53 protein-coding genes (1 of these 53 running past the window's edge) are annotated in these 57,671 nt (G+C 64.6%); 38 read left to right on the top strand and 15 right to left on the bottom strand.

What is annotated here, in order from left to right; translation table 11 throughout:
- Positions 1-664, bottom strand: the 5' portion of a protein-coding gene (locus tag DIE23_RS23405) for a transcriptional regulator (RefSeq protein WP_124614313.1). The gene continues 131 nt to the left of window position 1, outside the view; 664 of the gene's 795 nt are visible here — the first part of the coding sequence; it begins with the start codon at positions 662-664; its stop codon lies beyond the left edge, outside the window.
- A complete protein-coding gene (locus tag DIE23_RS23400) occupies positions 661-1,623 on the bottom strand; it encodes an ornithine cyclodeaminase family protein (protein ID WP_124614312.1) in 963 nt (320 codons plus the stop codon). The genes DIE23_RS23405 and DIE23_RS23400 overlap by 4 nt, the downstream gene beginning before the upstream one ends.
- Positions 1,624-2,001: 378 nt before the next feature.
- Here DIE23_RS23400 and DIE23_RS23395 point away from each other — a divergent pair, with 378 nt between their 5' ends.
- From DIE23_RS23395 to groL, 11 genes are all read left to right on the top strand, one after another.
- Complete coding sequence (locus DIE23_RS23395) at positions 2,002-2,781, top strand: ABC transporter substrate-binding protein (RefSeq protein ID WP_124614311.1); 780 nt, start codon at positions 2,002-2,004, stop codon at positions 2,779-2,781.
- A gap of 67 nt (positions 2,782-2,848) precedes the next feature.
- Positions 2,849-4,093, top strand: coding sequence for an FAD-binding oxidoreductase (locus DIE23_RS23390; RefSeq protein ID WP_124614310.1), 1,245 nt, complete (start codon positions 2,849-2,851; stop codon positions 4,091-4,093).
- A gap of 480 nt (positions 4,094-4,573) precedes the next feature.
- Positions 4,574-6,709: a hypothetical protein gene (locus DIE23_RS23380; protein WP_124614309.1), complete on the top strand. Its 2,136-nt coding sequence runs from the start codon at positions 4,574-4,576 to the stop codon at positions 6,707-6,709.
- Positions 6,710-6,986: 277 nt separating this feature from the next.
- Positions 6,987-7,346, top strand: a complete 360-nt coding sequence (locus tag DIE23_RS23375; RefSeq protein ID WP_124614308.1) for a hypothetical protein — start codon at positions 6,987-6,989, stop codon at positions 7,344-7,346.
- A 46-nt stretch (positions 7,347-7,392) separates the two neighbouring features.
- Positions 7,393-7,908, top strand: a complete 516-nt coding sequence (locus tag DIE23_RS23370) for a sigma-70 family RNA polymerase sigma factor (RefSeq protein ID WP_124614307.1) — start codon at positions 7,393-7,395, stop codon at positions 7,906-7,908.
- Positions 7,908-8,693: an anti-sigma factor family protein gene (locus DIE23_RS23365; RefSeq protein ID WP_409364248.1), complete on the top strand. Its 786-nt coding sequence runs from the start codon at positions 7,908-7,910 to the stop codon at positions 8,691-8,693. Before DIE23_RS23370 ends, DIE23_RS23365 begins: the two co-directional genes overlap by 1 nt.
- A gap of 28 nt (positions 8,694-8,721) precedes the next feature.
- On the top strand, positions 8,722-9,144 hold the full coding sequence (locus DIE23_RS23360; protein ID WP_124614305.1) for a quinol oxidase: 423 nt from the start codon (positions 8,722-8,724) through the stop codon (positions 9,142-9,144).
- Positions 9,141-9,773, top strand: coding sequence for a DUF1571 domain-containing protein (locus DIE23_RS23355; RefSeq protein WP_124614304.1), 633 nt, complete (start codon positions 9,141-9,143; stop codon positions 9,771-9,773). Before DIE23_RS23360 ends, DIE23_RS23355 begins: the two co-directional genes overlap by 4 nt.
- Positions 9,774-9,803: 30 nt before the next feature.
- Positions 9,804-10,313 carry an SRPBCC family protein gene (locus DIE23_RS23350; RefSeq protein WP_124614303.1) on the top strand — a complete coding sequence of 170 codons (510 nt, stop codon included), beginning with the start codon at positions 9,804-9,806 and terminating at the stop codon, positions 10,311-10,313.
- A gap of 374 nt (positions 10,314-10,687) precedes the next feature.
- On the top strand, positions 10,688-10,981 hold the full coding sequence (locus tag DIE23_RS23345; RefSeq protein WP_011544732.1) for a co-chaperone GroES: 294 nt from the start codon (positions 10,688-10,690) through the stop codon (positions 10,979-10,981).
- Positions 10,982-11,027: 46 nt separating this feature from the next.
- A complete protein-coding gene (groL, locus tag DIE23_RS23340; protein ID WP_044846298.1) occupies positions 11,028-12,668 on the top strand; it encodes a chaperonin GroEL in 1,641 nt (546 codons plus the stop codon).
- A 110-nt stretch (positions 12,669-12,778) separates the two neighbouring features.
- On the opposite strand, the gene DIE23_RS23335 is transcribed toward groL, so the two are convergent.
- The 4 genes from DIE23_RS23335 to DIE23_RS23320 form a co-directional block, all read right to left on the bottom strand.
- The gene (locus tag DIE23_RS23335; protein ID WP_124614302.1) at positions 12,779-13,228 is read right to left on the bottom strand and encodes a hypothetical protein; all 450 of its coding nucleotides are present in this window, start codon (positions 13,226-13,228) and stop codon (positions 12,779-12,781) included.
- A gap of 4 nt (positions 13,229-13,232) precedes the next feature.
- Complete coding sequence (locus tag DIE23_RS23330) at positions 13,233-13,847, bottom strand: peptidoglycan recognition family protein (protein ID WP_124614301.1); 615 nt, start codon at positions 13,845-13,847, stop codon at positions 13,233-13,235.
- 15 nt (positions 13,848-13,862) lie between these two features.
- Entirely contained in the window at positions 13,863-14,345 is a 483-nt protein-coding gene (locus DIE23_RS23325; protein WP_124614300.1) for a type VI secretion system tube protein Hcp, read from the bottom strand.
- Between the two features lie 402 nt (positions 14,346-14,747).
- Entirely contained in the window at positions 14,748-15,614 is an 867-nt protein-coding gene (locus tag DIE23_RS23320) for a hydroxymethylpyrimidine/phosphomethylpyrimidine kinase (protein ID WP_124614299.1), read from the bottom strand.
- A gap of 255 nt (positions 15,615-15,869) precedes the next feature.
- Between DIE23_RS23320 and DIE23_RS23315 the strand changes: the two genes are divergently transcribed.
- From DIE23_RS23315 to DIE23_RS23280, 8 genes are all read left to right on the top strand, one after another.
- Positions 15,870-16,040: a rubredoxin gene (locus tag DIE23_RS23315; RefSeq protein ID WP_004186709.1), complete on the top strand. Its 171-nt coding sequence runs from the start codon at positions 15,870-15,872 to the stop codon at positions 16,038-16,040.
- A gap of 103 nt (positions 16,041-16,143) precedes the next feature.
- Complete coding sequence (locus DIE23_RS23310; RefSeq protein WP_124614298.1) at positions 16,144-17,445, top strand: hypothetical protein; 1,302 nt, start codon at positions 16,144-16,146, stop codon at positions 17,443-17,445.
- A 182-nt stretch (positions 17,446-17,627) separates the two neighbouring features.
- A complete protein-coding gene (locus tag DIE23_RS23305; RefSeq protein WP_044846295.1) occupies positions 17,628-18,206 on the top strand; it encodes a YqgE/AlgH family protein in 579 nt (192 codons plus the stop codon).
- Positions 18,203-18,652, top strand: a complete 450-nt coding sequence (ruvX, locus tag DIE23_RS23300; protein WP_059530402.1) for a Holliday junction resolvase RuvX — start codon at positions 18,203-18,205, stop codon at positions 18,650-18,652. Before DIE23_RS23305 ends, ruvX begins: the two co-directional genes overlap by 4 nt.
- Positions 18,639-19,154, top strand: coding sequence for a bifunctional pyr operon transcriptional regulator/uracil phosphoribosyltransferase PyrR (gene pyrR / locus DIE23_RS23295; RefSeq protein ID WP_124614297.1), 516 nt, complete (start codon positions 18,639-18,641; stop codon positions 19,152-19,154). The genes ruvX and pyrR overlap by 14 nt, the downstream gene beginning before the upstream one ends.
- Before the next feature lie 74 nt (positions 19,155-19,228).
- The gene (locus tag DIE23_RS23290; RefSeq protein ID WP_044846292.1) at positions 19,229-20,260 is read left to right on the top strand and encodes an aspartate carbamoyltransferase catalytic subunit; all 1,032 of its coding nucleotides are present in this window, start codon (positions 19,229-19,231) and stop codon (positions 20,258-20,260) included.
- Between the two features lie 52 nt (positions 20,261-20,312).
- On the top strand, positions 20,313-21,590 hold the full coding sequence (locus DIE23_RS23285) for a dihydroorotase (protein ID WP_124614296.1): 1,278 nt from the start codon (positions 20,313-20,315) through the stop codon (positions 21,588-21,590).
- A 19-nt stretch (positions 21,591-21,609) separates the two neighbouring features.
- The gene (locus tag DIE23_RS23280) at positions 21,610-22,467 is read left to right on the top strand and encodes a 1-acyl-sn-glycerol-3-phosphate acyltransferase (RefSeq protein WP_124614295.1); all 858 of its coding nucleotides are present in this window, start codon (positions 21,610-21,612) and stop codon (positions 22,465-22,467) included.
- A gap of 33 nt (positions 22,468-22,500) precedes the next feature.
- Here DIE23_RS23280 and DIE23_RS23275 read toward each other — a convergent pair whose 3' ends face one another.
- Positions 22,501-23,340, bottom strand: coding sequence for a symmetrical bis(5'-nucleosyl)-tetraphosphatase (locus DIE23_RS23275; RefSeq protein ID WP_124614294.1), 840 nt, complete (start codon positions 23,338-23,340; stop codon positions 22,501-22,503).
- Between the two features lie 336 nt (positions 23,341-23,676).
- On the opposite strand from DIE23_RS23275, the gene rfbB reads away from it, so the two are divergent.
- The 15 genes from rfbB to DIE23_RS23200 all read left to right on the top strand — a co-directional run bounded on the left by rfbB (position 23,677) and on the right by DIE23_RS23200 (position 42,950).
- Complete coding sequence (rfbB, locus tag DIE23_RS23270; protein ID WP_124614293.1) at positions 23,677-24,738, top strand: dTDP-glucose 4,6-dehydratase; 1,062 nt, start codon at positions 23,677-23,679, stop codon at positions 24,736-24,738.
- A gap of 11 nt (positions 24,739-24,749) precedes the next feature.
- Positions 24,750-25,643, top strand: a complete 894-nt coding sequence (rfbA, locus tag DIE23_RS23265; RefSeq protein ID WP_124614292.1) for a glucose-1-phosphate thymidylyltransferase RfbA — start codon at positions 24,750-24,752, stop codon at positions 25,641-25,643.
- Positions 25,628-26,179: a dTDP-4-dehydrorhamnose 3,5-epimerase gene (gene rfbC / locus DIE23_RS23260; protein WP_124614291.1), complete on the top strand. Its 552-nt coding sequence runs from the start codon at positions 25,628-25,630 to the stop codon at positions 26,177-26,179. The genes rfbA and rfbC overlap by 16 nt, the downstream gene beginning before the upstream one ends.
- Complete coding sequence (rfbD, locus tag DIE23_RS23255) at positions 26,172-27,071, top strand: dTDP-4-dehydrorhamnose reductase (RefSeq protein ID WP_124614290.1); 900 nt, start codon at positions 26,172-26,174, stop codon at positions 27,069-27,071. The genes rfbC and rfbD overlap by 8 nt, the downstream gene beginning before the upstream one ends.
- Position 27,072: 1 nt before the next feature.
- A complete protein-coding gene (locus DIE23_RS23250; protein WP_409364247.1) occupies positions 27,073-27,972 on the top strand; it encodes a glycosyltransferase family 2 protein in 900 nt (299 codons plus the stop codon).
- A gap of 48 nt (positions 27,973-28,020) precedes the next feature.
- Complete coding sequence (locus DIE23_RS23245; protein WP_124614289.1) at positions 28,021-28,803, top strand: ABC transporter permease; 783 nt, start codon at positions 28,021-28,023, stop codon at positions 28,801-28,803.
- Between the two features lie 12 nt (positions 28,804-28,815).
- Positions 28,816-29,568 carry an ABC transporter ATP-binding protein gene (locus DIE23_RS23240; protein WP_124614288.1) on the top strand — a complete coding sequence of 251 codons (753 nt, stop codon included), beginning with the start codon at positions 28,816-28,818 and terminating at the stop codon, positions 29,566-29,568.
- 88 nt (positions 29,569-29,656) lie between these two features.
- On the top strand, positions 29,657-32,752 hold the full coding sequence (locus tag DIE23_RS23235) for a glycosyltransferase (RefSeq protein ID WP_124614287.1): 3,096 nt from the start codon (positions 29,657-29,659) through the stop codon (positions 32,750-32,752).
- Positions 32,753-32,797: 45 nt separating this feature from the next.
- Complete coding sequence (locus DIE23_RS23230; protein ID WP_221623361.1) at positions 32,798-34,588, top strand: hydrolase; 1,791 nt, start codon at positions 32,798-32,800, stop codon at positions 34,586-34,588.
- Between the two features lie 422 nt (positions 34,589-35,010).
- Positions 35,011-35,988 (top strand): NAD-dependent epimerase/dehydratase family protein, encoded by a 978-nt coding sequence (locus DIE23_RS23225; protein ID WP_124614285.1) that lies wholly within the window; start codon positions 35,011-35,013, stop codon positions 35,986-35,988.
- Positions 35,989-36,621: a hypothetical protein gene (locus tag DIE23_RS23220; RefSeq protein WP_124614284.1), complete on the top strand. Its 633-nt coding sequence runs from the start codon at positions 35,989-35,991 to the stop codon at positions 36,619-36,621. It abuts the gene before it with no gap.
- A 396-nt stretch (positions 36,622-37,017) separates the two neighbouring features.
- Positions 37,018-39,597 carry a glycosyltransferase family 4 protein gene (locus tag DIE23_RS23215; protein ID WP_185646522.1) on the top strand — a complete coding sequence of 860 codons (2,580 nt, stop codon included), beginning with the start codon at positions 37,018-37,020 and terminating at the stop codon, positions 39,595-39,597.
- 17 nt (positions 39,598-39,614) lie between these two features.
- The gene (locus tag DIE23_RS23210) at positions 39,615-40,304 is read left to right on the top strand and encodes a glycosyltransferase family A protein (RefSeq protein ID WP_185646521.1); all 690 of its coding nucleotides are present in this window, start codon (positions 39,615-39,617) and stop codon (positions 40,302-40,304) included.
- Between the two features lie 51 nt (positions 40,305-40,355).
- The gene (locus tag DIE23_RS23205) at positions 40,356-41,633 is read left to right on the top strand and encodes a sulfotransferase family 2 domain-containing protein (RefSeq protein ID WP_124614281.1); all 1,278 of its coding nucleotides are present in this window, start codon (positions 40,356-40,358) and stop codon (positions 41,631-41,633) included.
- Positions 41,634-41,729: 96 nt separating this feature from the next.
- Positions 41,730-42,950: an acyltransferase gene (locus DIE23_RS23200; RefSeq protein ID WP_124614280.1), complete on the top strand. Its 1,221-nt coding sequence runs from the start codon at positions 41,730-41,732 to the stop codon at positions 42,948-42,950.
- A gap of 51 nt (positions 42,951-43,001) precedes the next feature.
- Here DIE23_RS23200 and DIE23_RS23195 read toward each other — a convergent pair whose 3' ends face one another.
- From DIE23_RS23195 to DIE23_RS23185, 3 genes are all read right to left on the bottom strand, one after another.
- Positions 43,002-43,976, bottom strand: a complete 975-nt coding sequence (locus DIE23_RS23195) for a glycosyltransferase (protein WP_124614279.1) — start codon at positions 43,974-43,976, stop codon at positions 43,002-43,004.
- A complete protein-coding gene (locus DIE23_RS23190) occupies positions 43,973-46,414 on the bottom strand; it encodes a glycosyltransferase (RefSeq protein ID WP_124614278.1) in 2,442 nt (813 codons plus the stop codon). Before DIE23_RS23190 ends, DIE23_RS23195 begins: the two co-directional genes overlap by 4 nt.
- Positions 46,415-46,600: 186 nt before the next feature.
- Positions 46,601-46,837: a hypothetical protein gene (locus tag DIE23_RS23185; RefSeq protein WP_124614277.1), complete on the bottom strand. Its 237-nt coding sequence runs from the start codon at positions 46,835-46,837 to the stop codon at positions 46,601-46,603.
- Between the two features lie 298 nt (positions 46,838-47,135).
- Here DIE23_RS23185 and DIE23_RS23180 point away from each other — a divergent pair, with 298 nt between their 5' ends.
- Genes DIE23_RS23180 through DIE23_RS23165 form a run of 4 tightly spaced genes read left to right on the top strand, consistent with a single transcriptional unit; the run spans position 47,136 to position 51,861 of the window.
- Positions 47,136-47,981 (top strand): glycosyltransferase family 2 protein, encoded by an 846-nt coding sequence (locus tag DIE23_RS23180; RefSeq protein WP_124614276.1) that lies wholly within the window; start codon positions 47,136-47,138, stop codon positions 47,979-47,981.
- Positions 47,978-48,943: an SDR family oxidoreductase gene (locus tag DIE23_RS23175; RefSeq protein ID WP_124614275.1), complete on the top strand. Its 966-nt coding sequence runs from the start codon at positions 47,978-47,980 to the stop codon at positions 48,941-48,943. Before DIE23_RS23180 ends, DIE23_RS23175 begins: the two co-directional genes overlap by 4 nt.
- Before the next feature lie 5 nt (positions 48,944-48,948).
- Positions 48,949-49,965, top strand: coding sequence for a glycosyltransferase family 4 protein (locus DIE23_RS23170; protein WP_124614351.1), 1,017 nt, complete (start codon positions 48,949-48,951; stop codon positions 49,963-49,965).
- A gap of 12 nt (positions 49,966-49,977) precedes the next feature.
- On the top strand, positions 49,978-51,861 hold the full coding sequence (locus tag DIE23_RS23165) for a nucleoside-diphosphate sugar epimerase/dehydratase (RefSeq protein WP_124614274.1): 1,884 nt from the start codon (positions 49,978-49,980) through the stop codon (positions 51,859-51,861).
- Between the two features lie 71 nt (positions 51,862-51,932).
- On the opposite strand, the gene DIE23_RS23160 is transcribed toward DIE23_RS23165, so the two are convergent.
- From DIE23_RS23160 to DIE23_RS23140, 5 genes are read right to left on the bottom strand one after another with little or no spacing between them, the layout of a single operon-like run.
- Complete coding sequence (locus DIE23_RS23160; protein WP_124614273.1) at positions 51,933-53,039, bottom strand: glycosyltransferase; 1,107 nt, start codon at positions 53,037-53,039, stop codon at positions 51,933-51,935.
- Between the two features lie 27 nt (positions 53,040-53,066).
- A complete protein-coding gene (gene galE / locus DIE23_RS23155; RefSeq protein WP_124614272.1) occupies positions 53,067-54,089 on the bottom strand; it encodes a UDP-glucose 4-epimerase GalE in 1,023 nt (340 codons plus the stop codon).
- 14 nt (positions 54,090-54,103) lie between these two features.
- Positions 54,104-55,240 (bottom strand): glycosyltransferase family 4 protein, encoded by a 1,137-nt coding sequence (locus DIE23_RS23150; protein ID WP_124614271.1) that lies wholly within the window; start codon positions 55,238-55,240, stop codon positions 54,104-54,106.
- 43 nt (positions 55,241-55,283) lie between these two features.
- A complete protein-coding gene (locus tag DIE23_RS23145; RefSeq protein ID WP_124614270.1) occupies positions 55,284-56,108 on the bottom strand; it encodes a glycosyltransferase in 825 nt (274 codons plus the stop codon).
- The gene (locus tag DIE23_RS23140; RefSeq protein WP_124614269.1) at positions 56,105-57,361 is read right to left on the bottom strand and encodes an oligosaccharide flippase family protein; all 1,257 of its coding nucleotides are present in this window, start codon (positions 57,359-57,361) and stop codon (positions 56,105-56,107) included. Before DIE23_RS23140 ends, DIE23_RS23145 begins: the two co-directional genes overlap by 4 nt.
- Between the last annotated feature and the right edge of the window lie 310 nt (positions 57,362-57,671).

Here is a 57,671-nt window from a genome sequence, read left to right as displayed (position 1 = left end):
CGACGAGCTCGCGCCGGTGCTCGCGCGTGAGGCCGTTCAAGCCGACCTGCCGGTCGCGCAGCCAGCCGTGCAGGAACGTGTTGATGCGTTCCTGCCAGTCGTCGCGGAACAGTTCGTCGGGTTGCGCGACGATGCCCGCGCCCTTGATGAACACGTCGAGCGTCGCGCGCACGTCGTCGAACACCGCGATATTGAAGTTGATGCACATCATCCCGGCCGGGTGGCCTTCGTCGTCGAACAGCACGTTGCTCACGCAACGCATCCGCCGGCCGTCCCAGTTCAGCTTCTCGTACGGGCCGATCACGCGCTCGCGCGCCGAATGATCGATTTCCTCGAGCGCCGAGTCGTCGCCGACCTCGCGCTTCGACAGGTTGTTCGCGAGGTACAGCACGGTCTGGTCGTGCAGATCGTGGATCACGACTTCCGCGTATGGGAAGAACAGCGCCGCGATGCCGTCGGCGATCGGTGCGTAGCGGGTGAGCAGCAGGTCTTTGACGGGGGATTGCTTCTTGCGCATCGGAATCGCCATCTCGGGTGTGCGGGGGCCGGACGGTGCGTCGGCGCGGCGCGCCGGCGTGCCGTCGACCGGCTCGTCCGTGCGCCCGCGCGCCGCCGCCGCGGCGGTTGCGCCATTGTATCGGCCCCGCGTGCGCGTGCTGCTCATGCGCGCGTCAGATGCGTGTACAGCGCGTGTGCGATCGCGATGTCCTCGAGCCCGAGGCCGATCGAGCGGAAGAACGCGTGACGCGTGCGCGACGGCGCCGCGCAGGTGCCGGCGACGAGCGCGGGCAAGTCGCCGACGATCCGCTCGGGCGTCCAGCCGTGCCCGGCCGCCGCGATCTGCATTTCGCCCGCGCTCGCGGGCGTCGTGTCGCGGTAGTCGCAGTACACGTCCATGTCGGGCAGCCATGCGGGCGGGATCTCGTGTGCACGCGCGACGTTGGTGCTGATCGACGTGACGAGCGCGGGGCGCGTGAGCATGCCGTCGGCGAGCACCGGCGTGCCCGACGACGTGCACAGCATCACGACGTCCGCGTCGCGCACGCACGCCTCGAGGCTGGCGGCCGGGCGGGCGCGCGGATCGATCTGCGTGAGCGTCGCCTGCAGCGCCGGGTCGCCGGCGAGCGCGGGCGAATGGACGCTGATCGATGCCCAGTCGCGCAGTGCTGCCGTGTGGCGCAGATGCGCGAGGCCGACCGCGCCCGTGCCGATCACGGCGAGCCGGCGCGCGTCGCGCGGCGCGAGGCAGTCGACCGCGAGCGCCGTCGTGCCGGCCGTGCGCTCGACCGTCAGCAGCCCCGCGTCGCACCACATCAGCGGCTGGCCGGTGCGCATCGACATCAGCGCGGTCCATGCGGTGACGATTGGTTTGCCGCCCGTCACGACGTACGGCGACAGCTTCGCGCCGAACACCTGCTCGTCGGCGAGCGCGCCGAGATACGTGATGAAATCGCCGGCCTGCTCGGGGAACAGCGTGAGGGTTTGCGGCGGCTGCACCGCGCGGGCCGATGCGAGCGACGCGAACATGCGGCGCAGCGTGCCGAGCACGTCGAGCGACGGCAGCGCCGCGCGCACCGCGGCTTCGTCGACGGTCAGCGGCAGGGTCGAGGCGGGTTGCGTCATGGGACTTCTCCGGTCTGGGCCGGACAGGACAGTCTCGAAAGGGGGCGTCCGGCGGTGTTCTTGATGGATTAAAAGTCTAATATAGACAAAATAAGTCCGGTGAATTTTTCTTTCCAGGACCGGATCGCACCACGCGCCGTGGGAAAAACATCGATAAATCAACGATGTTTATGGCGATCGACGGCTTTTCGATGGACTGCATGAGCGCCGGGATTATCGTATCCCCTATAGTCTATAGTAGACTAAGAGTCTATATTTCGCATGCAGACCAGCGTGTCGCCGCACGGCGGCCGGCTGCATCGCATGCCGATCCGACGCCCGGCGACGGCGTCGCGCGACCGGTCTTCATCGCCTCAATCCGGAATCGAAGGACATCCCATGAACTGGAAGCTTTCCCTCTGCGCCGTCGCGGCGCTTGCGTGCGCGGCCGTCACGGCCCACGCGGAACAGACCACGCTGCGCTTCGGGATCGAAGCCGCCTATCCGCCGTTCGAGAGCAAGACGCCGGCCGGCCAGCTGCAGGGTTTCGACGTCGACGTCGGCAACGCGGTCTGCGCGAAGCTGAACATGAAGTGCGTGTGGGTCGAGAATGCGTTCGACGGGCTGATCCCGGCGCTGCAGGCGCGCAAGTTCGACGCGATCAATTCCGCGATGAACATCACCGCGAAGCGCAAGCAGAGCATCGATTTCACGCCGGCGATCTACGTGGTGCCGATCGTGATGGTCGCGCATCGCGGTTCGCCGCTGCGGCCCGATGCCGCGAGCCTGCGCGGCAAGCATGTCGGCGTGCTGCAGGGCTCGTCGCAGGAGGATTTCCTGAAGGCGCACTGGGCCAATGCGGGCGTGGATATCGTGTCGTATCAGGACCAGGACCAGATCTATGCCGATCTCGTCGCCGGTCGTCTCGACGCGGCCGTGCAGGAAGCGCAGACCGCGCAGGACGGTTTCCTCGACAAGCCGGCCGGCCGCGACTACCAGATCGTCGGCGAGCCGCTGAAGGATCCCGCGACCCTCGGCGAAGGTACGGGCTTCGGGATGCGCAAGGGCGACAAGGCGCTGCAGGCGAGGATCGTCGGCGCGCTCGACGCGCTGAAGAAGGACGGCACGCTGAGCGCGCTGTCTCAAAAGTACTTCAAGCGCGACATCGTCGCGAAGTAAGCCTGGCCGCGCGCCGGCCTCGGTGCCGGCGTGCATCGCACCGAATCTCGACGCAGTACGGAGAAGCATGGATTTCGACGTCATCGTTCTGGGGGCCGGCATCGTCGGCGTGTCGTCGGCGCTGCATCTGCAGGATCGCGGGCTACGCGTCGCGCTCGTCGACCGGCGAGCGCCCGGCGAGGAAACGAGTCACGGCAATGCGGGGCTGATCGAGCGCTCGTCGGTCGTGCCGTACGCATTCCCGCGCCGGCTCGGCACGCTGTTGCGCTACGCGCGCAACCGCTCGGTCGATCTCTATTGGGATTACAAGGCATTGCCCGCGTATGCGGGCTGGCTCGCGCGCTTCTGGCGCGAATCGTCGCCGCAGCGGCTCGCGGCCGCCGCGCGCGACATGCTGCCGCTCGTCGCGGCGAGCGTCGTCGAGCACGACGCGCTGCTCGCGCGCACCGACGCGCAGCCGCTCGTGCATGACGGCGGGTGGATCGAGGCGTTCCGTTCGCCCGCGCTGTTCGACGCGGAAGCGCGCGCGCAGCAGCGGGTGGCCGACGCGCACGGGCTGCGGATGAGCGTGCTCGACGCGCGCGCGTTGCGCGAACGCGAGCCCGGCATCGGCGACGCATTCTGCGGGGCGTTCCACTGGCAGGACCCGAAGACCGTGTCGAGCCCCGGGGGCCTCACGAAGGCGTACGCGCGGCTGTTCGAGCGCGACGGCGGCACGTTCGTGCGCGGCGACGCGACGACGCTCGCGCAGGTGTGCGACGGCTGGCTGGTCGATACCGTGCATGGGCCGATCGCGGCCCGGTCGGCCGTGGTCGCGCTCGGGCCGTGGTCCGATCACGTATTCGCGCCGCTCGGCTACCGGATTCCGTTGCGCGCGAAGCGCGGCTATCACATGCATTACCGGCCGACCCGCACGCTGCTGAACGTGCCCGTATGCGATACCGAGGAAGGTTTCGTCGTCGCGCCGATGGAGGGCGGCCGCCTGCGGCTCACGACGGGCGTCGAAATCGCGTTGCGCGCCGCGCCGCCGACCGGCGTGCAGCTCGCGCGTGCCGAGCCGCTGGCGCGCGACGCGTTCGGCATCGGCGAGCGCCTCGATCCGGCGCCGTGGCTCGGGATGCGGCCGTGCACGCCCGACATGCGGCCGGTGATCGGGCCTGCGCCGCGCCATCGTCATTTGTGGTTCGCGTTCGGCCACTGCCACCACGGACTCACGCTCGGCCCCGCGACCGGGCGTCTGCTCGCCGAGATGATGACGGGCACGCCGACCTACATCGATCCCCATCCGTACCGACCCGCGCGCTTCGGCTGAGCCCGTTGCGACACGACGGCCGCCGCACGTGTGGCCGTCACAGTTTTTCATTCGGCTGTCCGCATAATCAAAAGCCACGCAACCGGAAATGATCTGCGTAATCGATCGGAAAGAAATCGCGAAATAAGAAGATCTTCAAACAAGCGATTTATTAATGCATTTTCATGAAAATGAAATGCGAAGCGGGCGATCCGCCCGGGCAAGCCGGCGACGCTTCGCAACGGACGTTTCGATGTGACCGGGAATGTACCGGAACACGTTACTTCGGGGCTCGCAAACGTTACGTTACATCCGCGCTCTGGACGCTTTTATCGTCAGATGATTGCGGCTGCGCGCTCCATTTATTTACCCGGAAATCCATATAAGACCGTTATTGGCTTGCAATAGGCCAACGAATCAATCCGTTTTATCGAGGTGGCACACTTCGTGCGATCCATCCCCATGCTTTATCAACGTAGTGCCAACCGAGATGGGGTAAGGATGGGAAAAAATCTTAAATTGACGGGTGTGGCGCTGTCGGTCGCGACGGTGTTCGGGGTATTGGCTTCGGGTTCGGCAATGGGGGCGACGCTCGATGCGCTGCCGATTCCGCAAGTGATCGTGAGTCCGTCGACGAACGGCGTGTCGATCGGACTGGCGGCGACCGGCACGTCGCCGCTCGGTTCGGTCACCGTGGCGGCGGGCGGGTCGGGCGCGATTCAGACGTCGCTGGGCAATCCGGCGCAGGCGTTGTCGGGTGCGGTGAACGCGCTGCAAGGCGCGCTCGGCGGCGGTGGCGGCGCGGTGACGCCGCTCGCGCCGGTGCAAGGTGTGGTGAACCAGGTGACGGGTGCGTTCGGTGGCGGCGACCCGGCCGGCGCGGTGACCGGTGCGCTGAATACGGCGACGGGGACGTTGAGCAACGCAGTTGGCACGGTAACCGGCGCACTGGGGAATGTGGGCGGCGGCGCGAATCCGCTGGCACCGGTTCAAGGTGTCGTCAATCAAGTGACGGGTGCGCTGGGCAACGTCGGTGGCGGCGCGAATCCGCTGGCACCGGTTCAAGGTGTCGTCAATCAAGTGACGGGGACGCTCGGCGGCAGCAATCCGGCAGGCGCGCTGACTGGTGCCCTCGGCACGGTTACCGGCGCACTGGGCAACGTCGGCGGCGGTGCGAATCCGCTGGCGCCGGTTCAGGGTGTGGTGAATCAAGTGACGGGGACGCTCGGCGGCGGCAACCCGGCAGGTGCATTGACCGGTGCACTCGGCACAGTGACGGGCGCACTGGGCAACGTCGGCGGTGCGAATCCGCTGGCGCCGGTTCAAGGCGCAGTGAATCAAGTAACGGATGCGCTTGGTGGCGGCAACCCGGCTGGCGCACTGACCGGCGCGCTCGGCACGGTTACGGGCGCACTGGGCAACGTCGGCGGCACGAACCCGCTGGCACCGATCCAGAACGTCATCGACCAGGTCACGGGCACGCTGGGCAGCGGCAATCCGGCCGGTGCGCTGAGCAACGCGGTCAATACGATCACGGGGACACTCGGCAACATCGGCGGCGCGTCGAGCCCGCTGGCACCGGTGCAAGGCGCCGTCACGCAACTCGCCGGCACGCTCGGCAACGGCAATCCGGCTGGTGCACTGACGAACGCGGTGAACTCGGTGACGGGGGCGCTCGGCAGCCTCGGCGGCACGAATCCGCTGGCGCCGGTACAGGGTGTCGTGAACCAGGTCGTCGGCACGCTGTCGGGCGCCGGCGGTGGCAGCCCGATCGCGCCGATCACGAACCTCGTCAGCGGCTTGCAGAACGCGCTGCCGACGGGCGGCAACGCGGCCGGCGCGCTGACCGGTGCGCTCGGTTCGGTGACGGGCGCGCTCGGTAATCTCGGCGGCTCGAACCCGCTGGCGCAGGTACAAGGCGTCGTGAACCAGGTGGTCGGCACGCTCGGCAGCAGCAACCCGGCCAGCGCACTGAGCAACGCGGTCAGCTCGGTGACGGGCGCGCTCGGCAATCTCGGCGGATCGAATCCGCTGGCGCCGGTGCAAGGCGTCGTGAACCAGGTCGTCGGCACGCTCGGCGGCAGCAACCCGGCCGGCGCACTGAGCAACGCGGTCAACTCGGTGACGGGCGCGCTGGGCAACCTCGGCGGCACGAACCCGCTGGCGCCGGTGCAGGGCGTCGTGAACCAGGTCGTCGGCACGCTGTCGGGCGCAAGCCCGATCGCGCCGATCACGAACCTCGTCAGCGGTCTGACCGGCGGAAGCAACCCGACCGGCGCACTGAGCGGTGCGCTCGGTTCGGTGACGGGTGCCCTCGCGAACGGTCCGGCGGCCCTCGGGCAGGCGACCGGCGCGTTGTCGGGCGCGGCCGGTTCGACGGCTGCGGCGGGCGGCAGCGTGCTCGGCTCGGGCGCGAGCGCGGCGGGCAGCACGGCGGGCGCAGCCGGTTCGCTGCTGTCGACGGGCGGCAACGCGACGGCAACGGTCGTCAATGCTGCCGGCGCGACGCTGGGCACGGCGCTGGGTTCCACGCCGAGCCTGTCGGTCACACCGCACTCGGACAACAGCTCGGCGAACAACCCGCTCGCACCGGTGTCGACGCTGCTGCAGGCGGTGACGGGCGCATTGCCGAAGTAACCGGCCGGAACGCGCGGCGGCGGTCCATCGCCTGCCGCGCGCAACGGGTCGCACGACGCGGCATGACAGCAAGGTCATGCCGCGTTTTTCTTTGGGTTCCTGATGTATTTCATAGGAGGAATGACGCTGAATTGCGGGGCGGAATGGAATAACCGGCCGGATCCGTCCGTTTACATACCGAGTCGCGGCGCAGCCGGACAGCGGGATAATGGCCATGACGAAGTCGACGTCCCGTCCGGCGGCGCCGTGCCGTGATGTCATGCCAAGGAGAACGGGAATGAAAACGATGCTGTTCGCCATCGCGCTGACGGCCGCGATCGTGCGGCCCGCGGCCGCCGAGCCGCCGCAAGCCGGTGATGGGAAACTGGTCGACGAAGATCACATGACGCTGTACGTGTTCGATCACGACGCGCCGGGCAAGAGTACGTGCACCGGCACCTGCGCGGCCAACTGGCCGCCGGCGCTCGCCGACGCATACGACAAGGCGTCGGGCGCACTGAGCCTCGTCACGCGCGACGACGGCAAGAAGCAATGGGCGTACCACGGCCGTCCGCTGTATCGCTGGAAGATGGACCGCAAGGCCGGTGACGCAGGCGGCGACGGGATTGGCGGCATGTGGCACGTCGCGCGCCCCTGAGAAGTGACTGACGGACTGACGGCGCGGCGACGCGCAAGGCATCCGCATGAGCTACGAATCGGACTTGCTGGTGTGGCTGCCGCATCTCACGCGGTATGCGCGCGCGCTGACGGGCGACCGGGCCTGGGCGGACGATCTCGTGCAGGACACGCTCGAGCGCGCGCTGAACCGGCCGCCGCGCGACGGCGGTAACCTGCGCGCGTGGCTGTTGACGCTGTTGCGCCACCGCTTCATCGACCAGTTGCGTGCGCGGCGCGAGATCGCGGTCGACGATGCGACCGCGCCATGGCAGACGATGGCCGCGCGGACTGACGAGACGGGCGGCCTGCTGCTGCGCGACGTGCAGCGCGCCCTGTACCGGCTGCCGGTCGAGCAGCGCGAGGTGCTGCTGCTGGTTGCGCTCGAGGAGTTGAGCTACCGCGACGCCGCACAGGTGCTCGGCGTGCCGGTGGGGACGGTGATGTCGCGGCTGTCACGGGCGCGTGAACAGATGCGTGCGCTGCTGTCCGGCGAGCCGCCGGTGCACGGCGCGGCCGCGTTACGGGTGATCGGAAAGACATGATGGACGACGACGATCCGCGCAAACCTTCGAACGATCGGGACGATGCCATGTCGGCCCAGCTGCTGTCGGCGCTGCTTGACGGCGAGCTGTCCGGGCAGGAGCGCCGCGAGGTGCTCGAGCGGCTGCGGTCCGATCCGCGGGAAGCCGACCGGTTCGCGCATTACGGCGCGCAGCGCGATGCATTGCACGCGCTGTTCCCGCTGCCGGCTGCCGCACCGGCGCTGTTCGTGCAGCGGCGCGCGCCGCGCTGGCGTGGCTTTGCGTATGCGTTCGCGGGGCTGGCGGCCGGGCTGGTGATCGGCATCGCGCTGCACGCGGGCTGGACGACGTTCGGCGCCGAGCCGGCATTTGCCGCACGCGCGGATGTCGCGTATGCCGTGTATACGGCCGATCGTGAACACCCGGTCGAAATCGACGCGAGCGACCCAGCGCGCCTGGCCGGATGGCTGTCCGCGCGTCTCGGCCGGCCCGTGCGCGCACCGTCGCTCGATGAATACGGCTACGCGCTGCTGGGCGGCCGGTTGTTGCCGGGCGACCCGGGGCCGGCCGCGCAACTGATGTACCAGCGTGCGGACGGCGCGCGCGTGACGCTGTACATGACGGCCTACGACGCGCGGCGCCTCGCTCCGCAGGCGATGTCGGCCGCCGGCCGCCACACGTATTTCTGGTCGGATCGCGGCATGGGTTACGCGCTGTCCGGCCGAGGCGACGAACGACGCCTGCGCGAACTCGCGATCGAAGCCTGCGGCGCGCTCGGCGGGCCGACCGAAGCATGGAAGGGGTGACGCGCGCGGCATCGACAGGGAGCAGAAGATGAACGCGAAGACGGCGAGGGTGGCGATGGTGATGGCGGCGCTCGCGGCAAGCGCCGGGCTCGCGCGGGCGGACGACGGCGCCCCGGTGCGCGTACCGGTCGACACCGACGGCGTGCAGCGGGTGACGATCGTCGGCGGCAGCTATTTCTTTCGTCCGAACCACGTGATCGTCCGGGCGCACGTGCCGGTCGAACTGACCGTATCGGCCGAACCGGGTGTCGTGCCGCACAGTTTCAAGATCGACGCGCCGCAGGCCGGCATCGCGGTGCATACCGAATTGGCCACGACGCCGCGCACGTTGCGCTTCACACCGACGGCGCCCGGCCGCTTCGCCTACTATTGCACGCATCGGCTGCTGTTCCTGCGCAGCCATCGCGAGCGCGGGATGGAGGGCGTGCTCGACGTCGAGGCGGCGCCGTGATCGCCGCGTTGCTGGCCGCGAGCCTGATAGGAGCGAGCATGACAGCCGACCCCGTGACCGTCGCGCAGACGCATTTCGACCAGGTCCGCTCGTACCGCGCGACGATCCGCTCGTCGGCGCAAAGCGGCGAGCACGCCGAATTCCACTATGCATACCTGAAACCCGGTTTCGTCCGGATGGACTTCGTGTCGCCGCATCACGGCGCGGTACTCGCGTACGATCCCGGCGCCGGCAAGGTCCGGCTGCGCCCGTTCGGCGAGCATGCGCTGCCCGCGCTGACCTTGTCGCCGTCCAATCCGCTCGTGCGCGACCGCAGCGGCCATCGCGTCGACCGGTCGGACGTGGGCGAACTGCTGCGCAACGTGCATGCGCTGCAGCAGGGCGGCGCGACGGTGACGGAAGGCGAGGAGACCATCGGCGGCCGGACCACGCTGCGCGTGTCGGTGACGGGCGCGCCCGCACATGTGGTCGCAGGCGTGCATCGCTACCGGCTGTGGCTGGACACCAAGGACGGCTTTCCGCTGAAGGTCGTCAGCTTCGCGGATGGCGACGGCGGTCCGCTCGAAACGGTGACGCTCGACGACGTCGAAATCGACGTCGCGTTTCCCGCCCGCTTTTTCTCACCCTGATCCCTGACCCCGACTCGTACCGGAGGCTGCATGGCGGAATACCGGTTTTCGACGACGTGGCGCGTGGACGCGCCGCTCGCGGCGGTCTGGGACGCGATCTACGAGGTCGACCGCTGGCCCGACTGGTGGAAGGGGGCCGTGCGGACCGTCGAGATCGAGCGCGGCGACGCGCGCGGCGTCGGCGCGCTGCAGCGATACACGTGGAAAGGCGCGTTGCCGTACCGGCTGACCTTCGACATGCGCGTGCTGCGCGTCGAGCGGCCGCATGTGCTCGAAGGCCGCGCGAGCGGCGCGATCGAAGGCGACGGCTGCTGGTCGTTCGCCGGCGACGGCACGCGCACCGTCGTGCGCTACGACTGGCACATCCGTACACGCGAGCGCTGGATGAACTGGCTGGCGCCGGTCGCGCGCCCGCTGTTCGTCTGGAATCACGACGTCGTGATGCGCGAAGGCGCGAAAGGTCTCGCGCGTCTGCTCGGCGCGACGGTCGAGACCGACGGCCGGACGTTCCAGCCGGTCGCGGGCTGTCCCGACATGTGACGATCCGGCGCCGGGCTTTTGCGCCGCTGCCGGCGCGCAAGCAGGTTTTTTCATCCGATGCCGGACGACCGCGGAACTCGGTGCTTACCCCGTGTCAAATCGATGCGATGGTCGGGATATCCCGCATCGTGCCCGCACCCGGAGCGCCGGGTTGATGGTTATTTGATTGTTTTGAAAGGGTTTTTCGGTTTCCTCCCCGTTTTCCCGCCGCCTTGCCCCGCGCGAAAAAACCTCCCGCTCCCCTTCTTGAATTTGTCAAAACCCGTCCATATAATTAGCACTCGCTGCACGAGAGTGCTAACAATTCTCTGCCGGGCGACCCGCCGGGCAGATTCCCTAAGCGTTCTTCAATCTCAGTCAAGAGAGGAGTGAATATGAACCTTCGTCCTTTGCACGATCGCGTGATCGTCAAGCGCCTGGATCAGGAAACCAAGACCGCCTCGGGCATCGTGATCCCCGAAGCTGCTGCTGAGAAGCCGGATCAAGGCGAGATCCTCGCGGTCGGCCCGGGCAAGCGCGACGACAAGGGCGCGCCGATCGCGCTCGACGTGAAGGTCGGCGATCGCGTGCTGTTCGGCAAGTACGCTGGCCAGACCGTCAAGGTCGACGGCCAGGAACTGCTGGTCATGCGCGAAGAAGACATCATGGCCGTGGTCAACGCGAAGTAAGCGTCCACTGACGGTACATATTCCCAAGAATTCAAGGAGTTAGAAGATGGCAGCTAAAGACGTCGTATTCGGCGATTCCGCCCGTTCGAAGATGGTCGAAGGCGTGAACATTCTCGCCAACGCAGTCAAGGTCACGCTGGGTCCGAAGGGCCGCAACGTCGTGCTCGAGCGCAGCTTCGGCGGCCCGACGGTCACCAAGGACGGTGTGTCGGTCGCGAAGGAAATCGAGCTGAAGGACAAGCTCCAGAACATGGGCGCGCAAATGGTCAAGGAAGTGGCTTCCAAGACCAGCGACAACGCAGGCGACGGCACGACGACGGCAACCGTCCTCGCGCAATCGATCGTTCGCGAAGGCATGAAGTACGTCGCATCGGGCATGAACCCGATGGACCTGAAGCGCGGCATCGACAAGGCAGTCGCAGCGGCTGTCGAAGAGCTGAAGAAGATCAGCAAGCCGTGCACGACGAACAAGGAAATCGCACAGGTCGGCTCGATCTCGGCGAACAGCGACACGTCGATCGGCGATCGCATCGCTGAAGCGATGGACAAGGTCGGCAAGGAAGGCGTGATCACCGTCGAAGACGGCAAGTCGCTCGCCGACGAACTCGACGTCGTCGAAGGCATGCAGTTCGACCGCGGCTACCTGTCGCCGTACTTCATCAACAACCCGGACAAGCAAGTCGCCGTCCTCGACAACCCGTTCGTGCTGCTGCACGACAAGAAGGTGTCGAACATCCGTGATCTGCTGCCGGTGCTCGAGCAAGTCGCAAAGGCTGGCCGTCCGCTGCTGATCATCGCTGAAGACGTCGAAGGCGAAGCGCTCGCAACGCTGGTCGTCAACAACATCCGCGGCATCCTGAAGACCGTTGCGGTCAAGGCGCCGGGCTTCGGTGATCGCCGCAAGGCCATGCTGGAAGACATCGCGATCCTGACCGGCGGTCAAGTCGTCGCGGAAGAAACCGGCCTGACGCTCGAGAAGGCAACGCTGGCAGAACTGGGCCAGGCGAAGCGCATCGAAGTGGGCAAGGAAAACACGACGATCATCGACGGCGCAGGCGAAGCCGTGAACATCGAAGCGCGCGTCAAGCAAGTTCGCACGCAAATCGAAGAAGCGACGTCGGACTACGACCGTGAAAAGCTGCAAGAGCGCGTGGCCAAGCTGGCCGGCGGCGTGGCAGTGATCAAGGTCGGTGCTGCGACCGAAGTCGAAATGAAGGAAAAGAAGGCACGTGTCGAAGACGCACTGCACGCAACGCGCGCAGCTGTGGAAGAAGGCATCGTGGCAGGCGGCGGCGTTGCGCTGATCCGCGCTCGCACCGCGATCGCAGGCCTGACCGGCGCGAACGCCGACCAGAACGCCGGCATCAAGATCGTGCTGCGCGCAATGGAAGAGCCGCTGCGCCAGATCGTCACGAACGGTGGCGAGGAAGCGAGCGTCGTCGTGGCGGCAGTGGCTGCAGGCACGGGCAACTACGGCTACAACGCAGCAACGGGCGAGTACGTCGACATGGTTGAAGCCGGCGTCGTCGACCCGACCAAGGTCACGCGCACCGCACTGCAGAACGCAGCGTCGGTTGCAGGCCTGCTGTTGACGACGGACGCAGCTGTCGCGGAACTGCCGAAGGAAGACGCACCGATGCCGGGCGGCATGCCGGGCGGCATGGGCGGCATGGGCATGGACATGTAATCGACTTCGGTCGATGGTGTCCGGAACGCGCAGCGATGCGCGTTCCAGCCAAAAGAAAAGACCCGCAGCGATGCGGGTCTTTTTTTATTGGTGCTCCAGGGTGATCGGGATTAGAAGCCCGGCAGGTAGCACGAAGCGTCGTCATCGTTGTCGTGAAGGCCATAGCTACACGCAAACGGATCATGCCAGCCATTGTGACGGCCATTGTAGAGATAGACCGTGTCACCGCTGGAGGCCCACGTCAGTGACGCGGTGCCACCCGAGTAGACGCGCCACCTCCCCGAACTGCCGTCCGGGAACGAAACGGTGCCGCTTGAATGGCAGGGCGAGTAGTAATCGTGGACCACAAACTTGCCGTCAATCGGCGCAGCTCTGGAAAAGAATCGCTTCAGTTGATCGACGGTTGGTGTGAAGTTCCTGCACGCCTGCTTTGAGAGTGGATCGTCCGGGTTCGACGTCTGGCCGGATTGCTCGACTGTCACGGCACTTACCCCTCTGGCCTGGCAGATGGCGATCGGGACGCACAACGCAACCGCGGCAGCACATCTGGCTAGATTCATGACGTTACTCCCAGCGTGCCGTGCTAGCCTCGGTTGCGTTCTTGCGCCCGACTTCCGGGTGCCGATATACCTCCCTCATCTCGACGTTCAGCGTCTCCGACAATTCGCGAACCAGCCATTTGAGCGATGCATTCTGTTCGGCAGTGACGTTTTCGTAGACGAGTTCCGCAGTTTTCTCGTCGGGGTAGTACATGCCGACAAGCTCGATTCCGATTGCGTCCGAGTTGGACGGATAACGATCCGGAAATGCTTTCCGGGATTCGTGGCGATGGGACGCAGCGGGACCAGTTTGATACGCGCGCCTAGCCGCCCGGAGATCCGCAGTCGGGCACTTGAGTGTGGTGATGCAACGCGACTGCAATTTGCCGACGTGATTGGTGATTCTGTTCAGAGAGGCGGTCTGATAGATCGTGCCATCCTTGTCGATCAGGAAGTGGGCGCCGTTCGGTACGTGCGCGGCGTTGCTATAGCTATTGAAAGTGCTCGAGACAGTGGCGCCTCCGGTTTGATGGACGACGATTCCGTTCACGTGTTCCATCGGCCCTCGTTCGAAGGATGAATATATTTTGACGATCACGCGTTCGGCATCGACATGGCCCTGCTTTGAAATGAAAAGCATGACTGCCTCCGGTTCTCAGGTCGCTTTGCCGGTTTTGATGTCGTATCCTGCCGCGACCGTTTCGCCGCTCCCACCTCGGGCGTTCTGAACAACATACTCCTGCCGAATGCGGGCGAATGAGAGTTGGACTTCCTCTCGTGGTCGCGCCATGTTGAAATTGGCGACTGAATTGATTCGCGTGATCAGTACGTCATCCAGCGTGATCTTCAGGTACTCGAGCGGGATGCCGCCAGCCTTGCGCGCGACCAGAACGGCGTTCTCGATATGATTCCCTTTCAGGCAATGCAGCATGAGGATCGGCGATGCGTGATCGACATAATGCTCGATAGTCGGATCGTTGGCCGTGCACTTGCCTCCAATGCTGCCTGTCCCTGAGCGCGTGGTAGATGTCTGGTCGGCGGACCAATCCCACGCCAATACCTCGATTTCGTCAGGATGAGCGGCATCTCGAGATTCGCCTCCGATACCGGTCAGTTTCAGGAAAATGACTTGCGCCATCGCATGCTCCTTTGCATCGGTCACATTGAATGAAATGAACCCTAGCATTGCGCTTGGCGGCCAATCTATTGGACCGGTTCGATTTTCGGCGCGATTGGACGTTGAAAAGTACGACGCCAGGCCATCGGTCAGCCGAGAATCGATATAAGTAGGGCAGGCCCGAACGCGGATTCGGTTGCGATAAGTGAATGGGCGGGATCGCGCGGGTCGTCAGATCGAATCTTGGGCTGCGCAGGGCGGGAAACCGAACGTTGGGAGGGTGTCGCTCCGAGCCGGCGGTTGGGTTGTTGTCGATGTATTGCGTGCATCAGCGTCGATTGGCCGATGCGGGATGTGTAATGCTGAGACGACAAGAAGGGCGGCCGGCGTTTGATCGCTCAAACTCCGGCCGCCCCAGGCAACTCAATGGCGGTGCGACGTCCTCGGCACCGGATCGGCCTTCACGGCCGGCGGCGTGTCCGCATCATCGTTGCTGCGGGCCCAGAAGAACCGGTCGGGCAGGTGCGCGCCCATGCCGGGGCGGAACGCGTCGCGCACGGCCTGGTACAGGTATTCTTGCGCTTCGCGCACCGCTTCGGGCGGCTCCTGGCCATTCGCGAGCAGTGCCGCGATCGCCGCGCCCAGCGTGTCGGTGATGCCCATCAACCGGTGCGGCGAGCGATCCCACATGTCTTCGCGAAGCTGGCCTTCCTCGCCGTACAGCGTGTTGACCAGCCGGTGCGAGCCCGTCTCCGACGACAGGATGTACTCGCAGCCCTGCGACAGCAGGTGCGACACGGCTGCGTCGAGATTCGGCGCCTCGGCATCGCCGTCCGGCTGCGCGAGCGCGATCAGCGTCGCGTGGTCGGCGACCAGCAGCGTCGTCTGTGGCGCGAGCAGGTCGGCGATCGATTCGCGCAGGTCGTCGGCGGCGAGCACGTGCTCGTCGTCGAGCGTGAAGTCCGGTGCGAGCACGAGCGGCACGCCGTCGTAGTCGGCGACCACTTCGGCGATCGCGCTCACGACTTCCGCGCGCGTCGCCGCGCCGATCTTGAACGCGGCGACCGGCATGTCCTCGAGCAGCATGCGCGCCTGGGCGGCGACGACATCGGGATCGAGACCGGTCACTTCGTCGCAGGCGGCGGAGTCGCGCACGGTATAGCCCGTCAGGACGGACACGCCGTGACAGCCCATGCTCGCCAGGGTCATCAGATCGGCTTGGAGGCCGGAGCCGCCGGTGGGATCGGACAGGCCGAAGGTGAGGACGATCGGAGGGGCGTTGCTGGACATGTAAAAATGGGGCAAGAAAAAAACGGGGAAGCGACGGAGCTGCGGACGGCGAGGCGAAGTGGGCGTTTGGGCCCTGTGTTGCCCGGCAGGCCGCACTTTCCAGCCATTATGCGGCGGAATCCGGCCCGCACGACGGATTTTTTAGCGCAGCGCAACGTAGTCGCCGTACTCCAGTGCGATTGCTAGGCAGTCCGGCCCCGACACGGTACCATCATGGCTCCCGAATTTACCGACTTTTCCCCGACGCGGCTTAAGATGGAATACAAGAGCTGGATGTGCCTGATTTGTGGCTGGATTTATGACGAAGAAGCCGGGCTGCCCGAAGAGGGCATCGCCCCGGGCACGCGCTGGGAAGACGTCCCGATCAACTGGACGTGCCCCGAATGCGGCGCTCGCAAGGAAGACTTCGAGATGGTCCAGATCTGACCGGACCTTGGCCCACGGACACACCGCTCCGGCCTCGCGGTTGCCCGGCGCTTGCGCGCCGCGGCCGGCGCGAGCGACTTGACGATGACAGGCGCGCGTGTCCATGACGTCCGATCCGGCGAACGTTCCCCACCCTGACGCACTGCCCAACCCGCGCGGCGGGGCTGTGCCCGCGGCCGACGCGTGGCTCGCGGCGGCCGCCGACGCATTCGAGCGTCACGACGACGCGGCCGCGCCGCTGTCGGCCGCCGCCGCCGTGCTGGCGGAGGCCGGCTGGCTGCCGGCCTCCCGTTTCGCCGGGCAACTGGCTGCCGCGACGCCGCTCGTGGCCGCCGAACCGACCGCCGCCGCCTGGCACCTCGCGCTGCGCGATTTCCGTGCGGCGGTCGAGCGCCACAATCTGCGCGAGCTAGCCTGTTCGCCCCTCCTGTTCGACCATTTCCGTGCGCTGCGCGCGCAAAGCGCGGCCGACCTGCACGCGAGCGTGCCGCTCGACGTGCTGGCGCTCGTCGGGCGCGCAATGCCGCCGGCGACGCTGCGTGCGCTGCCCGACGCATTCGCGAGCCGGGCGCGGGCCCGTTACGAGCAGGCGCTGCTCGGCGTGCTGCGCGCGCCGCACGGCACATCGGACGGAGCGCTCGACGAACTCGACACGACCCTGACCGCGCTGGCCGACGACGCGCCGTACGACTTCTGGCGGCTCGCCGCCGCGTGCCTGCGCGCGCTGCGCGCCAGCGCCGCGCCCGAACTGAAGCGTTTCCTCGCGCGGACCAACCTGCTGCTCGGCGAGCACGCGCAGGGCAGGCGCAGCGCGCCGCCGGCGCTCGTGCGCGAGACGGCCGCGCTGCTGTGGCGCGATTTCGCGTTGTTCGGTGCGGCCGCGGAAGACGTCGCGCTCGTCGACGTGCTGCACGACTATGGACTGACCGTGGACTGGCACGTCGCCGGCACGCCCGCGTCCGAGGCGCTGTGGGAAGCCGACGCCGCGCGGGCCGAGCATGATGCGGTCGCGGCGGCACCCACCCGCATGCTCGGTGTCGTGACCGTCAACGCGCATGCGTATGAGGATTTCCTGCAGACGGCCGACGCGTCGATGGCCGATCTGGCCATCGATCCGGCCGCGGCCGATGCGGGGGCCGCATGGCGCGCATCCGCGGCCGCCTACCGGGTCGGCACGGCCGCATGCGCGCTCGGGCTCGGTCACGCGGCGCTGCTGGCCGATACGTTCGGGCTCGCGTGGCGCCGTGCCGCGCACGGCGTGCCGCTCGCCGGCGGCGGGCTCGTTGCGCACGGCCGCGCATCCGACATGCTGCGCGGCGCGCTGCTGAAGATCGCCGCGGGGGTGGCGCCGCCGGACCTGACCGCGGCGTCCGAGGCGCTTGGCGAGGCGCTCGGCCGGACCTGATACGCAACGGGGCGCGACCGCGGCGGCAACCCTTGCCGCGCGGGCCGGCAACACGCTGCCGATAGCACCCGCGCGCGTGTTAGAGTGCCATGTGATCCGCGCGCGTCGTTGCCAGCGTCGCGCGGCGTTGCTTGTTGATCGCGGCCCGGTCAGGTCGCGGCGTCTTTGCTAAAATTCAAACCATGTCAAAGCCTTCCGATCGCATCAATCTCACCAACCAGTTCCTGATCGCCATGCCGAACATGGCGGATCCGACGTTTTCGGGAACGGTGGTCTACCTTTGCGATCACAGCGAGCGCGGTGCGCTTGGCCTCGTCATCAATCGTCCCACCGACATCGACCTCGAATCGCTGTTCAGCCGCATCGACCTGAAGCTCGACATCGAGCCGCTCCTGCATATTCCCGTGTACTTCGGCGGCCCGGTCCAGACCGAGCGCGGCTTCGTGCTGCACGAGCCGGTCGAGGGCGCGAACTACAACTCGTCCATGTCGGTCGAGGGCGGGCTCGAGATGACGACGTCGAAGGACGTGCTCGAGGCGGTCGCGACGGGTACCGGCCCGAAGCGCTTCCTGCTGACGCTCGGCCATGCCGGCTGGGGCGCCGGGCAGCTCGAGGAAGAAATTTCCCGCAACGGCTGGCTGACCGTGGCCGCCGATCCGCGCATCGTGTTCGACACGCCTGCCGAGGAGCGCTTCGAAGCCGCACTCGGCCTGCTCGGCGTCAGCTCGTCGATGCTGTCCGGCGAAGCAGGGCACGCATGAGTGGCGCGAGCGCGCGTGATGCGACGCTCCTGGCTTTCGACTATGGCGAGAAGCGGATCGGCGTCGCGATCGGCAATGCGCTGACGCGCTCGGCCCGCGCCCTTGTCGTGATTCCCAACCTGAACCGCGAGCACCGTTTCAAGGCGGTCGGCGAACTGCTGGCCGAATGGCGGCCGGACGCGCTCGTCGTCGGCCTGCCGATGCATCCGGACGGCACGCCGCACGAGATGACGCAGCAGGCCAAGCGTTTCGGCAACCAGCTGAACGGCCGCTTCGGGCTGCCCGTCACGTGGGTCGACGAACGCTATTCGTCGGTCGAGGCCGAGGCCGGGCTGCGCGAGCGCAACGTGCGCGGGCGCGCACGCGCCGAGATGCTCGATGCCGAGGCCGCGCGCGTGATCCTTCAACAGTATCTCGATCAATTGTCCGACCATGAGCACCATTGACGCCGACGCGCTCTACCGCGTCCTGCTCGATCAGATCCGCGACGCATATGGCACGGCATTTGCCGAGCCGGGCGGCCCGCGGCTCGCCGGCATTCACAGCGGCGGCGCGTGGCTCGCCGAGCGCCTCGCGCGCGATCTCGGCGCGCCGGGGTTCGGCGTCGTGAACGTCGCGCTGCACCGCGACGATTACGCGAAGAAGGGGCTGCACAGCCAGGCGAGCCCCACGTCGCTGCCGTTCGAGGTCGATGGCGCACGCATCGTGCTCGTCGACGACGTGCTCTACACCGGCCGCACCGTGCGCGCCGCGCTCAACGAACTGTTCGACTACGGCCGTCCGGCCGCGGTCGAGCTTGCGGTGCTCGCCGATCGCGGCGGCCGCGAGCTGCCGGTCGCCGCGCGCTTCGCGGGCGGCACGCTCGACGTGCCGGCCGATGCGACGCTCGTGCTCGCGCGCGACGAAGCCGCGCAGCTCACGCTGCACATCGAGGCGCACGGCGCCTGACCGAACCGCGAAACCGTATCCCGGGCCGCCGGTTCGTACCGCGGCCCGTTTGCATAGTTGGAATCACGCACACCATGACCACCGACACCACTGGCCGCACCGGCAATCCCGCTGCGGCCGCGAGCCCCGAGCGGTTCCGCTACGGTTTCCTGAAGGGCAACCCGCAGCTCACGAAAAACGGCGAGCTGAAACACCTGTTGTCGATCGAGGGCCTGCCGCGCTCGATCGTCAACCACATTCTCGATACGGCCGAGCAGTTCGTCAGCGTGACGGATCGCGAGGTGAAGAAGGTGCCGCTCCTGCGCGGCAAGTCGGTGTTCAACCTGTTCTTCGAGAACTCGACGCGCACGCGCACGACCTTCGAGATCGCCGCGACGCGCCTGTCGGCCGACGTGCTGAACCTGAACATCAACGCGTCGTCGACGAGCAAGGGCGAGTCGCTGCTCGACACGATCAACAACCTGTCGGCGATGCATGCCGACCTGTTCGTCGTGCGCCACGCGTCGAGCGGCGCGCCGTACCTGATCGCCGAGCACTGCGCGCCGCACGTGCACGTGATCAACGCCGGCGACGGCCGTCATGCGCACCCGACGCAGGGCCTGCTCGACATGTACACGATCCGTCATTACAAGCGCGACTTCACGAAGCTGCGCGTGGCGATCGTTGGCGACATCCTGCATTCGCGCGTCGCGCGCTCGGACATCCACGCACTCACCACGCTCGGCGTGCCGGAAGTGCGCGCGATCGGCCCGCGCACGCTGCTGCCGGGCGGTCTCGAGCAGATGGGCGTGAAGGTGTTCCACAACCTCGACGAAGGGCTGAAGGGCGTCGACGTGATCATCATGCTGCGCCTGCAGAACGAGCGGATGAGCGGCGCGCTGCTGCCGTCCGCGCAGGAGTACTTCAAGACCTGGGGCCTGACGCCCGAGCGCCTCGCGCTCGCCGCGCCCGACGCGATCGTGATGCACCCGGGCCCGATGAACCGCGGCGTCGAGATCGACTCGCAGGTCGCCGACGGTCCGCAGTCGGTGATCCTCAACCAGGTCACGTTCGGTATCGCCGTGCGGATGGCGGTGATGGGCATCGTCGCCGGCAACAGCGACTGAGCCCGCATTCGCGCATCCTTATTCACGCAATCAACGCATTCACAGACAGCGCATGAAGATTCATATCCAAGGCGGCACGCTGATCGACCCGGTCGCCGGTACCGAACGGCAGGCCGACGTATTCGTCGCGGACGGAAAGATCGCCGCACTCGGCACCGCGCCGGCCGGATTCAACGCGGAGAAGACGATCGACGCGGCGGGCCTGATCGTCGCGCCCGGTCTCGTCGACCTGTGCGCGCGGCTGCGCGAGCCCGGCTACGAGCACAAGGCGACGCTCGCGTCCGAGATGGCCGCGGCCGTCGCGGGCGGCGTCACGACGCTCGTGTGCCCGCCGGACACCGACCCCGTGCTCGATGAGGCGGGCCTCGTCGAGATGCTCAAGTTCCGTGCCGGCAACCTGCACCAGGCGAACGTCCATCCGCTCGGCGCGCTCACCGTCGGCCTCAAGGGCGAAGTGATCACCGAGATGGTCGCGCTGACCGAATCGGGCTGTGTCGGCTTCACGCACGCGAACGTGCCGGTGCGCGACACGCAGGTGCTGCTGCGCGCGCTGCAGTACGCGAGCACCTACGGTTATACGACGTGGCTGCGGCCGCTCGACGCGTTCATCGGCCGTGGTGGCGTCGCCGCGAGCGGCGCGCTCGCGTCGCGGCTCGGGCTGTCCGGCGTGCCGGTCGCGGCCGAGACGATCGCGCTGCACACGATCTTCGAACTGATGCGGGTGACGGGCGCGCGCGTGCACCTCGCCCGCCTGTCGTCGGCGGCCGGCCTCGCGCTCGTGCGCGAGGCGAAGGCCGAGGGGCTGCCCGTGACGTGCGACGTCGGCGTGAACCATCTGCACCTGATCGACGTCGACATCGGCTACTTCGATTCGCAGTTCCGGTTGGACCCGCCGCTGCGCGGCGAGCGCGATCGCGAAGCGATCCGTGCGGCGCTCGCCGACGGCACGATCGACGCGATCTGCTCCGATCACACGCCGGTCGACGACGACGAGAAGCTGCTGCCGTTCGCCGAAGCGACGCCGGGCGCGACGGGGCTCGAACTGCTGCTGTCGCTCACGGTGAAGTGGGCCGATGAAACGAACACGCCGCTCGCGCAGGCGCTGCGCCGCATCACGGCCGCACCGGCCGACGTGCTGCAGTTGCCGGCAGGCCGCCTGGCCGAAGGCGGCGTGGCCGACCTGTGCGTGTTCGACCCGCGCGGGCACTGGCGCGTCGAGCCGCGCGCGCTGAAGAGCCAGGGCCACAACTCGCCGTTCCTCGGCTACGAACTGCCGGCCTGCGTGCGTGCGACGCTCGTGGCGGGGCGGGTCGCGTTCGAGCGTCATTGAACCCAGCCGGATCTTCGCCATGACCGCTCTTCGCAAGCTGCGTCTCGTCTTTCACCTGCTGCGCGGCATGGCGATCGTCGCGCTGCGCTTTTCGCACGTGAGCCCCGCGCGGCGCGTCGAGCTCACGCGCCGCTGGTCGGTCAAGCTGCTGCGGATCTGCGGGATGCGCCTCGTCGTCCACAACGATGGCGCACGCCTCGACGCGGGCGCGCTCGTCGTCGGCAACCACGTGTCGTGGCTCGACATCTATACGGTCAACGCGTGGCGGCCGACGCCGTTCGTGTCGAAGGCCGAGGTGCGGCAGTGGCCGGTGGTCGGCTGGCTGGCCGAGAAGCTCGACACCGTGTTCCTGCAGCGCGAGAAGCGCACCGAGGCGATGCGGGTCATGCACGAGATGGCCGACCGGTTGCGCAACGGCGGCGTGATGTGCGTGTTTCCGGAGGGCACGACGTCGGACGGGCAGGCGCTGCTGCCGTTCCATGCGAACCTGTTCCAGGCCGCGGTGTCGGCCGGTTGCGCGGTGCAGCCGATCTGCCTGATGTACGAGGACGCGCGGCAGCGGCAGTCGGTCGCGCCGGCCTATACGGGCGAGTTGTCGCTCGGGATGTCGCTCGACATGGTGTTGCGCGGCGGGCCGCTCGTTGCGCATTTGTACGTATGCGAGCCGATTCCGCCGGGCGGTGATCGTCGCACGACTTCCGCGGCGGCCCGTGATGCGATCGCGGCCGCGCTCGAGAGGCTGCAGGCGAAGGTCGGCAAGCCGTCGCCCGAGTCGCTGGTGGAGCTGGAGAAACATGCGTATCCGGCAACCGAAGTCGGCGCCGGTGCGGCGGGCGATGCGGCGGCCGAGGAGCCGGTGCCGGGGCGCGAGGGCTGACGCGCCGTTTCGTTCGCGCGTCTCGCGGGCGGGCTATTCGCCGCCCGGTGTGCGGCATGCTTCGCACTGCACCTGCGTGACCGTGCGCTGCGCCGGGTCGGCAGCCAGTCGCACGGCCGACAGCTGATTTCCCCACACGCATCCCGAATCCAGCGCGACGACGTTGTCGCGCAGCATCAGGCCGAGCGCGGCCCAGTGGCCGAACACGACCGTCACTTCTTCGGTGCGGCGGCCCGGCACGTCGAACCACGGCAGGTAGCCGGGCGGCGCGCTTTCGGGGCCGCCGTTTGCCTTGAACTCCATCGCGCCGTCGGGCGTGCAGAAGCGCAGGCGCGTGAACGCGTTGAACGCGACGCGCATCCGGTCGCGTTTTTTCAGGTTCGGACTCCATTGATTTGGCTCGTTGCCGTACAAGCCTTGCAGCGTTTCACGCCAGTCGGGGGCGCGCAGCGCGCGCTGCAGTTCGTCAGCGAGTTCGAGCGTTAGCGTTGTGTCCCATTGCGGCAGTACGCCCGCGTGGACGAGCAGCTTGCCGTCCTCGAAGTGCGCGAACGGGAGGTGGCGCACCCAGTCGAGCAGCGCGTCCGCGTCGGGCGCATCGAGGATTTCGCCGATCGTGTCGCCGGGGCGTTCGGTGCGAATGCCGGCGGACACCGCGAGCAGGTGAAGATCGTGATTGCCGAGGACGACGGTCGCGCGCGGGCCGAGGTCGACGAGGGCGCGCAGCGCGGCGAGGGAGTCGGGCCCGCGGTTGACGATGTCGCCGGCGATCCATAGCGGTGTGTCGGCGGGGGCCGAAAGCTTTTCGAGCAGCGACTGGAAAGCGGAATGACAGCCTTGGATGTCGCCGATGGCGATTGGGGTACGGGTCATGAAAGCGTGAATGTTACAAATTTCGGGTGTGCGAGAAGAATAATCCGTCCGATGCCGTGCGGCGCAACGTTCATTCCGCGAAAGTTCGTTGATTTGGCATGAATCTATATGTCACATAGAGGTTCGTAGCGCTGTATCAAGTTGTTAGCGGCATGGCTTTTGCGAGGCGCGGCTCCCTATAATTGTCGTTTTCCCGAACAAAATTAGCATTTCATGACTTTGGCGGCCATGTCGACCGGTTAAAATTCCCGGTTGGATGTGACAAACACAAATACTTGCGAATTTGATACAGGCGGCACCTGACGGTGTTTGCTGCGAATTGTTAGAGGGAACTCCATGATTCTGGTTACGGGCGGTGCAGGTTTCATCGGTGCTAATTTTGTACTCGACTGGCTGCGAGAATCCGATGAAGCCGTGCTCAACGTTGACAAGCTGACCTATGCAGGCAACCTCCGTACGCTGCAGTCGCTGGATGGCAATCCGAAGCACGTGTTCGCGCGCGTCGATATCTGCGATCGTACCGCGCTCGATGCACTGTTCGCCGAGCACAAGCCGCGCGCGGTGCTGCACTTCGCCGCCGAAAGCCACGTCGACCGCTCGATCCACGGCCCGGCCGATTTCGTGCAGACCAACGTTGTCGGCACGTTCACGCTGCTGGAGGCGGCCCGCCAATACTGGAATGGCCTGAATGACACCGACAAGGCGTCGTTCCGCTTCCTGCACGTGTCGACCGACGAGGTGTTCGGCTCGCTGTCGGCGACCGACCCGCAATTCTCCGAAACCACGCCGTACGCACCGAACAGCCCGTATTCCGCGACGAAGGCCGGTTCGGACCACCTGGTGCGCGCGTACCATCATACGTACGGCCTGCCGACGCTGACGACGAACTGTTCGAACAACTACGGCCCGTACCAGTTCCCCGAGAAGCTGATCCCGCTGATGATCGCGAATGCGCTCGCCGGCAAGCCGCTGCCGGTGTACGGCGACGGTCAGAACGTGCGCGACTGGCTGTATGTCGGCGACCATTGCAGCGCGATCCGTGAAGTGCTGGCGCGTGGCGTGCCTGGCGAGACGTACAACGTTGGCGGCTGGAACGAAAAGAAGAACCTCGAGGTCGTGCATACGCTGTGCGACCTGCTCGACAAGGCGCGCCCGAAGGCGGCCGGTTCGTATCGCGACCAGATCACCTACGTGACGGATCGCCCGGGCCACGATCGCCGTTATGCGATCGATGCACGCAAGCTCGAGCGCGAGCTCGGCTGGAAGCCCACGGAAACGTTCGAGACCGGCCTCGCGAAGACCGTCGACTGGTATCTGGACAACCAGGTCTGGGCCGACGAAGTGGCATCGGGCGAGTACCGCAAGTGGGTCGAGACCAACTACGCGAAACGCGCTTGAGGAGAGAGACGATGGCACGTAAAGGCATCATTCTCGCAGGCGGTTCCGGTACGCGGCTGTATCCGATTACCCACGTCGTATCGAAGCAGCTGCTGCCGGTGTACGACAAGCCGATGATCTACTACCCGCTGTCGACGCTGATGGTCGCGGGCATTCGTGACGTACTGATCATTTCGACACCGCAGGACACGCCGCGCTTCGAGTCGATGCTCGGCGACGGCAGCCAGTGGGGCATGAACATCCAGTACGCGGTGCAGCCGTCGCCCGACGGCCTCGCGCAGGCGTTCATCATCGGCAAGGAGTTCGTCGGGAACGATCCGTCGGCGCTGATCCTCGGCGACAACATCTTCTACGGCCACGATCTCGCCAAGCAGCTCGAGCGTGCGCACGCGCAGGAAAGCGGTGCGACGGTGTTCGCGTACCACGTGCACGATCCGGAGCGTTATGGCGTCGTCGAGTTCGACAAGTCGTTCCGCGCGCTGTCGATCGAAGAGAAGCCGGCGAAGCCGCGTTCGAACTACGCGGTGACGGGGCTGTACTTCTATGACAACCGCGTGTGCGACATCGCGGCCGACATCAAGCCGTCGCCGCGCGGCGAGCTGGAAATCACCGACGTCAATTCGCGGTATCTCGCCGACGGTGCGCTCAACGTCGAGATCATGGGGCGCGGTTACGCGTGGCTCGATACCGGCACGCACGATTCGCTGATCGAGGCGGCCAGCTTCATCGCGACGCTGCAGAAGCGGCAGGGTCTCGTGGTCGCGTGCCCGGAAGAGATTGCCTACCGACGCAGCTGGATCGACGCGGAGCAGGTGCTGAAGCTTGCACAACCGCTCGCGAAGAACGCGTACGGGCAGTACCTCAAGAACCTTCTCACGGATCAAGTCGCATGGCCATCCAAGTAACGGCGACGGCGCTGCCCGAAGTTAAGATCATTGAGCCGAAGGTGTTCGGCGATGCACGCGGGTTCTTCTACGAGAGCTTCAACGGGAAGGAATTCGCCGAGCAGGTCGAACCCGGCATCGAATTCGTGCAGGACAACCATTCGCGCTCGTCGAAGGGCGTGCTGCGCGGGCTGCACTACCAGATCCAGCACGCGCAGGGCAAGCTCGTGCGCGTCGTCGAGGGCGAGGTGTTCGACGTCGCGGTCGATATTCGCAAGCGCTCGCCGAACTTCGGCAAGTGGGTCGGCGTGGTGCTGTCGAACGACAACCACAAGCAACTGTGGGTACCGCCCGGCTTTGCGCACGGATTCGTCGTGCTGTCGGAGGCCGCGCAGTTCCTCTACAAGACGACCGACTACTGGTTCCCCGAGCACGAGCGCAGCATCGTGTGGAACGATCCCGAAATCGGGATCGAGTGGCCGATCGATTTCGAGCCGCTGCTGGCCGCGAAGGATGCGGCCGGCAAGCGTTTGAGCGAAGCCGAAGTCTATGCGTGAGGTGGGTGTGAAACCTGAACCGACGATTCTCGTGACGGGTGTGAACGGGCAGGTCGGGTTCGAACTGCTTCGCTCGCTGCAAGGCCTGGGGCGCGTGGTGGCATGCGACCGTTCGATGCTCGATCTGACCGATCTCGATCGGGTGCGCGGCATCGTTCGCGAGCTCAAGCCGTCGATCATCGTGAATCCGGCCGCGTATACGGCGGTCGACAAGGCGGAGACGGACGTCGATGCCGCGCGTCGACTGAACGCCGATGTGCCGCGCGCGTTTGCGGAGGAAGCGGCCCGCATTGGTGCGGCGCTGGTTCATTATTCGACCGACTACGTGTTCGACGGCACCAAAGAGGGCGCCTACGTCGAAACGGACGCGACCAACCCGCAGAACGTGTACGGGTTGACCAAGCTCGAGGGCGAGCAGGCCATCGCGGCAGCCGGCTGCGCGCATCTGATCCTGCGTACGAGCTGGGTGTACGGGCGGCGCGGCAAGAACTTCCTGCTGACGATGCTGAAGCTCGGCAGCGAGCGTCCGGAGCTACGCGTGGTCGCGGACCAGATCGGTGCACCCACGTGGTCAAAAACCATTGCAACGGCAACGTCGCACATCGTGGCCCAAGCGCTGGCCGCCGATGGCACGGACTGGTGGGCGCGGCGTTCCGGCGTCTACCACTTCACGTCGGCCGGTGCGACTTCGTGGCACGGTTTTGCCGAAGCCATCTTCGCGAATGCGTTGGGCGAGCGTGCGCCCAAGGTCGTGCCGATTCCGGCTAGCGACTATCCGGTGCCTGCCAAGCGCCCGTCCAATTCCCGACTGTCGCACGACAAGCTGACCGAAGCGTTCGGGCTGCGGTTGCCGGACTGGGCCGATGCGCTGAAGCTGTGCCTGAGTGAGTAACTTGGACCAGCAGCCCCCGCATCAGGAGCGCACCGGTGTCGTGATCGTGTTCTATCGACCGGATCACGGTTGCGTGGCGCGCGCGAATCGACTTGCCAAAGTGTGGCCGTGCGTCGTGGTCGACAACACGGAGAGCGTGTCCACGCCGGCTGCGCTTGGGCTCGACGCACGCGTCAACTACATCGCGAACGGCGCGAACCTCGGCATTGCGACGGCGCTCAACCAGGGCATCGAACGACTGATCGCGACGGGTTGCCGGTCGGCATTGCTGTTCGATCAGGACAGCGAGCCCTCGGACGAATTGCTGGTTGAGTTGCCCCGGACGCTGGCAGCCGAGCGCATGCGCAGTCGTCGCGTTGCGCTGATTGGGCCTGCGTACGAGGATGCTCGACTGGGCGGGGTTGCACCGTTCGTCCGCTTCGGCTACCTGAAGCTGCGGCGCGTTCAGCCGGAAGGGGTGCAACCGATCGATGTCGACTTCCTGATTACGTCAGGATCGTGCGTGAATCTCGACGTGTGGCGTGACATCGGTCCGATGGACGACGCGCTGTTCATCGACTTCGTCGATCTCGAATGGTGTGTCCGGGCGCGGTCGAAAGGCTATTCCGTGCTCGGCGCGCCGGCGTTGCGGCTGATGCACGAGCTGGGCGGCGAGCCGGTCAAGGTTTTCGGGCGAAGCTATCCCGGCCACGGCCCGGTTCGGCATTATTATCTGTTCCGCAATGCGATCGCGCTGATCCGGCGCGCCTATGTGCCGTGGAGCTGGAAGTCGACGGAGCTCGTCAAGATGCCGGTCCGGCTTGCGATCTACGCGCTGTTCATGCAACCTCGCCTCGCGCACCTGCGGCTGTCGCTGCTGGGGATCTGGCACGGACTGACCGGTCGTACCGGCGCGCTGTGACGCGCACCGGACGCTGTTTTTCAATCTTCACTCAATTAGAAAGCTTGCATGCTGACTCTTTCACTTGCTGACCTCAAACAGAGCATTGCGTCCTGGCGGTTGTGGACGCTGCTCGGCTGGCTCGAAATCCGGCAGCGCTACGCTCGCTCGCGACTTGGCCCGTTCTGGCTGACCATCAGCATGGGCGTGATCATCGGTTCGATCGGCGTCGTCTACGGCACGCTGTTCGGGCAGAAGATGGGCGACTATCTCCCGTTCCTGGCAACGAGCCTCGTGATGTGGTCGATGTTTTCAAACACGATCCAGGAGGGCTGCATCTCCTATATCAGCAGCGGTTCGTATATTCGCCAGGCGTCGACGCCGAAGCTGGTCTTTGTGCTGCAGGTGGTCTGGCGCAATCTCGTCGTGCTGATGCATAACTTCGTGATCATCGTTTTGCTGCTCGTGCTGTTTGGCGTGAAGAGTTGGCAGACGCTGCCGCTTTTCATCCCGGGGCTTCTGATCTACATCCTGAATGCAATGTGGCTCACGATGGTCGTGGGCCTGCTGTCCGCGCGCTTCCGCGATCTGCCGCAGATCATCGGCGCGCTACTACAGGTTGCCTTCTACGTGACGCCGATCATCTATCGGCCCGACTCGCTCAAGCGCTTTTCGTTCATCGTCGAATGGAACCCGCTTGCGTATCTACTCAACGTCGTGCGTGAGCCGCTGATCGGGCAGGCGCCCGACGCGACGACGTGGGCAGTCACGATCGGCATGATCGTCGTGGGTTGGCCGCTGGCGCTGTCGTTGACCGGCCGTTTTCTGAAGCGTATTCCGTACTGGGTTTGATGGGGCGAGGCCATGGCATTTATCGAATTGAAAGAGGCAACGCTCGACTTGCCGATCTACGACGTGAAAGGCCGCTCGCTGAAGCAGCAGGTGATGCGTATGGGACGGCGCAACCGGATCGCCGAGGATACCGATGGCGTGATCGTCGTACGCGCGCTGGATCACGTGAGCGTGCGCTTCGAAAGCGGTGACCGGATCGGACTCATCGGACACAACGGCGCCGGAAAGTCGACGCTTCTGCGCACGATGGCGGGAATCTATCCGCCGACGTCCGGATCGATCGTCCGTGAAGGCAAGGCGGTGCCGTTGCTCGACATCGGCCTTGGCATGGATGAGAACTCGACGGGCATGCAGAACATTCGCCTGCGCGGCCTGTTGCTCGGCATGGCCGATGCGGAGATTCGCGCGAAACAGCAGGAGATCGCCGACTTCAGCGAGCTGGGCGACTATCTCGATCTGCCGATGCGGACCTACTCGAGCGGGATGAAGGTCCGTCTCGCATTTGCCGTGTCGACCGCGGTGGATGCGGAAATCCTGCTGCTCGACGAAGTGATGGGTGTGGGCGACGCGTCCTTCATGCACAAGGCCGAACGGCGTCTCGCCGATCTGCATAGCCGTGCCGAGATCGTCGTGCTCGCAATGCACGCGAATAGCGAGATTCGGAAGGTGTGTAACAAGGTGCTGTGGATGGAGCGCGGGCAGGTTCGCGCGTTCGGTGAGGTCGAGGAAGTGCTGTCGGCCTACGAAGCGGAGACGGGGGGCTGATCGCCCTGCCGGGCGACGGGGGCGAACCGTCGTTGTGCCTTGGTCGTGCCCGGTGGGCGTCGTGAAACTCTGTCCGTGATGTCAAGCAATGCAAAAAGATACGTTACCCGATCACCGCGAAGTTGTAGAGTCCCAGACCTTGCTGGCGTGTATTTCGCCTGCGTCGTTCTGGGTGCCGCGTCACCTTGTCGAATCGGCGTGGCACGAGCATGCGCCGTTTGCGTTCTGGCTCGTCCAGGCCGTCGAGCCGCGTACGGTCGTCGAACTCGGCACGCATGCCGGCTTCTCGTTCCTGGCGTTTTGCCAGGCGGTGCAGCAACTCCGTCTGCCAACCGCGTGCTATGCGATTGATACGTGGCAGGGTGACGAGCATGCGGGCCTCTACGACGAGCGCGTGTTCGCCACGCTCAGCGCGCTTCAGTCGCGCGAATACAGCGCATTCTCGCGCCTGATCCGTGCCCGCTTCAGCGAAGCGCTGCCTTCGTTTGGCGACGGGTCGATCGATGTGCTCCATATCGACGGGCGCCATCGGTACGACGATGTGGTCGAGGACTATTCGAGCTGGATGCCCAAGTTGTCCGAACGCGCGATCGTGATCTTTCATGACATCAATGTGCGAGAGCGGGATTTCGGCGTGTGGCGCTTCTGGGAGGAAATCCGCACCCGGCACCCGTCGTTCGAATTTCTGCATGGTCACGGACTCGGTGTGCTGTGCCCCGGGCGCGAGATTCCGGTGCGCGTGCGACCGCTGTTCGATGCGCCGCAGGGCGATCACGCTGCGATTCGGCAGGCCTACGCGACGCTCGGAGCGACCGTGTCGGCGCGCTATCAGCTCGAGCTCGCGCACGGACGGATCGGCGAGCTTGACGATGCCCTGACGCGTTTGCAACGCGAAATTCAGCGTCAGGCTGGCGAGATCACACAGCATGCGCAAGAGGGGCAGCAACTGGCCGCACGGGTGGCGGAGCAGTCGGAAGCGATGCGCGAGCAACAGGGCGTCATCGGCCGCAGTGCCGCGCGCGTCGATGCGATCAAGGATGTCGCGCGTGGTCGTGCGCAGTTGCCGTCGCAGCAGCCCGACTGTGAGCGCGGTGCGGAACTGACCGGTAGCCTGGGTGAGCTTGAGTCGCTCGTCGAAGGCCTGAGAGGCGACCTGTCGAATGCGCAATCCCGCCAGCGGGAATGGCAGGCTCGCGCGGAGCGAAGCGAGCGCGAGCTGAGCAGCGTACAGCACAGCACGATCTGGCGCGCGCTCATCAAGGCGCGCGCGATCGCTTTAGCGATGCCGCCCGGCATGCGCAGCGCCGGGCGCAAGGCGCTGAAGGCCGCATGGTGGGTCGCGACACCGCACCGCATGCCGGCGCGTCTGCGTTTCCTGCGTGCGAGACATGCGGCGGCCGAAGCGTACGGCAACGTCCCCAACCGCGTACGCTATCCGGACGGTCAGTATCTCGTGTATACGCCGGCAGACGGGAGCAACGCAGGCGCGCGCGGCGGACGGTACGACCTCTCCGGCACGGCAGGCGGCTACGTATACGTCCCGCCACGCAAGCCCGACGACATCGATGCACGCATCGCCGCGCTCACTGTGCGGCCGAAGTTCTCGATCGTCGTGCCGCTCTACAACACACCGTCTGACCTGTTCGACGCCATGATCGGTTCGGTGCTCGCGCAGTGGTATCCGCACTGGGAACTGGTGCTGGTCGATGACAAGAGTCCGTCACCGGTTGTTCGCGAGCGCCTCGCAAAGCTCGACGACCCGCGCGTCAAGATCATTCTGCTCGATGATAACCGCGGCATCTCGGGCGCGACCAGTGCGGGTCTCGACGCGGCGCAGGGCGACTACATCGTGTTTTTCGATCACGACGACGAACTGACGTGCGACTGCCTGTTCGAGCTCGCTAAATGCATCGCGGCGGAGGATCCTGACTTCTTGTATAGCGACGAGGACAAGATCGAGACGGACGGGACGTACGGCCAGCCATTCTTCAAGCCGGACTGGTCTCCAGACACGATAATGAGCACGATGTATACGTGCCACGTATCGTGCGTGCGCAGGTCGCTACAGCAACGCGTCGGTGGCTTGCGCTCAGAGTTCGACGGTAGTCAGGACTGGGACTTCGTGTTGCGCCTCTCGGAGCAGGCGAACAAGATCAGTCATATCCGGAAGGTGCTTTATCACTGGCGTGTGATTCCCGCGTCCGTTGCCTCCGACCTAAATGCGAAACCGTATGCGGTTGATGCAGGGCGTCGTGCCCGCGAGGCCGCAATCGAACGGCGCGGCTTGAAGGGAACGATGGAGCCGGTGCCGCAGTTGCCCGGGTATTTCCGCACACGCTATGCGTACGAGGGCGAACCGACCATCTCGATCGTCATTCCGAGTAAGAACAACGGCGATGTGCTGAAGCGATGTGTCGAGTCTATCCGGGCCAAGTCCACATACCACAATTTTGAGATTGTACTGATCGACAACGGCTCGACGGATATTGACACGCTACGGGTGTTTGAAGACATGGCCCGGATGCAAAGTGTGAAAGTGATTCGCCACGATGTGCCGTTCAACTATTCCGAAATCAATAATGTGGGTGTCCGCGAATCGGTCGGTGAATTTCTGGTATTTCTGAACGACGATACGGAGGTTGTCACTGAAACGTGGCTTTCCGACATGCTCGGATATGCGCAGCTCAATCACATTGGAGCGGTTGGCGCGAAATTAATCTATCCACGCGGGCGCCAAGTACAGCACGTCGGACTCGTGAATCTCGCGGATGGTCCGAATCACGCGTTCCTGTTTCAAGATGCCGATTCTCCTTGCTACTTTGCCCGGAACTTGCTCGAGTACAACTGGATCGGGGTGACCGGCGCGTGCTTGATGCTGAGCCGCGAGAAGTTCGACCGGATCGGCGGATTCGACGAGGCGTTCCCCGTTGCATACAACGACGTCGATCTGTGCTTCCGCCTCGTCAAGGCGGGTTGGTACAACGTCGTTTGTCCGGGTGTTGAACTGATCCATTACGAGTCGCTGAGCCGTGGACGCGACGACGCGAATACAGAGAAAATCAAGCGCCTGGCGAGTGATAAGGAACGCCTGTACCTCAAGCATCCTGACTTTTTCATGTTCGATCCGTTTCACAGTCCGAATCTGGATCAGCAGGACGTCAACTTCGCGATTCCCGCGGCATAAGCGCGACCAGGACCGATCATGGAAACCCGAAATCTGGATAACGCCGTGCATGCGCCGACGCTGACCCCGCTGCAAGAATCGATCGCTGTGGCCGAGGCGGTTTCGTTCGATATTTTCGACACACTATTTGTGCGCTTGCTGCGCGAACCGGAAGACGTCTTCGATCTGCTCGGACACAGGTATGGCATTGCGAATTTCCGCACGCTGCGCCAGCAGGCGCAGCAACGCGCGTTTCAACGGATGCACGAAGCCGGGGACGAGGAGATCACGCTCGACGGGATCTACGAGTGCTTCGACTCGGTCGCCGTACCAGCCGCGACGCTGCGCGACGCCGAACTCGAGCTCGAATTGACCATCACGGTGCCGAATCCGCGCCTGATCGAGATCTTCAATACTGCGCTCGCGAACAAGCCGGTCGTGATCACGTCCGATATGTACCTGCCGCGCGCATTCTTCGATGAGCTGTTTCGCCGCCATGGTCTGTGTCCGTCGGGTGTGTTCGTGTCGTCGGAGCGCAATGCGACGAAGCGCGATCGCGGCGCGCTGTTCGACATCGTTGCTCGGGAGTTGGGTCTTGCGCCATCGCGCATCCTGCATATTGGCGACAACCCGTTGTCGGACATCACCCGCGCGCAGGAGCGCGGCTTCTCGACGTTTCATTACGTCGATACCGTCATGGCGAGCAGGGTTGGCCAATCGACGCCGCTCGCGTCGCTGGGAAGCGGGTTGCCCCGTGCCATTCCAGACGGGCCGCTGGTTGGCACGTTCGCCGATCTCGGCTTTCGTTACGGCGGGCCGGGCGCCGTCGGGTTCCTCGACTGGATCGCTGGTCAGGCGCGGCGCGACCGTATCGATCATCTGCTGTTCGTGTCGCGCGACGGGTACGTGCTCGAGCGCATGGCGCGCGAGCTGGATGGGCAGGGGCTGCCGCCGTTCTCGTACTTCAAGGGGTCGCGCGTCGCATTTGCGACGGCCGCCGGAAACGAAGCGAATTTCGATGAACTGACAGATTTCTTGATTGCTGGGGCGCACGGCTTGCAGCCGATCGAGGTGTTTGAGCGAATTGGCGTGACGCCACCCGCCGACACTGTGATGAACGACCTCGACCTCGGCGCGAACGTCGTCGTCGATGATCGCAACCTCGATAAGGTACGTGGCCTGCTGCGCGCGTGCCGCGCGGACATCTTGCGCGTCTGCCGTCGCAATCGCCGTGGCTTGTTCCAGTATCTCGTCGAACTTGGCGTCAGGCCGGGCATGCGGGTCGCCGTCGTCGACGTCGGCTGGAACGGCACCGCGCAGGAGATGCTCGCACGCGCATTGCAGGAACTGATGGATATCGAACTGCACGGCTATTATTTCTGCCTGAACGACTCGGAGCAGACTCGTGCGCGCGAACGGACAATGCGGATGAGCGCATTGCTGTCGCGCACGTCGTTCGATCCTGCACGCCTTGCGAACGTGTATGCGAACCGGGTGGCGGTCGAACTGTTTTTCTCGGCGCCGCACGACGCGGTGATCGGTTACGAACCAGGCATCGGCGAGCCGGTTCGTGCAATCGAGGACCCTGGCCGCATACCAATGGCAGATCACCGCGATATTTCCCAACAGATTATCGACGGAATGCTGGCGTTCGGCCGGCATTTCAGGGCGATGAAGGCTTCGCTGTCGCTGCGGGACGACCCGCTCGATACCGTTGCGCCGCTTGTCCATTTTGTCGAGCATATCGACGACACGACTGCGGAATTGTTCGCGCAGATCGACAATTTCGACGCATGGGCGAGCACGCGTAATCAGCGAGTCACATTAATGTCATATCTTGCCCGTCGGCAGGTGTAGTGCAATCGGCAATGCTGATCGGGCAGCGGTGCAGGTCGGCTGGTCGCCGGTGTAATGCATACTGTTGTGAAAATGAAAGAAAAATGTGATCCACTTTTAAAGTAGGCCCCGGTCCGGAGTGGATTGGACTCCTATGTGAAGATTTCTGCGCCTTCTCCCGTATTATCGGGCCGATGAAAGACTCTGCGGCATATGGGCTCCAGCGCACCATCGATTAGAATGGATGCTCCACTGCTTAGTGATGACCAAGCAAAACGCGCCGCGTATCGGGCTAACCCTCTCTTCGGCAGCAATGCCGGGCGATGTCGTTGCAAAGGCAAGACTGGTATGGTCTGTGCTTGATGCGGCGGTTTCGGCGGGGCTAGCGAAGCAACGCGCCAGCTAGATCGATCAATGATTTTCACGTATCGAGCGATAAGAACATGCACTGTTTGCTATTGGGGGGCGGCGGCTTCATTGGCGCCGCCGTTGCCGACGAGCTGCTCGCTGCCGGGTATTCCGTCCGGATATTCGAGCGGCCGGACGTACAGCCCCGCACCGCCCCATCGTCCGTCGAGTGGATGTCGGGCAATTTTCTAGACCAGGGCGATATCGCACGAGCCGTTGCTGGTGTGGATGCGGTGTTCCATTTCGTCTCGACCACTCTCCCGAAGAGCTCCAACGACGACCCAATCCTCGACATTCAGTCGAACGTATGCGGCACGCTGCATCTGCTCAACCAGATGGTGAAGCACGGCGTGAAGCGGATCGTGTTTGCGTCGTCCGGCGGAACGGTTTACGGCATGCCCGAGCACATGCCGATTCGCGAAGATCATCCAACCGATCCGCTCGTGTCATATGGCATCGCGAAGCTGACGATTGAAAAATATCTTGCGCTTTACCGGCGTCAGTACGGGCTGGAAACGGTCGTGCTGCGGGTGGCCAACCCGTACGGCTGGGGGCAGCGTCTGGGGGTTGCGCAGGGTGCCGTCGGCGAATTCATCAACCGCGCGCTGTCCGGCGAACTGATCGATATTTGGGGTGATGGCACGGTGGTGCGTGATTACCTGTATGTGTCCGATGTCGCGCGTGCGTTCCGTCTCGCACTTGGTTACCGCGGGGCCGAGACCTTGTTCAACATCGGATCGGGGGTCGGCACGTCGCTCAACGATCTGATCGTGGCGATCGAGCTGATTCTCGGCCGCACGATCGAACGCAAGTATAGCCACGGGCGCAGCTTCGATGTGCCGGTGAGCGTGCTCGACATTTCGCGCGCGCGCAACGAACTCGGTTGGGTACCTGAAGTGGACCTCGCGAGCGGTCTGCAAAAGACGGTCGAATGGTTCGCTTCCAAGCGGCAGCTGCATTTGCCCGCCGGATTGAGTTTGTCGACGGCGCGCGCATTCAATGGAACCGCTTGAATGTACGACCATTACATATCACTCGGCATCAATTGCGAGGCCGGCTTCCAGTTTAGGCGCGCCCTGGGAAGAGATAGATCGAGTTTCTTCAACTGGAACGTGACGCCGCCCGATGCGCTTGAGAAACTTCTGGAGTGTGATTTCGCCGACATTGGCCTTCCGGAGAACCTGCGGTTCGAGGGCAATGGCACGCTCGTTCGCGACGTGCTCTACGACTACCATTTCCACTGGTTGGGAGAGCGACTCGACAGCGTCAATGACGGCGCCAGTGACGAATTCCGATCCAACCGTTCGCGGCTGGATCATCTGGTCGAGAAATTCCGGACGACTTTGCGCGCCGGCAGCCGGATCGCCTTTTTCTATACCTGCAATGGCGGCGACGTGCTGGACCGATTGCCGCGCATCGAAGCGTTGCTCGACGGGAAGCATGGAGCGAAGGAGTTCACACTCGTTGCGCTGCTGAGCGCCGAACATGCGGCACAAGCGCGGACCTTTGAGTCCCCGCGCCTTGTTTGCCGCACGGTCAAGCGGTTTGCGCCGTGGTCAGATGCGACGGACGGTCATGTGAGCAGTTGGGATGCGCTTTTCCGGGAGTTTCCGCATGCGTCGCCGATGACGCTGGCGGGATACTGAATCGGCTGATCCGGAGGCGAGCAAGAAGTCCGGGCGGCGGCCCGAAACCGGGTGACGTTCACCCAAAACGGGCAGCGGGGGCGCGAAGTACGGGGCGTGCCTTTTCTGTCTGGCCTTTGCATCTGCGAGAGCCGGGCATTTCGCCATGCCGTTCATGCGTTCTTTGGCAGGCGAGTGCCGCATGGACAGTGCATATATAGAGAGTCGAATGTGTTGGCGGCATCGCGCGTGAAGCGGTGTTCGTCGAACTGATTGGCAAGAACGATGAGCAGCAACGGGAAGTCCGGGATGAGATTGTCCAGAATCAAACGACTGGCAGGTCGATTTATGCCAGGCACGGCATGCACGCAGAACGCGTCCGATCATACTGATTACGCGCTGGTGGAACAGTCCGGTATGTTCGATCGGAACTGGTATGTGGCCGCTAACGCGGATGTCGCGACAAGCGGCGTCGATCCGCTGGCGCATTATCTCGAACACGGCTGGGCGGAAGGACGTAATCCGAATCCACAGTTCGACGGCGCATGGTACGTGCGTAAATATCCGGATGCGAGTGTCTCAAGTGCCGGGCCGCTCGTTCATTACTTGCGTATCGGCCGTTCCAAGGGCTACGCGATCTCCACCCCATCGGGGCTTGTATCAGCGCCGCAAGCGGCAATTGACGAGTCTTCGCTTGCCGACGCATGCAGCGAGATCGAGGCATCGGGGCTGTTCGATCGCGAGGCCTACCTGCGCGATCGTCCTGACGTGGCGGAAAAGGGTATGGATCCCTTGCGTCACTATGTCGAGTGTGGTTGGCGCGAGGGCGGTCGCCCGAGCGCATTCTTCGATGCGTCGTGGTATCTCCGGCACAATTCCGACATCGCGCATACGGGAATCAATCCGTTGCTGCATTACATCCGGAATGGCCAAGCGGAAGGCCGCGCGCCGAACGCATTCTTCGATCCGGCCTGGTACGAAAATTTTATCGTGCGGACTCCAGAAGATATGGGGCGTTCGCCGTACGCGATCTTCGTATCCCGCGGTCTCGCGGCCGGGCATTGGCCGCTACCGGAGTTGCAGCCGCTGTACGGCAGCCGGACCGACGTGCCGGACGACACGTGGAGCCAATACGTGCGGCTTGTCGCAGCCGCGCAGCCGTGGTGGGATCGGTACGGGCGCAACAAGTTTGCAATTCTGGTCGCGTTGTTTTCGCCGGGTGGTGAACAACCGGGTGTTCCGGCGGAAAGCGACGACGCGGTCGAGCGATTGATTGCGTTTCTGACGGCGGCATGGAACACCGAGATCGACCCGGGGCCTTTGTTCAGCACCGAGCATTACAAACTCGTCGCACGCAACCGCGGTCTCACGCTGCGGGACCGCGGCGAGACCGGGCTGCAGCATTTCCTCCGGGAAGGGTTCGACAGGCGGATCGTTCCTACACGGTATTTCGATGAGAAATACTATAACGAGACGTATCCGGACATCGCCGCCGCGCACATTTGGGCATTCGAGCATTTTATCCGCTGGGGGGTGTTCGAAGGGCGTCGCGTATCGCGACGGCCGCGCCCGGTCGTGATGCAGTTGTCCGTGTCGATGACGGATCAAGAGTCGCGGCTCAATAACTGGAAGTATTTCCTATCGACATGTGGCAGCGGTAGCCCGTTCGGGTACCTGTATCGAGGCGTGCCGTACTATTCGCAGATCATCGGAGACATTGTTGATTCGGCGGCTTTCGCGGAGACGATGCGGCGCGCGTCGCAGATCGAGCCCGCTCTCGGCGACGTGCTCGACATAGGCGAAGTACTGGTGCCGCCGTTTCACGACGCCCGAAATCTCGCGCGAAAGGCGCTGCGTGCGCTCCTCGAGCGCGACCATTACGATACGATCGTTTGCGTGCCGTGGATCCGTACGGGCGGTGCCGACCTGGTCGCGTGCCAGATCTGCGAGGCGGTACGGCTCGCGCGCCCGGACGAGTCCGTGCTGCTGATTCGCACCGACCAGCCGAATTTCGATCGACCGGAATGGGTGCCGGCGGGTGTGGACGTGGTCGACGCATCACGCGTGTTCCGAAGCCTGCCGTCGATCGACGCGCAGGCCCTGATCTATGGCGTTTTCATGGGACTGGCGCCGTCACGCGTGATCAACGTCAACAGCCGGCTGTGCTGGGATACGATGGCGCGATTCGGCGTGCGGCTATCCGAAAGCATCAATTTGTATTCGTACCTGTTCTGCTGGGATCAGACGGCAAGCGGGTATCGTGTCGGCTACCCGAGCGAATTCTTCCCCGAGACCGCGAATAGCCTGCGCGCGGTGTTCACGGATACGATTTACTTGAAGAACGAGCTGACGAAGATCTACAACTTGCCTCCGCCGATTGCGGAGCGCATCGTTCCACTGTTCTCGCCGTCGCGCGGACAGCTTCCCGATGGTCCGACCAAAACCGAGGAAAGTCTCGCGGGCGCGAACAAGCGTCGCCGCTGGAAGATCCTGTGGGCAGGTCGTCTCGATCGACAGAAGCGGTTCGATCTTGTTCAGGAGATCGCGCACCGGATACCTGACGCAGATTTTCTGTGCTGGGGCACGGCGTTGCTCGACGCGCCGCCGGATCACAGCCGCTCGCCCGGCAACCTGATCTTGAACGACGGCTTTTCGTCGTATGACGAGTTGCCGCTGGGGGACGCCGATTTGTGGCTCTTCACGTCCGAATGGGAAGGCATGCCGACCATCCTGATCGAACTCGCGCATCGCGGCGTGAGCATCGTGGCCAGTTCGGTGGGCGGCGTACCCGAGATGATCGACGACGACACCGGCTGGCCGGTCGAGGACGTGCGTAGCGTCGACGCCTATGTCAAGGTGATTCGCGCCGCGCTGGCCGCGCCGAGGGAGCGTGTCGCGCGTGCACAGCGGCTGCGCGAGCGGGCACGCGGCAGGCACAGCATGCCTGCGTACGTCGAGCAGATTTCGGAAGTTTTGAATAAAGAGGTGAGTGCCTGATGCAAGTTTCCGCAATCATGACGGGCCATCGCGAAGGTTTGCTGAGCGGTCCTTCGATCACGAGCTTTCGCGAAGCGATCGACCATGCGAACGATCATGGCATTTCAGTCGAGCCGATCATCATTCTCGATCGTCCGGATGCGCTCACCCGAACCATGTTCGCCGATGTGGACCGCTGGGGCGCGAAGGTCGTTTCGACCGATTTCGGCGATCCGGGGCTGGCACGCAACCACGGCGCCATGCTTGCGTCGGGGAAATATGTCACGTTCCTCGATGCGGACGATCTCTGGAGCTTCAACTGGATCGTTGCCGCGCATCGCTTCTGCACCGAGGCCGGGCGGCCCGTCATCGGCCATTCGCAACTGAACATCGTTTTCGGCCGTGAGCGACTTTTCTGGTTGCATGTCGATTCGGAAGATCCGGATTTCGATCGGGACTATCTGCAAATCGGCAATTACTGGGATGCGCTGTCGTTCGCACCCCGGGACGTCTTTGCTGAATACCCGTTCCACAAGAACGAGCTGGCATCGGGTTATGGCCATGAAGACTGGCACTGGAACTGCCTGACGCTTTCGAAAGGGTACCCGCACAAACCCGTGCCGGACACCGTCCATATGAAGCGTCGGCGGCACGGATCACAAAGCGCACGCGCAAACAGCAGCGACGTCGTGCCGTGGCCGACGGATCTCGTGCGTTTCTCGCGGTGACGGCACTGACAGGCTGTGTCCGTGCTGTCATCCGACGGCGGAGGAAACCAATTGGATATCAGACAGATGCGCATCGCGCTTGAGAACGCCGAACTCTCATACATGCGCTGGAATGCCCTTTACTCCCCTCGGCACAAGCTGCTGTACGTGCCGACACCGAAGGTGGCATGCACGTCGCTCAAATGGTGGTTCGCGACGCTGCTGGACATTCCGCGGGACAGATTCGATGGTATGGAAAGCGCGGAAAGCGATCCGGAGCTGGTCATTCATGACGTTCTTTACCGCTTTGCACCGGAGGCTACCTGTGTCGATCCGGACGTGCTTGCGCGATGCATCGGCGACGACGAGGTCTTCCGGTTTGCCATGGTGAGGAATCCGTATCAACGGATTTTCTCCGCATGGCAATCGAAATTGCTGGTACACGAACCCCAGCAATCGAAGCAGTATCGCGACTGCGCATTTTTCGGCATGCCGATGGAGACCCCGGGCGACATTGCGCTCGGCTTCGAAGGTTTTCTCGAGCACTTGGCGAGCAGCTCCCCTCCCGTTTTCGGCGATCCGCACTGGACACCGCAGGCGGATCTGTTGCGGCCAGATCTCGTCCCTTACACATGCGTCGCGCAGATCGAATGTAAGGAGCCGCTGCTGGCAGGCTTGCAGGCCCATCTCAGGAGCGATGCCACCAACCCGTTCGGTGGCTCGCGTGCGAACGAAAGCCTGCTTCACTATTCGCCACAGTTCTTCACGAAGCGCGCCGAAGCGCTGACGCGGCAGCTTTACGCGGCCGATTTCGACCATTTCGGATATTCGACGGCGCTGCCAGACGCACGGGGCAGCATGACGGATGCCGAACTCGATATTGCGCTGCGTGCCGTCAAACTGATCCGTGGCCGCCATGAGCGGATTGCGCAAATGATGGCTTCCCGCGCAGCGGACAACGATGCGACGGTTGAGCAGCAATTGCGCGAGCAGGTTGCCAGTCTGGAGGGGCAGGTTCGCGAGCTGAAGGCCGCGTACGCGCAACTGGAGGAGGGCAATCGCTGGCAAGAGACGCAATGCGCGGCGTGGGAAAAGCGCTGCGGCATCCTGGGAGCCGAATTCGCGGACCTTCGCGGATTCGCCGCCGAGCAAGCGAAGGCGATCGAGTGGCACGAGACTCAAAGTGCGGCATGGGAGAAACACGCCGGCATTTTGGAGGCAGAAATCGCGGATCTTCGCGGCTTCGCCGCCGAACAGGCGAAGGCGGTCGAATGGCACGCAACCGAGCGGGCGCGCCTGGAATCGAAGGTCGGGGATTCCGACACGAAGCTTCGCGGAGACAACGAATGAAGCGCCTACCGCAAGGGGCGGTGCGGCGACGTTGCGGCGCGATGCCCGACAGCGGCTTGTCGCCGCTATGCAATAACATCAGGAACACAACTCACCATGTCGACGAATGATCGTAAGCCGGACAACCAGACGGCGCGCGTGTTTGGGCTGGACGTGCTGCGGGCGATTGCAGTGCTCTCCGTGCTGGCAGGACATTCCCTCGCGCACGGAACGCCGCCGGGCTGGCTGCTGCGCTACATCGGGCCGCAGGCGATCACGGGCGTCGAAATCTTCTACGTGCTGAGCGGATTCCTGATCGGCCATATCCTGCTGCGATCGGCGGCGTCCGGGCGCCTGCATACAGTCGCCGATATCGTCGATTTCTGGAAGCGCCGGTGGGCGAGGACACTCCCGCTTTACGTCTTCTTCCTGATCGTCTATATGCGATTCGACTACCACGGCGTTGCAGATGTCAGGCAGATTTGGCCGTTCTTCCTGTTTCTGCAGAACTTCGCATGGCCGACGTTGCCTTTCTTCACGCATTCGTGGAGCCTCGCTGTGGAGGAGTGGTTCTATCTACTGTTGCCCGTCGTGTTCGTCACGCTGCGTCTGCTGTTCAAGTCCGACCGCCGCGCGCTGGCGGGAACCGCGATCTTGTTCGTGGGCGTGCCGCTCGCGTGCCGGGTCGTGTTCGGGCGGCATGTCGCTGACTGGTCGGGCTTCGACGCGAATGTCCGCTCCATCGTCGTATGCAGGCTCGATTCGCTGTTCATCGGCGTATTGTGCGCCTATGTGCGGTTGAATCACCCGCGTGCGTTTGCACGAGTCGCGCGCTGCTGGCCGGTCGCGTTGGCGGCGTTCCTTGTACTGGGCGGCTTGCTGTCGGTCAACTCGATCATGATTTCCGACCATCCGGTTGCGCGCGTCGTTTATTTCCCGCTGCTCTCGCTCAGTGTCGCGTGCCTAATGCCGGCTGCGTTGCAATGGAAGTCGACGGGCATTGCGGTGCTCGACGCGTTCGTAACGCACACTAGCAAGGTATCGTATTCGCTCTACCTCGGCCACATCGCCATGTTGACGACTATGCTGGGCCTGATGGACCGGTTCGGGTGGAAGGCTGATGACCTCGCCAGCACTGTCTGGATGTATGTCGGGCTTGCCGTTCTCTATTACCTGTTCGCGAATCTCACGTACCTGTTCGTCGAGCAGCCGTACATCAAGCTGCGCGATGTCAAGCTCGGACATTCTGATACGCGCAGTGGCAATGTCGCGGTCGCGATGCCGCAGCACGGGGACGAGCGTCTGCGCACACCGGCAGGGGTTGGGCAGCCGGGCTGAATCCAGGGCGAGACCCGCGTGACGCCGCGGCGCATGCGCCGGCGCCGTCTTTCATCCGATCGACAACGTATGTGCCAATTGCTGAAGGACCGTCTCCGCCCGATTTCGGTATGTATGCTCCCGCATCGTCCGCTGCTGTGCAGCAGTTGCAATCGCCCTGGCGCGTTCGGGATCGTCCTTCAGCATGTCGATATGGCGCCGCAGTTCGATCGGGGAATCGAACAGCAGGATTTCACCGCGGGCCTCGCTGTAGTAGTCGTCGATCTCGAGCCCTTCGACGAACAGGCATTGCACGGTGCCGGCCGCGGCCGCCTCGAACGTCCGCGGCCCTGGCGTCGATGCGTCGAGCTTGAACCGCTCATTGGCGAGATCGTGGCGGCGGCCCATATTCAGCGTCGCGAGCGAGCTCGCGTGCATGTCCGGCAATTGCGCGTTCGGTACCCGCGTGTTGCTGGCGAACGGAATGTCCGCAGGCCAGTCCGCGCCCAGCACCTCGACCGCGAGGTCATTCAAAGCCGGCGCGCAATCGCGCAGCAGTTGTACCCGGTTGGGAAATCCGACGCCGCAGAAGAACACGTCGCGACGCTTGGTGGGCTCGAAAGGACGAAAGTGTGCGTCGGCGTCGGCCGCTAGCGGAAGATGGTGGACGTTCGGATGCGCATAATGAGCGGCGCTCCAGCGGTCGTTCGAAAAGATGATGTCTGCAAGCGGCGTGATCTTGCACGAGTGATCGAACTCGTACGGATCGTCGTGTAGCCAGAATGCGACGCAGCAGTCGAGGTCGAGCGCGGCCTGCTTAAGGTCGAGGTAGTGGCTCATCGCTGGCATGCACGAGCCAAACACAACGACTACGTCCGGTTTCAGCATGCGCAGTGTCTGCGTCGCGCCCTCGAGCGAGCAGGTATGCGCGCTGGCGACACCGGCTACTTCGCGGAAACCCTTGGCAACGTAACCGCGCAGCACCGCGTTGTTGTTGATCGCGTCGGGCGATGCGCCTGCAATCAGAATCTTCAATCCGAGATTCATCGTGAAGCCTTGAGTCGATTGGCCAGAATGCGTAACGTCGGTCGCAGGCCGTATGCGCTGTACAGATGCCGCAGTTTGCGGGCCTTCATCATCAGTTGCCGCATCGAGCGCGTGCCGGTGGCAGCCGCCTCGGCGCCTGCGTGCCAACTCGCCGACTGGATTACGACGCCGGTTTCGCATACCGGCACCGGCTTCGCGTCGGGCGCAGCTTCGCCATCTGCGCGAGCAGGGATGCGCGTCAGCAGATCCGAATAAATGGCGTCAAGATCGCGCGCATGCTCCGACATCTGCGCGTACAGCATGCCGGTGATGTTCTTGCCGAGCGTTTCGATCAGATCCGGCGCATCAACAAGCATCCTGATTGCATCGATCAGCGCACCCTCGTTGTCGGGCGGCACCTTCAACCCGTCGACCATGTGCGTGACCCGCTCGCCGAGCGCGCCGATAGCAGTCACGATCGGCACGAGCCCGAGCTGCCATGCTTCAGAAAGCGTCAGGCAGTACGTTTCGGGCCAGATTGAGATGTGCAGTGAGATATCGCAATCGCGCAGCGCGTCCGGCAGGGACGTCGGCGCATAGGTGCCGTGCACCTTTAAATTGACAGCGGGGCGCAGCGCCTTCTCGTATTCGGGGTCGATGCGCCCAAACACGTGGAATTCGACGGGCGAGTTCGCAAGCAACGGCACGATGCGCGTGAATACATCGCCGCCTTTCTGGCGGGTCACGTTGCCGAGGAATGCGACGCGCAGCGGCAGCCGACCGCGCGAGCGCGCCGGCGGCGCGCCGTCCGGGATCGGAACGGGCAGCACGCGAACGTTGGGATGAAGCCGGACGCCCGGGAAGATACCGCCATAGATTGCCCGGCCGCCTGCCGTGTTGAATGCCAGCAGATCGATGTGCCGCAGCACATCGTCCCAGAAATTGCGGCGCCGCGCCTGCGAGCCCGGCGCGATGCCGTGCTTCTGTAGCAAGCAGTTGTCGCACTGCGACAGCGAGATGTCCGGCGCACCGCAGAATTGTTGCTTGAACGACAGCAGGTTGAATTCATGGCACACGCCGAAATGATCGTGTGCGGTGAAGGCGGACGGAACGCCGGCTAGCTTGGCGACGTGTGCAAGAGACGGTACGTGACCGATGAAATGGTGAAAGTGAACGAGGTCGACGCGCTCGGTCAGCAGCACTTCGCGGAACGCGCGCTCTCGCTCGTCGCATACCAGTAGGTCCGGCGCATAGGGCTGCGAGAACTGAAAACGCTTCAGTTCCTCGTAGCTGGCGGAAAGCAGCCGCGTCGAGCGTCGTTGGCCGCCCGTGTCGGCGACGTAGAAGAGAATCTTCCAACGCGCGGGCAGCGCGCTGCGCACTCGATCGAGATAGACTTCGACGCCGCCGAAGTGTCCGTGCCCTAGTGTGTTATGGACAACGAAGAGTAGCGTGCGGGTATTGTCCCGCGCCGCCGGACTTTCTTTCGCGCGGATGTCTGCCGCGCGAGCAAGGATCGTCGCGACTCGACGATCGTAAGTATGTCGCTCCAGCGCGGTGCGACGGGCTGATTCCGCGATCGAGTTGCGATAGTCTCGATCGTTGATCAGGCGTCGCGCCTTTTCGAGAAAATCCGTCTCGGATGAAAAGAGGACGACGTCCCGATCGGGCACGAACGATTGATCGACCTCGGTGAGTGACTCATGGATCATTTGGGCGCCGCCGGCAAGCGCCGCCTCGTAGAGGCGCGGCGGCGGCGTTTCCGCATACGCCTTGTTGCTCGACGCAGAGAATACGCGTGGCAGCATCAGTGTGATCGCGCTGCGGTTCACGAAGCGGGCGAAATCCGCGGGTGAGGTCCGCCACGACAGCATGCTGGGTGGAAGGTCAACCTCGTGCGGCGGCAGGAACGGATTGGTTGGCAGCGCGAGCTTGCACTTCCAGTCGTCAGGCAGCTTCGGCAGAATCGCGCGCAGGAATGCGCTGCGATTGGGCCATGCGGTTCCCGCGAAGAACAGCGCATAGCGCAGCGGCTGCGCGGCATTCAGCACTGGCAGCGAATGAAATTCGAGCGCGCCGCCGAGCTGAAGATGATGGCCGCGGTCGCCGTAGGCTGCCACGCTCGATGAATCGTTCGTGAACACCACGTCGAACAGCGGCGCATGCCGCAGGTTCACGTCGAGTTCGTAAGGATCTTCGGTCACCCACAGCACCGACCGGCCGCAGATTTGCGCGAGCTTCGCGCACAGCGGCGCGTTCATCTCCTCGCCGTCGAAAGCGATGAACAGGTTGCAGCGCTGCGAGATCGCTGCGGACAACGCGTCCAGCGGGTCGGCCTTCACTGCACATTCCACATCCGGATGCCGCTTGAGTGCGTTGTAGATGGCGAGGCAGATGTAGTGATTCGGATTGCGGTACTTGGTGTCAAGCAGGAGGACTCTGAACTTTTCCTGGCTCATGCTCGGATAGGGCGGTGGTGCGCGGAAGACGTCTATCGTAACAGACCGGGATGCGCGTGTCGCAGGCCGGGGGGGACGAGGTAATGCCGTGCGTGGTTTGCCGGGCAGAACGTGATGCGAATGCGGTCGTGCGCGGAAACGCCGGGTCGGATTTATATCGGGCCCTATTTTTTTGAGAGGGGGGACTTATGCTGTCCGGCGTGTTCTGCGAAGGGCGAGACCGATCACGCTTGCACCCGAGTTGATCGCGATGTAGATCAGGCATTGGCAGAGCGTGTCGTGTCGCTCGAAGCACGGCCTGCCGAACTGGTAATAAGCGGCCGCGATGGTCAACAGCGTGATTGCCACGCATTCCAGCGACAGGACCGCCAGCCAGCGGGCCGCACTTGCGCGGGCGCCGGGTTTCGACAGGCGCGTGGACATGCCGAAGAATGTCGGAACACGAGTACTTTGCCGACTGTCGTGCGTTGCAGAACCGTCTCCGACCGTTCCAGTCGGAGACGACGGATGTTTGATTGCCCGCACGAAGTAATCGGGGTCGGCTATTTTTCTTTGATACCGATGCCCATACGAGCGCTAAAATGGCGGCGCTGGCACCGCGTAACAAACGGAAAGCATGCTTGCCCGATCCAGTGGATACGCGCGAGACTTTACGTTTTGCAACGCTCTGCAGGCCTGTCCAACCGGCGCTTCGTCATGCAAGCGCGTAGTCGACCCACGGATGAATGTCATAAGCGCGCCGTCCCGCGATACCGACGGCTTGTCGGTCTCCATCGTTGTATACCGTCCCGATGCCACCCAGCTCGAGCAGACGCTCGCCAGTCTGGGCGTCGCCTGCGCATGCCTGCGCGCGGCCTCGCCCGGATACCCAATCGATCTGTTTCTGGTGGACAACGGCGGACTTGGCGACGTCAGCATCATGATGGACCGGCTCGGCACGCAAGGCATCAGGTGCCAGATTCTGGCGGGACACGGCAACGTCGGCTATGGACGAGGGCACAATCTCGCAATCAAGCAGTCGATACGTTCGCTCCATCTGATCCTGAATCCTGATATCGATCTGGATGCCGAGGCGCTGGTGGCGGCGCGTACGTTCTTGGATTCGCATCCCGATGCAGGCGCGCTCGCCCCCCGCATCGGCGACGAATCCGGCGGATCGCAATATCTCTGTCGCCGCTACCCGTCGATCTTCGACCTGCTCGTGCGTGGCTTCCTGCCAGCACGGTTTCGGCAACCCTTCAGGAATCGTCTCGCCCGCTACGAAATGCGCGACGTGATCAACGACCGCGACATCGTCTGGGATCCCCCCATCGTCAGCGGATGCTTCATGCTGTTCCGCACCGAAGTGCTGAAGAAACTGGGAGGCTTCGACCCGCGCTACTTCCTGTACTTCGAAGACTACGACCTCAGCCTGCGCACGCACGACGTCGCCCGCGTCGCCTACGTCCCGTCGGTCCGCGTGATTCATCACGGCGGCGGCGCGTCCCGCAAGGGCTTCGCGCATATCCGGATGTTCGCCGCGTCGGCCTTCAAGTTCTATAACCGTTTCGGCTGGAGGCTGTGGTGAGCCATCTCGTCGTCACTGGCGCAAACGGCTTCGTCGGCCGCGCGGTCTGCCGCCGCGCGCTGGACGCTGGGCATACCGTGACTGCCCTGGTGAGGCGCCCGGGCGGATCCGTCGACGGCGTGCGTGAATGGGTGCACGACGCCGCCGATTTTGACGGCCTCGACGAGGGATGGCCAACCGACCTGGTAGCCGACTGCGTGATCCATCTCGCGGCCCGCGTGCACGTGATGCGCGACGAGTCGCCCGATCCCGACGCCGCGTTCGACGCGACCAACGTCGCCGGCACACTGCGTCTAGCCAAGGCCGCGCGCCATCACGGCGTGCGCCGCATCGTCTATGCAAGCAGCATCAAGGCGGTTGGCGAGAGCGATGGCGGGGTGCCGTTGTCGGAAGCCGCGCCCCCCGATCCGCAGGATGCGTACGGCCGCTCGAAGCTGCGCGCGGAGCAGCAGCTTGCGCAGTATGGTGCGTCGAACGGGCTCGACGTCGTGGTCGTTCGGCCGCCGCTGGTCTACGGTCCGACCGTCCGTGCCAACTTCCTGCGAATGATGGACGCGGTTGCGCGCGGGATGCCGCTGCCGCTCGGTTCCATCCCGGCACGCCGCAGCATCGTCTACGTCGACAACCTTGCCGACGCACTGCTGCAATGCGCGATCGATCCGCGCGCGGCCGGAGAATGCTTCCACGTCGCCGACGACGACGCGCCGTCGGTCACGGGCCTGTTGCGCCTGGTCGGCGACGCGCTTGGCAAGCCGGCGCGCCTGATTGCCGTCCCGTCCGCCGTGCTGCGGGTGCTCGGTGCACTGACCGGCCGCCGCGCGGCGATCGACCGCCTGACCGGCAGCCTCCAGCTCGATACGGGTCGGATCACGCGCGTGCTCGATTGGCATCCGCCATATACGACACGCGAAGGCCTCGAAGCGACCGCCGCGTGGTATCGTTCGCGCAATACACAACAATAGCCAACATGCCTTTCCCGTTATCCACGTGGCCCGGTGCGGCCGCGGTGGCGCTGGCCGGTGCCATCGCGTCGACGGCCATCCTGCGCGTGCTGCTCGCGACCGGCCTTGCGTGGCGCCTCGCTACCGACATTCCGAACGACCGTTCGCTCCATACGCTGCCGACGCCGCGTGTCGGCGGATGGGGCATCGTGCCGGTATGCGTCGTCGCGCTGCTCGTGCTGGCGCCGCACTTGTGGCTGATCGCTATCGGCGCAGCCGGGCTCGCCGCGATGTCCCAGATCGACGACCGGCGCGGGCTGCCGGCACGCGTGCGGTTCTCGGCACACCTCGCGGCGGTCGTCGCGCTGATCGTCGTGTTTCCAGCAGACGCGCCGTGGTGGCTGCTGGCAGGCGTCGGTTTCGTGATGGTCTGGCTGACGAACCTGTACAACTTCATGGACGGCGCCGACGGCCTCGCGGGCGGCATGGCGCTGTTCGGTTTCGGCGCGTACGCGATCGCGGCGCTGACCGGCGCGACGCCGTCGCCGGATCTGGCCGTGGCCGGTTCGGCTGTCGCTGGCGCCGCGTTCGGCTTCCTGCTGCTCAATTTCCATCCGGCCCGGCTGTTTCTCGGCGATGCAGGTTCGATTCCGCTGGGATTCCTGGCCGGTGCGCTCGGCTATTGGGGCTGGCGGGCCGGCGTCTGGCCGATCTGGTTCCCGGCACTGGTATTCGCGCCCTTTATTACCGATGCATCTGTAACACTTTTGAGACGACTATTACGTGGCGAAAAGTTCTGGCAGGCGCACCGGGAGCATTATTATCAAAGGATGGTCCGAGCGGGGGTAGGTCACCGCCGGACCGCTCTTTATTGGTACCTCATCATGCTCGCCGGCATAATCGTCGCCGTGTGGGCAAAGGGCCGGCCGGAACTGCAGCAGTGGCTGTCGTTCGTCGCGTGGTACGGCGTCCTGGCATGTATCGGACTGGTGATCGACATGCGCTGGCGCCGGTTTCAGTCGGCCGCCGAAAATAACTCTTGAGGTTTCCCGCCGATGTTGCGCTCCAAAGCATCGTGGTTGTCACTGAGTGCTTTCCTGTTCGACCTGACGGCGGTCGCCGCCTCGTGGTTGTTTGCTTACCTCGTTCGCTTCAACGGTAGCGTCCCATCGGACTTCCTCAGCGGTGCGCTGAAGGCGCTTGTCTGGGCGCTGCCCGTCTACGGGCTGATGTTTCGCGCATTCGGTCTTTATCGTGGCCTGTGGGTATTCGCGAGTCTTCCCGACCTGATGCGGATCTCGAAGGCGGTGATCGGCGGCGGCGTGATCGTGATGATCGGCGCCGTGATGCTTCAGCCGTCGCCGATCATCCCGCGCTCGGTGCTGCTCGTGTCGCCGCTGATGCTGTTCCTCGCGATGGGAGGCGCCCGCGCGCTGTATCGCGCGACGAAGGAGTTCTACCTTTACGGCGGGCTCGTCGGCCAGGGCAAGCCCGTGCTGGTGCTCGGCGCTGGAACGGCCGGCGCGAGCCTCGCGCGCGAACTGTCGCGTTCGGGGGAGTGGCGACTGGTCGGTCTGCTCGACGATGACGTCACGAAACAGGGGCGCGAAGTTTACGGCTACAAGGTGCTCGGCTCGTTCAACGACCTGAAGCACTGGACCGACGCGATGAAGGTCGAATACGCGATCATCGCGATTCCATCGGCATCCGTCGAAACACAGCGCCGCGTCGCGACGCTGTGCGTGCGCGCCGGCATCAAGGCGATGGTGCTGCCGTCGCTGACCGCACTGATGCCGGGCCAAGGGTTCCTGTCGCAGGTGCGGAACATCGACCTCGAGGACCTGCTCGGCCGCGATGCCGTGACGATCGATACGCCGCACGTCGAAGCGCTGCTGCGCGGGCGTGTCGTGATGGTGACGGGCGCGGGTGGCTCGATCGGTTCCGAGCTGTGCAGGCAGATTCTCCGCTTCAAGCCGGCGCAACTGGTCGCGTTCGATCTCTCCGAGTACGCGATGTACCGCCTCGCCGAGGAATTGCGCGAGCGCTTCCCCGACCAGCCCATCCTGCCGATCATCGGCGACGCGAAGGATTCGCTGCTGCTTGACCAGGTGATGTCGCGCCATGCGCCGCATATCGTCTTCCACGCGGCCGCGTACAAGCACGTGCCGCTGATGGAGGAGCACAACGCGTGGCAGGCGCTGCGCAACAACGTGCTGGGCACGTACCGCGTCGCGCGCTCGGCGATTCGCCACAACGTGCGCCATTTTGTGCTGATCTCGACCGACAAGGCGGTCAATCCGACCAACGTGATGGGTGCGAGCAAGCGTCTTGCCGAGATGGCGTGTCAGGCGCTGCAGCAGACGAGTGGTGGTACGCAGTTCGAGACCGTGCGCTTCGGCAATGTGCTCGGCAGCGCAGGCAGCGTGATTCCGAAGTTTCAGCAGCAGATCGCGAAGGGTGGTCCGGTGACGGTGACGCATCCCGAGATCACGCGCTTTTTCATGACGATTCCGGAAGCGTCGCAACTCGTGCTGCAGGCGTCGAGCATGGGGCACGGCGGCGAGATCTTCATTCTCGACATGGGCGAGCCGGTCAAGATCGTCGACCTCGCGCGCGACCTGATTCGTCTGTACGGTTTCTCGGAAGGGCAGATCCGGATCGAATTCACGGGGCTGCGGCCTGGCGAGAAGCTCTATGAGGAACTGCTCGCGGACGACGAGACGACCACGCGCACGCCGCATCCGAAGCTGCGGATCGCCCGTGCCCGGGAAGTGCCGGATCATCTGCTCGACGAACTGTTGCCGTGGCTGATGCAGCACCGCGTGCTGACCGACGACGAGGTGCGGCGCGATTTGCGGCGCTGGGTGCCGGAATATCAGACGACCGTTGCACCGGTGCTGCAGAGTGTGCCGAGGGCGCGAGCCGTATCCAATGAGTGAGCGCCGGCGTTAGCCGGAGCATGAAAAAAGCGCCCCGCGGGGCGCTTTTTTTCGTTCGGGTATCGTCGGGCTCAATGCCCGCGCTTTTCCTTCCTCACCACCATCCACCGCGGCACCCTGAACCGCACGATGCTGAGATAAAGCCACACATACGTCAGCGCGAACAGCACGACAAAAACGAACAGATGCACGGTATGCCGCCAGAACAGCGTCGCCGGAATCACCGCGACGAGGCACAGCAGCCAAAGATAAGGTGAGGTGAGCGAATTCCGCCGCGTGAGATCGTGCGCATGCTTCGTCCCGACGGCCCAGCGCATCAGCCGCTTGTACACGAGCATATGAAGATGCACGCCGTCCGGAATCCCCGGCGACATCCCGCGAATGAACTTCTTCCGGTAGATCGAGAAGCAGGTCTCGAAGATCGGATACATGAACAGCAGCACCGGATACCACGCCGACACTTCGCGATTGCGCATCACCAGCATGATCGCGAGTTCGGCAAGCATGAAGCCGATGAAGTACGCACCGCCGTCGCCGAGGAAGATCAGCCCGGCGGGGAAATTCCACAGGAAGAAGCCGAGCACGGCGCCCATCATGATGATCGACGCGGACATCACGACCGGGTCGCCCACATGGAATGCCACATACGCGAGCGACGCGAACATCATGAAGCTGACCATCGACGCGAGCCCGTTGAAGCCGTCGATGATGTTGATCGCGTTGGCCAGCGCCGCGACCGCGAGCACCGTGATGAATGCCGAAATGGCGACGTAGTGGAGCAGGAAGTCGAGCGGCGGCACGCTGATGCGCGTAACCGCGATGTTCAGCAGCCAGAACGCCAGCGCGGCGGCGCCCATCGTGCACAGCAGCCGCGCCCGCGGCGACACGCGCTTGGTCAGATCCTCGACGAGGCCTGACAGGAACGCCGGCATCCCGCAGGCGACGATCCCGAGAATGCTGCCGGCGATCGTCGGATAGCGCCGGGACAGGATCAGCGCGGCAATGACGACCCCGGCGAGGATCCCGATGCCCCCGACGCGCGGCACCGGCCGCACGTGGAATTTCTGCACACCGGCCAGATCGCTGTCGATCGAGAATTTCTCGTGCAGATGCGCATAGCGCACGATGAACAACGTGACGAGCAGGGAGACGATGAAGCCGGACGCGAAGCTGAGCATGGGATCGCTCGAAAAATGGACAGCGGATTATACAAAACCGCGGGGGTTCCCCTCCTGCCATTTCCAGTGGTCGGCGCACATCTCGTCGATCCCGAGCGTCGCGCGCCAGCCGATGAGGTCGGCCGCGGCCTGCGGATTCGCGTAGCACTCGGCGACGTCACCGGGGCGGCGCGCGACGAGTTCGTACGGCACCGGGCGGCCCGACGCCTTCTCGAACGCGCGCACGACCTCGAGCACGCTGTAGCCTTGGCCCGTGCCGAGGTTCACGACGAAGCTCGCATCGCGCTTCGCGAGCGCGTCGAGCGCGGCGATGTGCCCCTTCGCGAGATCGACGACGTGGATGTAGTCACGCACGCCGGTGCCGTCCGGCGTCGGGTAGTCGGAGCCGAACACGCGCAGCTTCTCGAGCTTGCCGACCGCGACCTGCGCGACGTACGGCATCAGGTTGTTCGGGATGCCGGCCGGATCCTCGCCGATGAGCCCGCTCGCATGCGCGCCGACCGGGTTGAAGTAGCGCAGCGTCGCGATGCGCCACGTCGGGTCCGATACCTCGAGATCGCGCAGGACCTGCTCGGCGATCAGCTTCGACTGGCCGTACGGGTTGGTGGCGGACAGCGGGAACGATTCGTCGATCGGCGAGCGCTCCGGCACGCCGTACACGGTCGCCGACGAGCTGAACACGAACTGCCGGACGTTGCGCTCGCGCATGATTTTGAGCACCGAGAGCAGCCCGCCGAGGTTGTTCTGGTAGTACTCGAGCGGCTTCGCGACCGATTCGCCGACCGCCTTGAGCGCCGCGAAATGGATCGTGCCCGTGATCGGATGCGCGTCGAACACCTTCGCGAGCGCGGCTTCGTCGCACACGTCGACCTGGTGGAACGCGGGCGTCTTGCCCGTGATCCGCTCGATGCGCCGGACGGACTCGGCCTTGCTGTTGACGAGGTTGTCGACGATCACGACATCGTAGCCGTTGTCGAGCAGCTCGACGGCCGTGTGCGAGCCGATATAGCCCGCACCGCCGGTAACGAGGATGGTGCCTTTAGCGGTCATGCTGATGCGCTCCTTCAGAGTGTGATGCCGGTCAATGTGTGAATGGTCTGCCGGTAGCGTTCGACGACCTGCTGTTCGTCGAATTCCGCGGTCACCTTGCGGCGCCCGCGCGCGCCCATCGCGTCGCGTCCGGCGGTCCCGAGTTCGATCATGCGGATCAACTGCTCCGCGAGGCTCGCGTTGTCGCGCACGCGGCACAGGAAGCCGGTTTCGCCGTCGGCGACGACGTCGCGGCAACCCGGCACGTCGGTCGCGACGATCGGGCGGCCCATCGCGGACGCTTCCATCAGCGTGCGCGGCACGCCCTCGCGGTACGACGGTAGCACGACGCAGTCGGCCGCCGCGATGTGCGGGCGCACATCGTGCGCCTCGCCGAGATATTCGACGACGCCTTCGCCGACCCACGCATCGACGTCCGCGCGGCCGATCGCGCTCGGATTGTCGACGCCGAGCGGCCCGAGCAACTGGAAGCGCGCGTCCGGGTAGCGGTCACGCACGACGCGTGCGGCCTCGACGTATTCGCGCACGCCCTTGTCCCACAGCAGCCGGCCGATCAGGATGAACACGGGGCCACGGCCGGCGGGCAGCGGCACCGGCGCGAACTGGTCGAGATCGACGCCTTCGCCGTGCAGCAGCCGTGCGCGGTCCGGGTGCGCGAGCAACTGCTCGTCGGTGAAGGTCGCGAGATCGTCGCGGTTCAGGAACCAGACTTCACGCGGGAAGCGGAACGCGAACCGGTACAGGCGCTTCGCGACGCTCGCCGCGCGGCTTTTCTGGATGAACACGTAGCCGAGGCCCGTGGTGACCGCGATCGACGGCACGCGTGCGAGCCACGCGGCGATCGACCCGTAGATGTTCGGCTTGATCGTGTAATGGAACACGAGATCGGGCTTGAGCGCGCGGTAATGGCGCACCAGCGCGACAAGCGTGCCGAGATCCTCGCGCGGGCTCGTGCCTTTCGACGCGACGGCGAGCGCGACGTAGCGGCAGCCCATCTGCTCGAGCAGCGGCACCGTGCGGTCGTGCGGCGCGATCACGATGACCTCGGCGCCGCGCGCGACGAGCGCACGGATCAGCCCGTGGCGGTATGTGTAGATCGCCCAGGCCGTGTTGCAGACGAGCGCGATGCGCAGCGAGGGGGTAGCGGACATGAAAAAAAAGAAAAAATAAAGCGTCGAAATTGCCGGGTGCGGGCTACGCGGACGGCCGCGCCGCGAACAGCGTCTGCTTGATCCGCTGCAGCGTACGGTACGGCGTCACGAAATGCAGCAGGTTCTTGGCGAGGCCGGCCCAGTCGTACGGGTTCAGCACGTTGAAGTGCCGCAGCAGCAGCGATAGCGTCGATATCAGCTGGCGGCGGCGCTTGGTCGCGCTGATCCCGCCCTCGTTGAGCTCGTAGTAGAGGCCGAGCTCGGGCAGGTTCGCGCAATCGTAGCGTTGCATTAACCGCAAAAAAAGATCGAGATCCTCGGCCGCACGATACTTCGCGCGATAGTTGCCGACTTCGCGCACGGCGTCGATGCGCAGCATGACCGACGGATGCACGAGCGGCGAACGCAGGAAGCGCGTGCGGCGCAGAGTGCGCGGGTCGGCGGGCGGCGTCAGCATGAAGCGCGGCTCGCCGGCGCGCGACACGACCTGGGTCCACATGCCGACGCAGGCCACGCGCGGGTGCGCATCGAGATACGCGCGCTGCTTCGCGAGGCGCTGTGGCGCGGCGAGGTCGCCGGCGTCGATGCGGGCCGCATAGCGGAAGCCGCGCGCCGCGAGCGCGTCGATACCGGCCTCGAGCGCGCGCTCGATGCCGCCGTTGCGCGGCATGCGCAGCACTTCGACCGCGAGGCCGGGCAGGTCGGGCGCCGCAATCGGCGGCGTGCTGCCGTCGTCGACGATCAGTACGTGCACCGGCGCGTCCTCGCGAAACGACGCGAGGGTGCGGACGACGTCGTCGTGTCCGTTGTAGGCCGGCATCAGCACGGCCACGTCGTCGAGCGGGGGCGGGCAATCGGGAGACGTCATGGGCGCAGCTTGAAACGAATGTAATAAAAATTAACGGCGGCGGCGGCGACATAGCCGGCCGCGAGCCCGACGAGCGCGCCGTACAGGCCGAGCCGGGGGATGGCGAACACGTTGACGAGCGCGGCGATCGCAAGCGCGAGCACCCATTTCGCCAGCAACACGAATTTTGCTTGATATTTGAGAACGATAAGATTGCCTATCGCCTCGATGCCGGCCGGCACGGACAGCCACACGGCCCAGCGGAAGATGTCGACCGACGCCTCGTAGCCGTGGCCGAACACCTTGCCGACGATGAGCGGCGCGGCCGCGTCCAGTACCAGCGCGCCGGCCGTCATCAGGCCGGCGGTCATCGCGATCAGCCGGACGATGTTGCGGCGCAGCCGCGCGAGGTCCTGCACGCGGTACACGAACGCGGGCGCGATGGTCTGCGCGAGCATCAGCGCGAGCGTGATCCAGTTCTCGTTGAGCTGCTGGGCCGCCGAGTAGCGGCCGAGGTCGGCGAACGACACGTGACGCTCGAGCATCAGGCGGTCGAGCTTCAGGAACAGGTACATGCAGATCAGGCCGAGCCAGAACACGGTGCCGGCGGTGGCAAAGTGCCTGAACAGCGGTTTGTCGAACGTCCAGCCGAGCGCGCCGCCGTTACGATGGCGGTAGTAGAGCAGCAGCGCGAAGCCGATCACGGCGGCCTCCAGCGCCCACAGCCACGCGAAGCGGGCGGGGCCGGCGGCCGCGCGGACCAGCAGCCAGACGAGCAGCGCCTTCGCCAGCGCGGTGACCATGCTGGTCACGAGTTGCGGCTTGCTGTAGGTCAGGCTCTGCAGCCAGGCGTTGATCACGCCGACGAACGGCTCGCGGAACACCATCGTGACCGCGAGACCCGCGAGCATCGCGCCGACGAGCGGGTCGAACGCGCCGGCGCCGATCGCGATCCAGGTCGCGACGAGCGCGGCGGCGGACACGCCGATGCGCAGCGCAAATGCGCTGCCGAGCACCGCGCCGAGTTGCGCGGGCGGGCGCTGGATGATGGTCGGAACCAGGATTTCGGCGCCGCACACCCAGGTGAGCGGCGCCAGTACGAGGAGAAGCGTATTCGCATACTGCCATTTGCCGAACACGTCCGGCCCGAAATAACGGGCCAGAAGACCGCTGATCGCGATCGCGACGCCGATCTGGGTGAGCCGTTCGAGCCCCAGCCAGACGAGATTCGCGACGGCCTTCGCGACGTCCGGGTTGCCGAATCGCTTCAGCATGCGGGGCAACCGTACGCGCGCGAGGCGGCCGGCAGGGCGCCTGGGGGCGGCAGGTTGGCGGCGGCGGAACGGCTAGGCATTAAAATGGACAGGATACGCGTCATCAAAACCCGCGATTATAAGTTGGATCGGGGCCGCTCCAGCCGTCCCGTTCCTTGTTCCGCAAGGCCGGCATGTATGATGCCGGGCATGCGCGAAAGGCGGCCAGATTATTTTCCATGCACGCAACCGAGAGAGAATCGATGATCTCCCAATCCATCTTCAAGGCATATGACATTCGCGGTGTGGTCGGCAAGACGCTCGACGCCGA

Origin of the sequence: Burkholderia sp. Bp9143 (assembly GCF_003853645.1) — a bacterium.
Taxonomy (GTDB): Bacteria; Pseudomonadota; Gammaproteobacteria; order Burkholderiales; family Burkholderiaceae; genus Burkholderia.
The sequence above is the reverse complement of the archived record's forward strand: the minus strand, read 5'-3'. Positions and strand labels throughout refer to the sequence as shown.

Coding starts and splice junctions, on each gene's coding strand:
- DIE23_RS23400 (WP_124614312.1), bottom strand. CDS start 1,623: ATGACGCAACCCGCCTCGACCCTGCCGCTGACCGTCGACGAAGCCGCG.
- DIE23_RS23395 (WP_124614311.1), top strand. CDS start 2,002: ATGAACTGGAAGCTTTCCCTCTGCGCCGTCGCGGCGCTTGCGTGCGCG.
- DIE23_RS23390 (WP_124614310.1), top strand. CDS start 2,849: ATGGATTTCGACGTCATCGTTCTGGGGGCCGGCATCGTCGGCGTGTCG.
- DIE23_RS23380 (WP_124614309.1), top strand. CDS start 4,574: ATGGGAAAAAATCTTAAATTGACGGGTGTGGCGCTGTCGGTCGCGACG.
- DIE23_RS23375 (WP_124614308.1), top strand. CDS start 6,987: ATGAAAACGATGCTGTTCGCCATCGCGCTGACGGCCGCGATCGTGCGG.
- DIE23_RS23370 (WP_124614307.1), top strand. CDS start 7,393: ATGAGCTACGAATCGGACTTGCTGGTGTGGCTGCCGCATCTCACGCGG.
- DIE23_RS23365 (WP_409364248.1), top strand. CDS start 7,908: ATGGACGACGACGATCCGCGCAAACCTTCGAACGATCGGGACGATGCC.
- DIE23_RS23360 (WP_124614305.1), top strand. CDS start 8,722: ATGAACGCGAAGACGGCGAGGGTGGCGATGGTGATGGCGGCGCTCGCG.
- DIE23_RS23350 (WP_124614303.1), top strand. CDS start 9,804: ATGGCGGAATACCGGTTTTCGACGACGTGGCGCGTGGACGCGCCGCTC.
- DIE23_RS23345 (WP_011544732.1), top strand. CDS start 10,688: ATGAACCTTCGTCCTTTGCACGATCGCGTGATCGTCAAGCGCCTGGAT.
- groL (WP_044846298.1), top strand. CDS start 11,028: ATGGCAGCTAAAGACGTCGTATTCGGCGATTCCGCCCGTTCGAAGATG.
- DIE23_RS23335 (WP_124614302.1), bottom strand. CDS start 13,228: ATGAATCTAGCCAGATGTGCTGCCGCGGTTGCGTTGTGCGTCCCGATC.
- DIE23_RS23330 (WP_124614301.1), bottom strand. CDS start 13,847: ATGCTTTTCATTTCAAAGCAGGGCCATGTCGATGCCGAACGCGTGATC.
- DIE23_RS23325 (WP_124614300.1), bottom strand. CDS start 14,345: ATGGCGCAAGTCATTTTCCTGAAACTGACCGGTATCGGAGGCGAATCT.
- DIE23_RS23320 (WP_124614299.1), bottom strand. CDS start 15,614: ATGTCCAGCAACGCCCCTCCGATCGTCCTCACCTTCGGCCTGTCCGAT.
- DIE23_RS23315 (WP_004186709.1), top strand. CDS start 15,870: ATGGAATACAAGAGCTGGATGTGCCTGATTTGTGGCTGGATTTATGAC.
- DIE23_RS23310 (WP_124614298.1), top strand. CDS start 16,144: ATGACGTCCGATCCGGCGAACGTTCCCCACCCTGACGCACTGCCCAAC.
- DIE23_RS23305 (WP_044846295.1), top strand. CDS start 17,628: ATGTCAAAGCCTTCCGATCGCATCAATCTCACCAACCAGTTCCTGATC.
- ruvX (WP_059530402.1), top strand. CDS start 18,203: ATGAGTGGCGCGAGCGCGCGTGATGCGACGCTCCTGGCTTTCGACTAT.
- pyrR (WP_124614297.1), top strand. CDS start 18,639: ATGAGCACCATTGACGCCGACGCGCTCTACCGCGTCCTGCTCGATCAG.
- DIE23_RS23290 (WP_044846292.1), top strand. CDS start 19,229: ATGACCACCGACACCACTGGCCGCACCGGCAATCCCGCTGCGGCCGCG.
- DIE23_RS23285 (WP_124614296.1), top strand. CDS start 20,313: ATGAAGATTCATATCCAAGGCGGCACGCTGATCGACCCGGTCGCCGGT.
- DIE23_RS23280 (WP_124614295.1), top strand. CDS start 21,610: ATGACCGCTCTTCGCAAGCTGCGTCTCGTCTTTCACCTGCTGCGCGGC.
- DIE23_RS23275 (WP_124614294.1), bottom strand. CDS start 23,340: ATGACCCGTACCCCAATCGCCATCGGCGACATCCAAGGCTGTCATTCC.
- rfbB (WP_124614293.1), top strand. CDS start 23,677: ATGATTCTGGTTACGGGCGGTGCAGGTTTCATCGGTGCTAATTTTGTA.
- rfbA (WP_124614292.1), top strand. CDS start 24,750: ATGGCACGTAAAGGCATCATTCTCGCAGGCGGTTCCGGTACGCGGCTG.
- rfbC (WP_124614291.1), top strand. CDS start 25,628: ATGGCCATCCAAGTAACGGCGACGGCGCTGCCCGAAGTTAAGATCATT.
- rfbD (WP_124614290.1), top strand. CDS start 26,172: ATGCGTGAGGTGGGTGTGAAACCTGAACCGACGATTCTCGTGACGGGT.
- DIE23_RS23245 (WP_124614289.1), top strand. CDS start 28,021: ATGCTGACTCTTTCACTTGCTGACCTCAAACAGAGCATTGCGTCCTGG.
- DIE23_RS23240 (WP_124614288.1), top strand. CDS start 28,816: ATGGCATTTATCGAATTGAAAGAGGCAACGCTCGACTTGCCGATCTAC.
- DIE23_RS23235 (WP_124614287.1), top strand. CDS start 29,657: ATGCAAAAAGATACGTTACCCGATCACCGCGAAGTTGTAGAGTCCCAG.
- DIE23_RS23225 (WP_124614285.1), top strand. CDS start 35,011: ATGCACTGTTTGCTATTGGGGGGCGGCGGCTTCATTGGCGCCGCCGTT.
- DIE23_RS23220 (WP_124614284.1), top strand. CDS start 35,989: ATGTACGACCATTACATATCACTCGGCATCAATTGCGAGGCCGGCTTC.
- DIE23_RS23215 (WP_185646522.1), top strand. CDS start 37,018: ATGTTCGATCGGAACTGGTATGTGGCCGCTAACGCGGATGTCGCGACA.
- DIE23_RS23210 (WP_185646521.1), top strand. CDS start 39,615: ATGACGGGCCATCGCGAAGGTTTGCTGAGCGGTCCTTCGATCACGAGC.
- DIE23_RS23200 (WP_124614280.1), top strand. CDS start 41,730: ATGTCGACGAATGATCGTAAGCCGGACAACCAGACGGCGCGCGTGTTT.
- DIE23_RS23195 (WP_124614279.1), bottom strand. CDS start 43,976: ATGAATCTCGGATTGAAGATTCTGATTGCAGGCGCATCGCCCGACGCG.
- DIE23_RS23190 (WP_124614278.1), bottom strand. CDS start 46,414: ATGAGCCAGGAAAAGTTCAGAGTCCTCCTGCTTGACACCAAGTACCGC.
- DIE23_RS23185 (WP_124614277.1), bottom strand. CDS start 46,837: ATGTCCACGCGCCTGTCGAAACCCGGCGCCCGCGCAAGTGCGGCCCGC.
- DIE23_RS23180 (WP_124614276.1), top strand. CDS start 47,136: ATGAATGTCATAAGCGCGCCGTCCCGCGATACCGACGGCTTGTCGGTC.
- DIE23_RS23170 (WP_124614351.1), top strand. CDS start 48,949: ATGCCTTTCCCGTTATCCACGTGGCCCGGTGCGGCCGCGGTGGCGCTG.
- DIE23_RS23165 (WP_124614274.1), top strand. CDS start 49,978: ATGTTGCGCTCCAAAGCATCGTGGTTGTCACTGAGTGCTTTCCTGTTC.
- DIE23_RS23160 (WP_124614273.1), bottom strand. CDS start 53,039: ATGCTCAGCTTCGCGTCCGGCTTCATCGTCTCCCTGCTCGTCACGTTG.
- galE (WP_124614272.1), bottom strand. CDS start 54,089: ATGACCGCTAAAGGCACCATCCTCGTTACCGGCGGTGCGGGCTATATC.
- DIE23_RS23150 (WP_124614271.1), bottom strand. CDS start 55,240: ATGTCCGCTACCCCCTCGCTGCGCATCGCGCTCGTCTGCAACACGGCC.
- DIE23_RS23145 (WP_124614270.1), bottom strand. CDS start 56,108: ATGACGTCTCCCGATTGCCCGCCCCCGCTCGACGACGTGGCCGTGCTG.
- DIE23_RS23140 (WP_124614269.1), bottom strand. CDS start 57,361: ATGCTGAAGCGATTCGGCAACCCGGACGTCGCGAAGGCCGTCGCGAAT.